The organism is Pseudoduganella ginsengisoli, from assembly GCF_009720865.1.
In the GTDB taxonomy this organism is placed as follows: Bacteria; Pseudomonadota; Gammaproteobacteria; order Burkholderiales; family Burkholderiaceae_D; genus Rugamonas; species Rugamonas ginsengisoli.
This window is the reverse complement of sequence record NZ_WNLA01000008.1, coordinates 57,672-115,342: the sequence shown is the minus strand read 5'-3', so window position 1 is coordinate 115,342 and position 57,671 is coordinate 57,672. Positions and strand designations below refer to the sequence as shown.

Annotated in this window: 43 protein-coding genes; 13 read left to right on the top strand and 30 right to left on the bottom strand. The window is 62.1% G+C overall.

All coding sequences use genetic code 11. The annotated features are described in order from the left end of the window. Nucleotides 1-160: 160 nt before the first annotated feature. Entirely contained in the window at nucleotides 161-1,246 is a 1,086-nt protein-coding gene (locus GM668_RS14060; RefSeq protein WP_155439592.1) for an ABC transporter substrate-binding protein, read from the top strand. 131 nt (nucleotides 1,247-1,377) lie between these two features. Here the strand turns inward: GM668_RS14060 and GM668_RS14055 are convergent, their stop codons facing one another. From GM668_RS14055 to carA, 3 genes are read right to left on the bottom strand one after another with little or no spacing between them, the layout of a single operon-like run. After that, nucleotides 1,378-3,129 carry a methyl-accepting chemotaxis protein gene (locus GM668_RS14055; protein WP_155439591.1) on the bottom strand — a complete coding sequence of 584 codons (1,752 nt, stop codon included), beginning with the start codon at nucleotides 3,127-3,129 and terminating at the stop codon, nucleotides 1,378-1,380. Between the two features lie 27 nt (nucleotides 3,130-3,156). Then, nucleotides 3,157-6,993 (bottom strand): carbamoyl-phosphate synthase large subunit, encoded by a 3,837-nt coding sequence (gene carB / locus GM668_RS14050; RefSeq protein WP_155439590.1) that lies wholly within the window; start codon nucleotides 6,991-6,993, stop codon nucleotides 3,157-3,159. Continuing rightward, entirely contained in the window at nucleotides 6,986-8,155 is a 1,170-nt protein-coding gene (gene carA / locus GM668_RS14045; RefSeq protein WP_155439589.1) for a glutamine-hydrolyzing carbamoyl-phosphate synthase small subunit, read from the bottom strand. Before carA ends, carB begins: the two co-directional genes overlap by 8 nt. Nucleotides 8,156-8,457: 302 nt before the next feature. Here carA and GM668_RS14040 point away from each other — a divergent pair, with 302 nt between their 5' ends. The 4 genes from GM668_RS14040 to GM668_RS14025 all read left to right on the top strand — a co-directional run bounded on the left by GM668_RS14040 (nucleotide 8,458) and on the right by GM668_RS14025 (nucleotide 13,856). Next, entirely contained in the window at nucleotides 8,458-8,940 is a 483-nt protein-coding gene (locus tag GM668_RS14040; RefSeq protein ID WP_155439588.1) for a dihydrofolate reductase, read from the top strand. Between the two features lie 37 nt (nucleotides 8,941-8,977). Continuing rightward, nucleotides 8,978-9,583: a DUF4337 domain-containing protein gene (locus GM668_RS14035; RefSeq protein ID WP_155439587.1), complete on the top strand. Its 606-nt coding sequence runs from the start codon at nucleotides 8,978-8,980 to the stop codon at nucleotides 9,581-9,583. Nucleotides 9,584-9,795: 212 nt separating this feature from the next. Next, nucleotides 9,796-12,051, top strand: a complete 2,256-nt coding sequence (locus tag GM668_RS14030) for an arginine/lysine/ornithine decarboxylase (RefSeq protein WP_155439586.1) — start codon at nucleotides 9,796-9,798, stop codon at nucleotides 12,049-12,051. Between the two features lie 392 nt (nucleotides 12,052-12,443). Next, nucleotides 12,444-13,856 carry a sigma 54-interacting transcriptional regulator gene (locus GM668_RS14025; protein ID WP_229499303.1) on the top strand — a complete coding sequence of 471 codons (1,413 nt, stop codon included), beginning with the start codon at nucleotides 12,444-12,446 and terminating at the stop codon, nucleotides 13,854-13,856. A gap of 6 nt (nucleotides 13,857-13,862) precedes the next feature. On the opposite strand, the gene GM668_RS14020 is transcribed toward GM668_RS14025, so the two are convergent. From GM668_RS14020 to GM668_RS13975, 10 genes are all read right to left on the bottom strand, one after another. Next, a complete protein-coding gene (locus GM668_RS14020) occupies nucleotides 13,863-14,591 on the bottom strand; it encodes an amidohydrolase family protein (RefSeq protein WP_155439585.1) in 729 nt (242 codons plus the stop codon). 15 nt (nucleotides 14,592-14,606) lie between these two features. Next, nucleotides 14,607-15,272, bottom strand: a complete 666-nt coding sequence (locus tag GM668_RS14015; protein WP_155439584.1) for a hypothetical protein — start codon at nucleotides 15,270-15,272, stop codon at nucleotides 14,607-14,609. Between the two features lie 5 nt (nucleotides 15,273-15,277). Beyond that, the gene (locus GM668_RS14010; RefSeq protein WP_155439583.1) at nucleotides 15,278-15,793 is read right to left on the bottom strand and encodes a hypothetical protein; all 516 of its coding nucleotides are present in this window, start codon (nucleotides 15,791-15,793) and stop codon (nucleotides 15,278-15,280) included. Then, nucleotides 15,756-16,832 (bottom strand): aminotransferase class I/II-fold pyridoxal phosphate-dependent enzyme, encoded by a 1,077-nt coding sequence (locus GM668_RS14005; protein WP_155439582.1) that lies wholly within the window; start codon nucleotides 16,830-16,832, stop codon nucleotides 15,756-15,758. Before GM668_RS14005 ends, GM668_RS14010 begins: the two co-directional genes overlap by 38 nt. Nucleotides 16,833-16,858: 26 nt before the next feature. Then, a complete protein-coding gene (locus GM668_RS14000) occupies nucleotides 16,859-19,120 on the bottom strand; it encodes an 8-amino-7-oxononanoate synthase (RefSeq protein ID WP_211923397.1) in 2,262 nt (753 codons plus the stop codon). Between the two features lie 21 nt (nucleotides 19,121-19,141). Beyond that, nucleotides 19,142-20,437, bottom strand: a complete 1,296-nt coding sequence (locus tag GM668_RS13995) for a hypothetical protein (RefSeq protein ID WP_155439581.1) — start codon at nucleotides 20,435-20,437, stop codon at nucleotides 19,142-19,144. 6 nt (nucleotides 20,438-20,443) lie between these two features. Then, nucleotides 20,444-21,229 (bottom strand): hypothetical protein, encoded by a 786-nt coding sequence (locus tag GM668_RS13990; RefSeq protein WP_211923396.1) that lies wholly within the window; start codon nucleotides 21,227-21,229, stop codon nucleotides 20,444-20,446. Nucleotides 21,230-21,294: 65 nt separating this feature from the next. Then, on the bottom strand, nucleotides 21,295-21,876 hold the full coding sequence (locus GM668_RS13985) for a hypothetical protein (RefSeq protein WP_155439580.1): 582 nt from the start codon (nucleotides 21,874-21,876) through the stop codon (nucleotides 21,295-21,297). 215 nt (nucleotides 21,877-22,091) lie between these two features. Beyond that, nucleotides 22,092-22,748, bottom strand: coding sequence for a hypothetical protein (locus tag GM668_RS13980; RefSeq protein ID WP_155439579.1), 657 nt, complete (start codon nucleotides 22,746-22,748; stop codon nucleotides 22,092-22,094). 11 nt (nucleotides 22,749-22,759) lie between these two features. Further along, a complete protein-coding gene (locus tag GM668_RS13975) occupies nucleotides 22,760-23,389 on the bottom strand; it encodes a Spy/CpxP family protein refolding chaperone (RefSeq protein WP_155439578.1) in 630 nt (209 codons plus the stop codon). 174 nt (nucleotides 23,390-23,563) lie between these two features. Here GM668_RS13975 and GM668_RS13970 point away from each other — a divergent pair, with 174 nt between their 5' ends. Together GM668_RS13970 and GM668_RS13965 are read left to right on the top strand one after the other, a co-directional pair. Beyond that, a complete protein-coding gene (locus GM668_RS13970; protein ID WP_155439577.1) occupies nucleotides 23,564-24,253 on the top strand; it encodes a response regulator transcription factor in 690 nt (229 codons plus the stop codon). A gap of 2 nt (nucleotides 24,254-24,255) precedes the next feature. After that, on the top strand, nucleotides 24,256-25,827 hold the full coding sequence (locus GM668_RS13965) for a sensor histidine kinase (protein ID WP_170305638.1): 1,572 nt from the start codon (nucleotides 24,256-24,258) through the stop codon (nucleotides 25,825-25,827). A gap of 69 nt (nucleotides 25,828-25,896) precedes the next feature. Here the strand turns inward: GM668_RS13965 and dcd are convergent, their stop codons facing one another. From dcd to GM668_RS13930, 7 genes are all read right to left on the bottom strand, one after another. After that, the gene (gene dcd, locus GM668_RS13960) at nucleotides 25,897-26,463 is read right to left on the bottom strand and encodes a dCTP deaminase (protein ID WP_154378584.1); all 567 of its coding nucleotides are present in this window, start codon (nucleotides 26,461-26,463) and stop codon (nucleotides 25,897-25,899) included. Nucleotides 26,464-26,560: 97 nt separating this feature from the next. After that, a complete protein-coding gene (locus tag GM668_RS13955) occupies nucleotides 26,561-27,397 on the bottom strand; it encodes an alpha/beta fold hydrolase (protein ID WP_155439576.1) in 837 nt (278 codons plus the stop codon). 102 nt (nucleotides 27,398-27,499) lie between these two features. After that, the gene (locus GM668_RS13950) at nucleotides 27,500-30,052 is read right to left on the bottom strand and encodes a DNA internalization-related competence protein ComEC/Rec2 (RefSeq protein ID WP_211923395.1); all 2,553 of its coding nucleotides are present in this window, start codon (nucleotides 30,050-30,052) and stop codon (nucleotides 27,500-27,502) included. Nucleotides 30,053-30,310: 258 nt separating this feature from the next. Continuing rightward, nucleotides 30,311-31,138 carry a TatD family hydrolase gene (locus GM668_RS13945; RefSeq protein ID WP_155439575.1) on the bottom strand — a complete coding sequence of 276 codons (828 nt, stop codon included), beginning with the start codon at nucleotides 31,136-31,138 and terminating at the stop codon, nucleotides 30,311-30,313. 19 nt (nucleotides 31,139-31,157) lie between these two features. Continuing rightward, nucleotides 31,158-31,850, bottom strand: a complete 693-nt coding sequence (lolD, locus tag GM668_RS13940; protein WP_155439574.1) for a lipoprotein-releasing ABC transporter ATP-binding protein LolD — start codon at nucleotides 31,848-31,850, stop codon at nucleotides 31,158-31,160. After that, complete coding sequence (locus GM668_RS13935) at nucleotides 31,843-33,108, bottom strand: lipoprotein-releasing ABC transporter permease subunit (RefSeq protein WP_155439573.1); 1,266 nt, start codon at nucleotides 33,106-33,108, stop codon at nucleotides 31,843-31,845. The genes lolD and GM668_RS13935 overlap by 8 nt, the downstream gene beginning before the upstream one ends. A gap of 9 nt (nucleotides 33,109-33,117) precedes the next feature. Further along, on the bottom strand, nucleotides 33,118-34,425 hold the full coding sequence (locus GM668_RS13930) for a lipoprotein-releasing ABC transporter permease subunit (protein ID WP_155439572.1): 1,308 nt from the start codon (nucleotides 34,423-34,425) through the stop codon (nucleotides 33,118-33,120). A 113-nt stretch (nucleotides 34,426-34,538) separates the two neighbouring features. On the opposite strand from GM668_RS13930, the gene GM668_RS13925 reads away from it, so the two are divergent. Beyond that, on the top strand, nucleotides 34,539-35,588 hold the full coding sequence (locus tag GM668_RS13925; RefSeq protein ID WP_155439571.1) for a hypothetical protein: 1,050 nt from the start codon (nucleotides 34,539-34,541) through the stop codon (nucleotides 35,586-35,588). Further along, on the top strand, nucleotides 35,585-37,279 hold the full coding sequence (gene recJ, locus GM668_RS13920) for a single-stranded-DNA-specific exonuclease RecJ (protein WP_155439570.1): 1,695 nt from the start codon (nucleotides 35,585-35,587) through the stop codon (nucleotides 37,277-37,279). The genes GM668_RS13925 and recJ overlap by 4 nt, the downstream gene beginning before the upstream one ends. A gap of 13 nt (nucleotides 37,280-37,292) precedes the next feature. Here the strand turns inward: recJ and GM668_RS13915 are convergent, their stop codons facing one another. The 8 genes from GM668_RS13915 to smc all read right to left on the bottom strand — a co-directional run bounded on the left by GM668_RS13915 (nucleotide 37,293) and on the right by smc (nucleotide 48,674). Beyond that, a complete protein-coding gene (locus GM668_RS13915; protein WP_155439569.1) occupies nucleotides 37,293-37,655 on the bottom strand; it encodes a response regulator in 363 nt (120 codons plus the stop codon). A 21-nt stretch (nucleotides 37,656-37,676) separates the two neighbouring features. Further along, a complete protein-coding gene (locus tag GM668_RS13910; RefSeq protein ID WP_229499301.1) occupies nucleotides 37,677-38,795 on the bottom strand; it encodes a sugar ABC transporter substrate-binding protein in 1,119 nt (372 codons plus the stop codon). Nucleotides 38,796-38,799: 4 nt separating this feature from the next. Then, nucleotides 38,800-40,140 (bottom strand): sensor histidine kinase, encoded by a 1,341-nt coding sequence (locus GM668_RS13905; RefSeq protein ID WP_155439568.1) that lies wholly within the window; start codon nucleotides 40,138-40,140, stop codon nucleotides 38,800-38,802. Between the two features lie 64 nt (nucleotides 40,141-40,204). After that, on the bottom strand, nucleotides 40,205-40,741 hold the full coding sequence (gene def, locus GM668_RS13900) for a peptide deformylase (RefSeq protein ID WP_155439567.1): 537 nt from the start codon (nucleotides 40,739-40,741) through the stop codon (nucleotides 40,205-40,207). A gap of 2 nt (nucleotides 40,742-40,743) precedes the next feature. Next, nucleotides 40,744-41,658, bottom strand: coding sequence for a UTP--glucose-1-phosphate uridylyltransferase GalU (galU, locus tag GM668_RS13895; protein WP_155439566.1), 915 nt, complete (start codon nucleotides 41,656-41,658; stop codon nucleotides 40,744-40,746). Between the two features lie 9 nt (nucleotides 41,659-41,667). Beyond that, nucleotides 41,668-44,025, bottom strand: coding sequence for an NAD-dependent DNA ligase LigA (ligA, locus tag GM668_RS13890; RefSeq protein WP_155439565.1), 2,358 nt, complete (start codon nucleotides 44,023-44,025; stop codon nucleotides 41,668-41,670). Nucleotides 44,026-44,034: 9 nt separating this feature from the next. Next, nucleotides 44,035-45,135, bottom strand: coding sequence for a cell division protein ZipA C-terminal FtsZ-binding domain-containing protein (locus tag GM668_RS13885; RefSeq protein WP_443094194.1), 1,101 nt, complete (start codon nucleotides 45,133-45,135; stop codon nucleotides 44,035-44,037). Between the two features lie 11 nt (nucleotides 45,136-45,146). After that, complete coding sequence (smc, locus tag GM668_RS13880; RefSeq protein ID WP_170305637.1) at nucleotides 45,147-48,674, bottom strand: chromosome segregation protein SMC; 3,528 nt, start codon at nucleotides 48,672-48,674, stop codon at nucleotides 45,147-45,149. 117 nt (nucleotides 48,675-48,791) lie between these two features. Between smc and GM668_RS13875 the strand changes: the two genes are divergently transcribed. Together GM668_RS13875 and GM668_RS13870 are read left to right on the top strand one after the other, a co-directional pair. Further along, nucleotides 48,792-49,274, top strand: coding sequence for a low molecular weight protein-tyrosine-phosphatase (locus GM668_RS13875; RefSeq protein ID WP_155439562.1), 483 nt, complete (start codon nucleotides 48,792-48,794; stop codon nucleotides 49,272-49,274). Nucleotides 49,275-49,326: 52 nt separating this feature from the next. Next, complete coding sequence (locus tag GM668_RS13870) at nucleotides 49,327-51,042, top strand: S41 family peptidase (RefSeq protein ID WP_155439561.1); 1,716 nt, start codon at nucleotides 49,327-49,329, stop codon at nucleotides 51,040-51,042. A 13-nt stretch (nucleotides 51,043-51,055) separates the two neighbouring features. On the opposite strand, the gene GM668_RS31590 is transcribed toward GM668_RS13870, so the two are convergent. Further along, entirely contained in the window at nucleotides 51,056-53,815 is a 2,760-nt protein-coding gene (locus GM668_RS31590) for a DUF1631 family protein (RefSeq protein ID WP_155439560.1), read from the bottom strand. Nucleotides 53,816-53,949: 134 nt separating this feature from the next. On the opposite strand from GM668_RS31590, the gene GM668_RS13860 reads away from it, so the two are divergent. Next, complete coding sequence (locus GM668_RS13860; protein WP_155439559.1) at nucleotides 53,950-54,171, top strand: hypothetical protein; 222 nt, start codon at nucleotides 53,950-53,952, stop codon at nucleotides 54,169-54,171. 41 nt (nucleotides 54,172-54,212) lie between these two features. On the opposite strand, the gene GM668_RS13855 is transcribed toward GM668_RS13860, so the two are convergent. Continuing rightward, the gene (locus tag GM668_RS13855; RefSeq protein WP_155439558.1) at nucleotides 54,213-54,770 is read right to left on the bottom strand and encodes an ATP-dependent Clp protease proteolytic subunit; all 558 of its coding nucleotides are present in this window, start codon (nucleotides 54,768-54,770) and stop codon (nucleotides 54,213-54,215) included. Between the two features lie 169 nt (nucleotides 54,771-54,939). On the opposite strand from GM668_RS13855, the gene GM668_RS13850 reads away from it, so the two are divergent. Continuing rightward, nucleotides 54,940-57,600 carry an IPT/TIG domain-containing protein gene (locus GM668_RS13850; RefSeq protein WP_155439557.1) on the top strand — a complete coding sequence of 887 codons (2,661 nt, stop codon included), beginning with the start codon at nucleotides 54,940-54,942 and terminating at the stop codon, nucleotides 57,598-57,600. Nucleotides 57,601-57,671: the final 71 nt, after the last annotated feature.

The following is a 57,671-nucleotide window of genomic DNA, read 5'->3' as shown; positions in this document are numbered from 1 at the left end:
ATTTCAACGTTGCAAAATTTGCCAACGGTTACATCCTGGGACTGTTGTAATGGCCGACATGGAATGCAGATTGGCTCGCGAAGTCTGTCGATTGTTGCCGAATTAGCACTTTTTCTTGCTTAAATATGCCATCGACACTCACAGCCCGCACCAACGCACCATGAAAAAGCTCGCCCTGCCCTTACTGATGGCGGCCGCATTTGCCGCACTGCCGTCCCATGCCATCGAACCACTGCCGCTGGAAACTATGGAGACACCCCATGAATACCGGGTGGAAGTGCTGCAAGTGACCGACATCGAGCCCTACCAGGAAGCGTACAACGGTTTCCTGGAAACATTGAAAGAACAAGGGATCGCAGCCGGCAAGAACCTCAAGGTCAACCGCGTCAAGGTGGACTTCGACATCGAACGCGGCGGATTCTGGAACCGCCTGGGCGCGCTGATGAAAGTACGGCAGGAAGCCGTGCGCATGGCCGCCACGAAACCTGACCTGGTGCTGACCATCGGCACGCCGGCCACCAAATATGCACGCGGCATCCTGGAAGACGCCAAGGTGCCGGTGGTGTTCACGGCGGTCGCGCATCCGCAAGACGCGGGCTGCATATCGCTGGTCGATGGCGGCCCCGGTGTCACCGGATCCACTTTATATACGAGCATGCAGGATTCGCTGAAAATGGTGCAGCGGATCTTCCCCAATACCAGCCGGATCGGCATGATTCACACGGATGATGAAAACGGCGTCGCCAACGTGGCGGCGGCCGCCGACAGCGCCAAGCCACTGGGCATGGCCATCACGGCCAAACAGGTAGCGAAGACCGAGAGCATTATCCCGTCCGTGAAAGCGCTGCGCGAAGGCGGCAACGCGGTCGACATGTTTGCCGTGCCGCTCGACACGTATTACGGCCTGCACCGCTATGAAGCGGCGATCGACCTGGGCGAATATGGCAAGGAAAACAAGGTGCCGGTGGTGACCCTGGCCATGGTGCGCGTGCCGGGCGCGGCGCTGTACGTGGGCGCGGAATTCGGCAAGGTCGGCGCGCTGGCGGGCCAGCAGGCCGCCAAGATCCTGAAGTTCCACACCAAACCGGATGTGCTGCCGATCCTGCGGCAGGAACGTCCCACCATCCTGCTCGATCCGGAACGTCTGGCCGCGCTGGACGTCAAGCTGCCCCCTGCCGTATTGGAAGCCAAAACTTCCACGCGCAACGGGTTCTGGCAATTGTCGTGGGAACAGTTGACCCAATAAAACCCGCAACAAAAAAATAAGCGGCTGCGCGGGGAGCGCGCAGCCGCGAAACCGGCCACTTATCGGACCTTGAGCGCCGGGCCTTCAGGCCCGCGCATCCACATCCTGGACGGCAGCCGGAGGAGACACGGTCAGAATTCCACCCAATCGTCATTGCCACCGTTGGCGACGGCGCTGGCTTTTTTTGATGCGGCGGCCGGTTTGCCGCCACGGCTGGCAATCTGGCGTACCGAGGCGGCCTTGGCGGCCGGCTTAGCGGCCGGCTTGGGGGCGGTTTTCACGGGCGCGCGCGGCGCAGCCAAGGGCTGCAAAGCGGCATCGACTTTAAACACGCTGACCACTTGCTGCAGCCCGGCAGCACGTTCATACAGCGAATCCGCAGCGGCCGACGCTTCTTCCACCAGCGCCACGTTTTGCTGGGTCAGGCCATCCATTTGGCTGATGGCCGAGTGGATCTGGTCCAGGCCAGCCGTCTGGTCTTGGCTCGCCTGCGTGATTTCACTCATGATGCTGGCCACGCGGCCAATGCTGGTCACGATTTCTTCCATCGTGGCGCCGGCCTGGTCAACCAGCTTGGCGCCGGAATCGACCTTGTCGACGGAATCATCGATCAGCAATTTGATTTCCTTGGCCGCAGCGGCCGAACGCTGCGCCAGCGAGCGCACTTCCGACGCCACCACGGCAAAGCCGCGGCCCTGTTCACCGGCGCGCGCCGCTTCCACTGCGGCATTCAGCGCCAGGATGTTGGTCTGGAATGCAATGCCATCAATGACGCCAATGATGTCGACAATTTTCTTCGACGAATCGTTGATGGAACCCATGGTTTCCACCACTTGCGACACCACCTGGCCGCCGCGGCTGGCCACTTCCGATGCCGATTGCGCCAGCTGGTTGGCCTGGCGCGCATGTTCCGCATTTTGCTTGACGGTGCCCGTCAACTGTTCCATCGACGACGCGGTTTCCTCCAGCGACGCCGCCTGCTGCGCCGTGCGGTTCGACAAATCCATGTTGCCGGCGGCGATCTGGCCCGATGCGCTGGAAATCACATCCGTACTGCCGCGCACTTCGCCGACGATGTCAGCCAGGTTGGCTTTCATCTTGTCGAGCGCCTTCAGCAGCGAACCGATTTCATTGGTGCTGTGCGCTTCGGTCTTGCCGGTCAAGTCGCCTTCGGCCACGCGGTGCGCGACATCCATCGCTTCGCGCAGCGGCGCGGAAATCGCGCCCACGACAATGATACCGGCCACCAGCCCCAATACCGCGCCGATCACGACGACGGCAATCATGGTATTACGGGTCGATGCCAGGCTCGCCTGCACGGCTTCCTCATTCTCTTTGGCGCGCTTGTCGGTAAAGGCGGTAAACGCTTTCATCGCTTCATCGCCGACGCGGTAAGTCGGATTGATTTTCTTGATCAACACCATTTCCGCGTCATCCCACTGCTCCGCCCGCAGCGCCGCGGCGGCAGCCTTGATATGTTCGAGCCCCAGTCCGGCGCTCTTGGCATACCATTCCTGCGCCAGTTTGCGCTCTTCTTCGGATTTGATGTCGGCAAGGTATTTATCCCAGTTTTTCGCCAGGCGGGCCGACGTCGCATCGATAATGGTCCAGTGATTGGTCAGCGGATGGTCGTGCAGCTTGGACCAGTCAAAGCCCGGGTTATGCTGCAGCGCTTGCAGGATCTGGCTGCGGTTGATTTCCATATCGAGCCGGATGGCGGTTCGCCCGGTGGCATTGCGCTCGTCGCTAAGGCTTACATCGCTGAGCATCGATGCCGATTTATTGGCGCCATAGATACCCATCACGCCCATCACCAGCATCAACGCACTGAGGAACCCCAGCGCCCCGATCACCAGGTTCTTGATCTTAATATTAGCCAGCATGTCGCACTCCTTGATTAACCCTCATACTTAACCGCAAGCCGGCAAGACTTGCAGTGATTTGCCGCTGAAGAAGCGGTGTATCGCGCCCCTCAGCTCTTCTACTTCGTCAAACTCGATATACGTCACGTCCACCAGGTCGTCCAGCTCGCGCAGCAGCGTGGTCTTGATCGGCGCGCCTTTCCACACGAGGAACAGCACCGGCGTTGCGCGCCCCTTGAACACGTGGTATGCCAGCTCGAATGCGCTGGATTCGCTCATGCCGACGCGGATATTGATCATCACGTCGGCCTGCTCCAGCAGCCCAAGACGGTGGCGGCGGAAGTTCTTCGGCGTGAACGGCTGCTTGTGGTTGCGTTCAAACGACGCGCGGAACGTATCGGCGCTTTCCGCTTCCGTCCCCGTCAGATACTTGAACGGATAAGGGATGCCGTTGGCGGTATCGATCAGGGTCAGGATGTCGGCAATCATGCGCTGCTGGCGCTCATCGGATTCCGTGAACGGCTGGCGGATAAACAGTTTTAATGGCGGGACACCGACACTGCGCTCGCGCAGGCTGCGGCGGCGTTCCGGCACCTTGAAGGCGGCGGCCGCCATGTCGTCCGCGCCAGGCGTGCGGCGGCCCTGCAGCTGCGCCGGCTGCCGCGCTTCGGCCGCCATTTTGTGCAGCGCCTGCACCGAGTACAGGCTGGGCGGCTGCTGCGTGTATTTCAGCGCTTCGGCGCACGCTTCCGCCGCCGCAATGGTCGTGCAATACACAGCGCCCGACGCCAGCGTGGCCACCCGCAGGGCGCGGGACGAACCGATGGCCGAACGTTTTTCATCGACCGTCACAACCACCATGGCAATGGCTTTTTCCTTCAACAGCGCCAGCACCACATCGTCGAGCTCTTCGCGGATTGCCACGCCGCCCGCCGCCACCACTTGCGCCGTGACGTGGCTGGCAATCAGTTCAAAACCGGCTGCCGCCAGGTCGCGCGCCAGCGCCACTGCACGGGCCTGGTCGCCCTGGCGTACGCGCAGATAGACCAGGCCGCTGCGCGGCAAGCGCACGCCGGCCGCCAGTTGCGCCTTGAAATACGCTTCGCCAAACGTTGGGGCCACGCCCATCACTTCACCGGTGGATTTCATTTCCGGGCCCAGGATCGTATCGACGCCGGGGAATTTCCCGAATGGCAGCACGGCTTCCTTGACACTGTAAAACGGCGGCACGACTTCGCCGGTAATGCCCTGCTCCGCCAGGGTTTCGCCGGCCATGCAGCGCGCGGCGATTTTCGCCAGCGGCCGTCCGGTTGCCTTCGATACGAAGGGCACGGTGCGCGATGCACGGGGATTCACTTCCAGCACGAAGACCTGGTCGTGAACGCGGCCGTCGACTTTCTGGCGCTGCACGGCGAATTGCACATTCATCAAACCCACGACGTTGAGGCCGCGCGCCAGCCGCACGGTCTGGTACTTGATTTCATCGACAGTGTCAGGCGCCAGCGAATAAGGCGGCAGCGCACAGGCGGAATCGCCCGAGTGGATGCCTGCCTGTTCCACGTGCTCCATCACGCCGCCAATCACCACGTCCTTGCCATCAGCCACACAATCGACATCAATTTCAATCGCATCGTTGAGGAAGCGGTCCAGCAATACCGGCGAATCATTCGACACTTGCACGGCTTCGCGCATGTAGCGTTCCAGGTCGGCCCGTTCATGGACGATTTCCATGGCCCGGCCGCCCAGCACATACGATGGCCGCACCACCAGCGGATAGCCGATTTCTTCGGCCAGCTTCACGGCATCTGCTTCCGTGCGCGCCGTACGGTTGGGCGGCTGGCGCAAATCCAGTTTTTGCAGCAATTGCTGGAAGCGCTCGCGGTCCTCGGCCGCATCGATCATGTCGGGCGACGTGCCGATAATGGGGACGCCGTTGGCTTCCAGGTCGAGCGCCAGTTTCAATGGCGTCTGCCCGCCATACTGCACGATGACGCCGGCCGGACGTTCCAGCGCGACGATTTCCAGTACGTCTTCCAGGGTCAGCGATTCAAAATACAGGCGGTCAGACGTGTCGTAATCCGTCGATACGGTCTCGGGATTGCAGTTGACCATGATGGTTTCATAGCCATCGTCGCGCATGGCCAGCGCCGCGTGCACGCAGCAATAATCGAATTCAATGCCCTGGCCGATGCGGTTCGGGCCGCCGCCCAGCACCATGATCTTGGTTTTGCTGGTCGGCTGCGCTTCGCATTCATCGTCATACGTCGAATACATGTAGGCCGTGCGGGTGGCGAATTCGCCGGCGCAGGTATCGACCCGCTTATAGACGGGACGGATGCCCAGCAAATGGCGGTGCGTACGCACCGCGGTTTCCGTCGAATTGAGCAACGTGGCCAGGCGGCGGTCGCCGAAGCCCTGCTGTTTCAGCCGCATCAGCACAGGCTTGTCCAGCCCTTCCAGCGTTTGCGTCTGGATCCACTGTTCCACTTCCACCAGGTCGTGGATTTGCGCGAGGAACCATGGGTCGATTTTCGACAGCGCGTGCACTTCGGCCTGCGTCATCCCCTGGGCAAAGGCTTCGCCCACGTACCAGATACGCTGCGGGCCTGGCTGCGCCAGCTCCTGTTCGATCACGGCATTGCCGGTATTGGCGCGGCGCAGGCCATCCATGCCGATATCCAGCCCCCGAAGCGCCTTCTGGAACGATTCCTGGAACGTGCGGCCCATGGCCATCACTTCGCCCACGGATTTCATCTGCGTGGTCAGGCGCTGGTCGGCGCCGGGGAATTTCTCGAACGCGAAGCGCGGCACTTTCGTGACGACGTAATCAATTGATGGTTCAAACGACGCGGGTGTGGCGCCACCCGTGATGTCGTTGCGCAGTTCATCGAGCGTATAGCCGACCGCCAGCTTGGCGGCCACGCGGGCAATCGGGAAACCCGTGGCTTTCGACGCCAGCGCCGACGAGCGCGAGACGCGCGGATTCATTTCGATGACGATCATGCGTCCGTCAGCGGGATTCAACGCGAACTGCACGTTGGAGCCGCCCGTATCGACGCCAATTTCACGCAGTACGTTCAGCGACGCGTTGCGCATGATCTGGTATTCCTTGTCCGTCAAGGTTTGCGCAGGCGCCACCGTGATGGAATCCCCGGTGTGCACGCCCATCGGATCAAGGTTTTCAATCGAACAGACGATGATGCAGTTATCCTTGCGGTCGCGCACCACTTCCATTTCAAATTCTTTCCAGCCCAGCAGCGATTCTTCGATCAGCAATTCGGACGTGGGCGACAATTCCAGGCCGCGCGTGCAAATGGTCAGGAATTCTTCCGCATTGTGCGCAATGCCGCCGCCGCTGCCGCCCATCGTGAACGACGGACGGATAATCACGGGGAAGCCCAGCTTTTCCTGCTCGGCCCACGCTTCGGCCATCGTATGGGCGATACCGGAGCGGGCCGAACCCAGCCCGATGCGCGTCATCGCTTCCTTGAACTTGGCGCGGTCTTCGGCCTTGTCGATGGCTTCCGGCGTGGCGCCGATCAGCTCCACATTGAACTTTTCCAGCACGCCATGGCGGTGCAGGTCCAGCGCGCAATTGAGCGCCGTCTGGCCGCCCATCGTGGGCAGCACGGCTTGCGGCCGCTCTTTCTCGATAATGGCCGCTACCACTTGCCACGTGATGGGCTCAATGTAGGTGACATCGGCCATTTCCGGGTCCGTCATGATGGTGGCTGGATTCGAATTGACCAGCACCACCTTGTACCCTTCTTCCCGCAGCGCCTTGCATGCCTGCGCGCCGGAGTAATCGAATTCACAAGCCTGGCCAATGACAATGGGCCCGGCGCCGATGATCAGGATGCTGTTGATATCGGTGCGTTTAGCCATGCTGGCGGTCTCCCATCATCGAAATAAATTTATCAAACAGTGGCGCCAGGTCATGTGGGCCGGGCGAGGCTTCCGGGTGGCCCTGGAAGCAGAATGCGGGACGGTCGAGCCGCATAAAGCCTTGCAGCGAGCCATCGAACAGCGACACGTGTGTGACGGCACAGTTGGCCGGCAAGGTTGACGCATCAACAGCAAAGCCGTGGTTTTGCGACGTGATCATGACTTCACCGGTTGCCACATCCTGCACCGGGTGGTTGGCGCCGTGGTGGCCGAACTTCATTTTGATGGTGCGGGCGCCGCACGCCAGCGCCATAATTTGATGGCCGAGGCAAATGCCAAACGTGGGGATGCCTTTGTCCATCAACTCGCGCGCCGCAGTGATCGCATAGTCGCAAGGTCCCGGGTCGCCAGGGCCATTGGACAGGAAGATGCCGTCCGGCTGCAGCGCCAGCGCCGCTTGCGCCCCCGCTTCAGCCGGCAGCACCGTGACTTTGCAGCCCCGTTCAGCCAGCATGCGCAGGATGTTGGCTTTGACGCCAAAGTCATACGCGACCACGTGGAAGCGCGGTGCGTGCTGCTGGCCGAAGCCGCGGCCCAGCATCCATTCCGTTTCCCGCCATTCAAACGCTTCCTTGGTGGTGACGGTGCGGGCCAGGTCCATGCCGTTCAAGCCAGGGAAAGCACGCGCCCGTTCCAGCGCCGCTTCCGCCACCTTGACGGCGTCGTCACCCGTGACGATGGCGCCGTTCTGCGCGCCTTTTTCACGCAGGATGCGGGTCAGCTTGCGGGTATCGATGCCTGCGATGGCGACGACATCCTGTTCGCGCAGCCACTCCGGCAGTGTTTGCGTGGCGCGGAAATTCGACATTAGCAGCGGCAAGTCCTTGATGACGAGGCCGGCGGCGTGCAGCCGCGGCGATTCGCCATCTTCCGTGTTGATGCCCGTATTGCCGATATGCGGATACGTCAGTGTGACAATCTGGCGGCTATAGCTGGGGTCACTGAGGATTTCCTGATAACCCGTCATGGCGGTATTGAACACGACTTCGCCGCTGGTGGCGCCTGCCGCGCCTATTGATACGCCTTGGAACAGCGTGCCGTCCGCCAATGCCAATATCGCATGCTGCACGTCTCCAAGAGCGTGCCTGAGTGGGTGCTTCATTGTCTCCCTCCGAGGTCAAGACTGATGACAGGCCGTTTCTTCTGATTAATTTCTCTGGCGCTACAGGCACGATACAAAAAATAATTCGTTCAATTCTCTCGAAATGTCACAATCCAGCGAAACGCATGGGAGCATTTTGCAAGTTGAGGCACGCGCACAACGGGTGTGTAAAAAGGGGCTATTCATTCAGGCAAGCTCTCTTGGCAGCTTGGTTAGCCTGTTTCTCAATCACGGGATCGTGGCGGCGCTGCGTGATGAACAAGCTATAATGCGCGGTTCATGCAACAAGGATTATTTAAACAATGACACTGCTGGCCATCATCGTTGCCGCCGACCAGGAGCGCGGCATCGGCATCAACAACACGCTGCCGTGGAAACTGCCGGAAGACCTGGCGCATTTCAAGCGCCTGACAACCGGGCACCCCATCATCATGGGCCGCAAGACATTCGAATCCATCGGCCGCCCACTGCCAAACCGCCGTAACATTGTCGTCACGCGCAACGCGGACTGGCGCGCGGATGGCGTGGAAACCGTGCACTCGATCGATGAAGCACGTAAACTGGTGGCTGGCGATGCGCAGGCTTACATCATTGGCGGCGCGCAAGTCTACGCGCAGGCGCTGGCCGTGGCCGATACAGTCATCATGACGGAAATCCAGGCTGTATACGAATGCGACGCGCACTTCCCTGCACTGGGGCCTGAATGGCGCGAAACCGCGCGTGAAACGCACGTGTCAGGCACCGGGCTTGAATACGCCTTCGTGACCTTGCGCCGCGCAAGCTGAATTCTTCACACTCATTATTAATTGACGAGGTATCCCCATGTCCGGACACGGTTTCCACGTTCACGGCCCGCACGACCACGCGGTTGAACACGCTGCCCACAGCGATGATAAATTTGCCGGCAATATCGCCGTCACCACAGCCATCCTGGCCACGGTCGGCGCGCTGTTCGGCTACCAGGGCGGCGCCACGCAAAATGAGGCGGCCATGTTCAAAAACAATGCCGCCATCGATAAAACCCAGGCTGCCAACAGCTGGGCGTTTTACCAGTCGAAGTCGTCCAAGCAAAACCTGGCCGAACTGGCCATGATTTTGCCGGGCGCGGATACGGAAAAGTACAAGGCCGAAGTGGCCCGCTACAAGACGGAAAAAGAAGAAATCAAGAAAGACGCGGAAAAGGCGGAAGCGTCGTCGGCTGAATGGAACAAAAAATCCGATGCGGCCATGCATACGCACCACCAGTGGGCGCTGGCGACGACGGCCGTGCAAATCGCCATTTCGCTGGCGGCCATTACGCTGCTGACGCACCGTAAATGGCTGCTGTACACGTCTTACGCGGTGGCGGCTGCCGGCATCGTGCTGGGCATCTGCGCCGGTGCGCACGTCGATCCGCTGGCCTTCCTCGGCGGTGGCGCGCACCATTAATGCCGTATCGTCTATCATAGAAAACAATTTGACAGAAAATTCGGAAACTTTTTTCCCAAAAGCTGTGAGTTTTCTGCGAGAATCGCGCTCTTAATTTTTGTACCATGACTCTGGTGCCTGATACCGCAGGTGTCAGGGATCACTGATTCAAGCCCAGCCCGCTCCGGAGTTGAACGATCCCGGGGCGGTTGTTCTTTTGGAGAAAGACATCCATGAAATTTCGTTTCCCTATCGTCATCATTGATGAAGATTTCCGTTCCGAGAACACGTCCGGACTGGGTATTCGCGCCCTGGCCGCCGCGATGGAGAAAGAAGGCATGGAAGTGCTGGGCGTAACCAGCTATGGCGACCTGTCCCAGTTCGCCCAGCAGCAATCGCGCGCCTCGGCCTTCGTGCTGTCCATCGACGACGAGGAATTCGGCGGCGGTTCCAAGGAAGAAACCGACGAGGCGCTGAAGTCGCTGCGCGCCTTCGTCGAAGAAATCCGCTACAAGAACGCGGACATCCCGATTTACCTGTACGGCGAAACCCGCACGTCGCGCCACATCCCGAATGACATCTTGCGCGAATTGCACGGCTTCATCCACATGTTTGAAGATACGCCGGAATTCGTCGCGCGCCACATCATCCGCGAAGCCAAGTCGTACCTGGATTCGCTGGCGCCGCCGTTCTTCCGCGCGCTGGTGCACTATGCCAACGATGGCTCGTACTCGTGGCACTGCCCGGGCCACTCGGGCGGCGTGGCTTTCCTGAAGTCGCCAATCGGCCAGATGTTCCACCAATTCTTCGGTGAAAACATGCTGCGCGCCGATGTCTGCAACGCGGTGGAAGAACTGGGCCAGCTGCTGGACCATACCGGCCCCGTGGCCGCATCCGAACGCAACGCGGCGCGCATTTACAACGCCGACCACGCTTACTTCGTGACCAACGGCACGTCGACGTCGAACAAGATGGTGTGGCACTCGACCGTGGCGCCCGGCGACATCGTTGTCGTGGACCGCAACTGCCACAAATCGATCCTGCACTCGATCATCATGTGCGGCGCGATCCCCGTGTTCCTGATGCCGACCCGCAACCACCTGGGCATCATCGGCCCGATTCCACTGGAAGAATTCACCATGGAATCGATCAAGCGCAAGATTGAAAACAACCCGTTCGCGCGCGACGCCGCCAACAAGAAGCCGCGCATTCTGACCATCACGCAATCGACGTACGACGGCGTCGTGTACAACGTGGAAACCCTGCGGGAAATGCTGGACGGTGAAATCGACACCTTGCACTTCGACGAAGCTTGGCTGCCGCACGCAACGTTCCACGATTTCTACAAGAACATGCACGCGATCGGCAAAGACCGTCCGCGCGCCAAGGAATCGCTGATCTTCTCGACCCAGTCGACCCATAAATTGCTGGCCGGCCTGTCGCAGGCATCGCAAGTGCTGGTGCGCGACTCCGAATCCGTGCAGCTGGACAAGGACGCCTTCAATGAAGCGTACCTGATGCACACGTCGACGTCGCCGCAGTATTCGATCATCGCATCGTGCGACGTGGCGGCGGCCATGATGGAAGCGCCAGGCGGCACTGCGCTGGTGGAAGAATCCATCCTGGAAGCGCTGGACTTCCGCCGCGCCATGAAAAAGATCGACGAGGAATGGGGCAAAGACTGGTGGTTCAAGGTCTGGGGCCCGGACACCTTCGCGGAAGAAGGCATCGGTTCGCAGGAAGACTGGATCTTCAAGGCGGAAAGCAAGGAATGGCACGGCTTTGGCGACCTGGCGCCGGGCTTCAACATGTTGGACCCGATCAAGGCCACCATCGTCAATCCGGGCCTGTCGCTGGACGGCCAGTTTGGCGAAACCGGTATCCCTGCGTCCATCGTGACCAAGTACCTGGCGGAACACGGCGTCATCGTGGAAAAATGCGGCCTGTATTCGTTCTTCATCATGTTCACCATCGGCATTACCAAAGGCCGCTGGAACACGCTGCTGACCGCGCTGCAGCAGTTCAAGGACGATTACGACAAGAACATGCCGATGTGGCGCATCTTGCCGGAATTCGCCGCCGCAAACCCGCGCTATGAATCGATGGGCTTGCGCGACCTGTGCCAGCAAATCCACGACTTCTACAAAGCGTATGACGTGGCGCGCCTGACCACCGAGATGTACCTGTCGGACATGGTGCCTGCGATGAAGCCATCGGAAGCGTTTGCGAAAATGGCGCACCGTGAAATCGAACGCGTGGCCATCGATGAACTGGAAGGCCGCATCACATCGATCCTGCTGACGCCATACCCGCCGGGCATCCCGCTGCTGATCCCGGGCGAACGCTTCAACAAGACCATCGTCGATTACCTGCGCTTTGCACGCGATTTCAACGAACGCTTCCCAGGCTTCGAGACGGACGTGCACGGCCTGGTCAAGCGCGAAGTCAATGGCAAGCGCGATTACTTCGTCGATTGCGTGAAGCAGTAATCACCACACCAGCGTGACACCCAAGGGCCGGCATATCGCCGGCCTTTTTATTGGAAAAAGAGTTGCAAATCCGTTTGGTGCCTGGCACCGATTTAAAAAGTGTTGCAAATCCGCTTGGTGCCTGGCACCGATTCAAATCCGTTTGGTGCCTGGCACCGACTCAAAGCGAACGACTCGATACTTCGGGGCCTGGCCCCAAAAGAACTATCGTTCGCATGATGCTCATAGCGCGGAAGTTGCGGCAGAGTTGCTTTTCGGGCTTGGCCGTCACCATGGCAAGGCGGCGGGCGTAGAATCGTAGTGATTCAATAATCTTTCCGCCATTACCATAAGCAGCCGGTATGCTTGCGTCCCCTCAACCACCCAGTCTGCTTCCTGCCTATTTTGATGGTATGGGTGCCGAAGACATACTGACCGCGTCCCTGCATCCGGCCGCACCGTTGCCGGATGGCGCTGCCGACGCACTGGTAGCCGGGCTGGGCCTGGCTGGGGTGAATTTACGGCACGCCCATGACAGCCCCGGCGCAATGGCGGTATTTCTGTTCAGCCAATGGGATCAGCAAGCGTCAGCTGTTTTCAGTACGCTGTCCGTGGATAACGGCGGACGCCAATCCGTATTGGCTGTCTGCTGTGGAATACTTCCCGCCAACGCAAGCTGGTCGCTGCTCGACGCCGGCGCCGCCGACATCCTGCTGTGGCCGTCCGCCCCCGCCGGCGCCGGCAACATTGCCGCCCAGTGCGCAGCGCGCCTGCAACGGTGGCGCGCCACAGAACTGTTGATGCAAACAGACACCGTGCGCTCCTGTCTGGTCGGCGACAGCCTCGCCTGGCGCGCGCTGGTGCGCAATGTCGTGGAAGTGGCGGCATGGACGCACTCGCCTGTGCTGATTACCGGTGAAACCGGCACCGGCAAGGAACAAATTGCCAAGCTGATCCATCAACTCAACGGTTGCGCGCTCCCCGCCAGCCACGCCCGCCATGGCGATACGCCGCTGGTACTGGTTGACTGCAGTACGCTGGCGCAGGAACTGGCCGGCAGCGAATTTTTTGGCCATGAAAAAGGCGCGTTCACCGGCGCCGACAGCGCACGCGACGGCGCCTTTGCGCAAGCCGACGGCGGTATCCTGTTCCTCGATGAAGTGGGTGAATTGCCGTTGCCGCTGCAGGCGCAATTGCTGCGCGTGATCCAGGAACAGCAATACAAGCGGCTGGGCAGCAACCATTGGCAACCGACCCGGTTCCGCCTCGTGTGCGCCACCAACCGCGACCTCGAAGCCTGCGTCGCAGCGGGAACCTTCCGCGCCGACCTGTATTACCGCATCGCGGGCTGGCGTTGCCGCCCGCCTCCGCTGCGCGAGCGCCAGGGCGATATCCTGCCGCTGGTGTCGCATTTCTTGCAGCAGCTGGACCCGGACCAGCAACACGAACTGGACCCTGCCGTACGCGAATACCTGCTGACACGGCATTACCCCGGCAATGTGCGCGACCTGCGCCAGACTGTCGCGCGCATCTGGCACCGCCATTGCGGCCCGGGTCCGCTGACTATCGGCGACGTGCCGCCTGACGAAAGGCTGCACGCCGGCGCCGCATGGCCGGACCAGTGTTTTACGGATGCAGTGCGCCACGCGCTGGATCTTGGCGTCTCCCTGCCCGCCATCAGCCAGGCAGCAGCCGATACCGCGATGCGCCTGGCGCTGGCAGCGCAACAGGGCAACAACCAGCGCGCCGCCGCCATGCTGGGCATCAGCGACCGCGCGCTGCAAATGCGGCGCAAGGGCAAGCAAGACGGCCCCGCTTACCACTAGCGCGGCTTACCCGATACCAGCCAGCCGCAGGAAATTGTGGCCCGTGATCAGCGCCTCGTCGGCCGCCGGCAGGCCCAGCAATCTGACCTTTTCCAATTCCAGCCCCGGGTGCAGCCAAGGCCCGTCACTGCCAAACAGCAGCTTGTGGGGCCCGGCGCGGCGCACCGCCTGCTCCAGCAAATCATAGCGGCGCACGCCGGACGTATCCGCATAAATATTCGGGTGCCGCACCAGGTGGTCGATCAGCGCCAGCTGTGCGGCCCAGTCATCGGCAAAGCTGCCCAGGTGCGGCAAGATGAAATTCACGTCCGGATATTGCGTGGCCAGTAATTCCGCCACCGATGTCTCTCCGGCCGGGTCATACAGCACCGGCAGCCGGTAGCGGCGCGCCGCATCGCATACTTCGCCGCTGATGCGGGCGTCATGGCGGTGCACCTTGATGCCGATAAACCCATACTGTTCGACCGCAGTGCGCACCATGGCGCCGATGCGTCCCCGGTCCCTGCGCGCATGCACGAACGCATAGCCATAAAAGCGCTGCGGGCTGGCCGCCACCATGCGCGCCACTTCGCGGTTGGCCACCGCATAATCGCTGTGGAAGGCCGGCAGCAGCGCTGTGCGGGCGATACCCGCCTGGCTGGCGCGGCGCAGGTAGCGCGCCAACGTCGCGTCGCTGTCCCAGGGGCCGGACAAGCCATCCCCGGGGCCGGCATGGCAATGGCAGTCGATGATCATGGCGGACCGCGCAGCTTACGGCAATTCCAGCATGGGGAAACGCTCGGCGCGCCGCTTGCGCCACGGGCCGCTGTAAGCTTCTTCGCCCATCACTTCCTGGTTCGGCGCCGGGTCGCCGCCGGTGGCGGCGCGCAACGCCGCTGCCGATAAATGCGGCGCATGGCTGCGTACCGCCTGCATCAGCGCGCAGCGTATGGCGCGCGGACTGCCATCGCTGTCGCCGGCCAGCTTGGCGGCGGTGCCCGCAATCCGCACCACCCGCCGCGCTGTTTCAAACTCGCGGTCTTCCTGCGCCAGTTCCCCCATTTCATTCATTTCCATTTCCAGCGCCTTGCTGATGGCGCCGCCCAGCGCGGAACCCAGCGCCGTTCCGACTCCGGGGATGGGAATGAATGACCCCAGCGCTCCGCCCACCATCGGCAGCGCGGCCTTGGCGATGCCCCGCAGCGCGCCGCCCAGCGGCTTGGCGACTTTCTTGATGCCTTGCCACGCCTTCTTGAAGACGTTGCCGAGGAATTGCTCCATTTCCGCCTCATTGGTGACAGACAACAGTTCCATGGCCAGTTCCATTTCTTCCTGTTCGTTGAACGGCGCCGCTATTTCAAAAGGAAACTCCATGACTTCAAACCCGCCTGCCGCCGTGTGGCGGCAAGACGCACATTGGCAATCATTGCTATACATGGCTGCTACCTCCATTCCCATTCGCCGGCGCCATCGCCGCCGAAGTCACTGTTATCTGCATCGTCCGCCGCATCGAGCGGCGCATCGCCGGCTGCCAGCCAGTCCGGCTCATACACGGCGACACCAGCCGGCCAAAAGCCGCCAGCCGGCGCAATCCAGCCATAGGGCCAGCGGCCGTGCCACGGGCCATGCCATGCCTGGGGCCAGGGGCGTGCACCGTGCCACTGATCAGGAGCACCAGAGCGCAGCGGCACGCCCTTGCCGGCGCCGCCTTTACCCCGCAGGCCGCCTGCCTTGCCTGCTGACGCGGCCCATCCGGACCGTGTTCCACCGCCCATCCCCGCACGCCCCGCCTTGCCGGCGCCGCTTACCGCGCCCCGCGCGGGGCGCCCCAGCCTGCCGCCGCCCATGGCGCCCCGCCCAATGCGCATGCCCCGCTCGCCCTGTTCGCTCTCGCCGGACAGCAGCTCCGCTTCCTGCCATTCAGCTGAAAACGGCAATATCTCGAATTCGGTTTCCATGCCCGCCCCCACATCGTGCAATCCCGTTTGCCAGCAAGGCCGCAACGCGCGTCACATCCGCTTCACGGTGATCGGCCCGCAGCAGCAATGCCAGCGCCAAGCCACTTTTCGTCCGCAGCAGCACGCCCTGCACCTGTTCCGCCAGTGCCGCCGCATCGCCGCTACTCATCGGCGGCAATGGCACCAGTTGCACGGGAAATCCGCCGCCGTGGCATGCCAGCCCCAGCGCAGCCAATGCCTGCCGCAATTGCCGGATACGCGCCAGCAACGTACGCCGCAGCGACGGCCCGTCACGGGCATTGACGCGCAGTGCGTGCCGGGCCGCCGCAATCACCGCCACGGACGGCGGGCTGGCATGCACGCGGCTTTCGCTGCGCTGCTCAAAGGCTGCAATGGCTGGCGCCGGCCCTGCCAGCACGGCCAGCGGTGCGCCAAAGCCTTTGGCCAGCGACGCGCCGGCCAGCACCCGCGCGCCCTGCAAACCATGCAGCCGCACCGACCCGCCGCCATCCTGCCCCAGCACGCCCAGCGCCTGGGTGTCATCGAGCACCAGCCAGCCGTCCAGCGGCATCACGATGTCCGCGTAAGCCCGCAGCGGTGGCGGCCACGGATCGCCCGGCGTGTAGCCATCCGCCAGCACGACGGGAGCGCAGCCCTGCCGGTGCGCCCGTTGCGCCAGCCAGCAAAGCTGCCGCAGGTCGCCATGCCGGAAGCGCCGTACCGGCATGCCTTGCGCAGCTGCCCACTCCACACCCCAGCGCGCGATCGGGTACGCCGCCACATCCACCAGCAGCGCCGGCCTTTGTACGAATACCCCTTGCGCCAGCAAGCCAAACACGTCGCGGTACAAGTGCAAGGTTGACGGCAGCAAGGTGGCGGCTTCGCAGCCCTGCAAGGCGGCCAGTTCCTGCGCCAGTGCGGCGGCGCCCGGCGGCTCCTGCAGCGCGGCGGGCTTGCCCAGGGTGAGCGACGCCCATGCCGCCCAGCCGTCACGGGCGCCATGGCGCATCCCCAGATACAGCGCGCTGCGAAAGTCCACACCTGCCTCCCCGCTGCCGCGCCCCATCACGCCCGCTGGTGCTGCTGCGTGAGCCGCTGCCGCAGCAGCACGGACGGCAATGTGGAGTCGGCCGCAGGATCGGCGCCATCGACCGACAAATCGACACCGGTCGCCGCCCGGTACGCATGGATATACCCTTGCGCCTGCGGACGCCAGAACCGCGCCCAGTTGAACGCTTGCGTCGATTCGTACACGTCGCTCCAGTTGCCGTAACGGATAGACAGCAGCAACTGTTCACCAAACAGCGCCAGCGACCGGAAATGCACGACGCTGGTATCGGTCCAGTTTTGCAGCTTTTTCATCGCATCGACCCGGTCCATCCACGGTTCGGGGTACGCCACCATCACGCGGGTCGGCAGGAATTCACGGAATTCAGGCCGTGCCAGCAGCCATTGCTGCATCAGCATTTCGATCCGCGCGGTCGACGGCAAATCGCCGAACTGGTTGTGCGCCCCCTGCGACAGGATCAGGTGCACTTCCTTCAATGCATTCAGCACAGGGAACGCATCCGCCTTGACAGTGGTGTCGTCGTCTTGCCGGTAGAAGGCCGTCAACAAACGCAGCAAGTGGTGGAACGCTTCCAGGAATTTCGACCGGCTGTCCGCAGGGCGGAACTGGCGTACGGCCCGGCCGTCGAGCCGGATGCCGTAATGGTGGTCGTACTCGTAATTGCGCCGCACGACCGAGAGCCGGTGCTGTTCATCCTGCGTATAGCCCCACAGCAGGTTGTTCAGGGGCCGCAGCATGTCGATTTCCGTATTGGACAGCGGATCGGGGCCGATGCCGGGCGCCCGCAAGTTCTGGAAGCGCTGCGTAATGGCATTCATGGTTTGCACCAGCATGCCCTCTTCCTGCCAGTACGACCAGATCAGCTCCAGCAGGCACGGATTGGCCAGCCGCTCCTGGATAATGCCGAAGCACAGGTCCGCATCGGCATCCTTGTGTCCCAGGTGGATCGGGATATCCGGCAGCTTGCGGCGGATGACCGCCAGGTACGGCAAGGTCAGCGTGGAGCCATCCACCACTTCCAGGTAATCACTGGCCAGCACTTGCGCCAGGTCCGCGCCGTTGGGAATGTCGCGCCGGTCCAGGTAGGCCGCATCTTCGGCAGGATTGAACGCCAGCGGCAAGCTGAGGATGCCGCAATTGACCATCACGAAAGCTTCCGTGGCGGCCTTCAGCACGCGGTACGAATCCGCGTCATTGAAGGGCAGCAGGCGCCGGCCTTTCAAGTTGTTGTACATGGCGCCCTTGGCGGCAAAACGCTGCCGCTCGAAGTCCGGCACGGCGACAGGGGCGTCGCAGAACAGCTGGTCGATGAACTTCAGGTAGTTGTTGAAGCCCAGCGCTTCCGTGCTGTTGCGGATCAGGGTCCACAGCGGCAAGTCTTCCGTCGGCTCCGTTTCCGAGCGGGACAGCGACACGCCCACATTGCCGGTAATCGGGCTGGGAGTACGCTGTTCCACTTCCACGTCCGCCGCCACTTTTAAGCCCGCCATGGCGCCGGGTGACAGCACGCCTGCCAGCTCTTCCGGCGTCAGCGATGCCCCCGCGCCACTGCGGGCCATCGGCATCCCGGCCGCCGACAGCGCATGCGGATGGCCGGGCGTAGTATCCTGTCCCACGACAATGGCAGCGGGCCTGCCGCGCCGCGCAAACAGCACTTGCGCCTCGAAGCGGTGCACGCCGCTGTGGCGCAGCGTTGAGACAAACGTATGCCGGTCATCGCTGCGCTGCAGCCATGGCGAGCGCGCCACGACCCGCACCAGTGATTCATCGAGGGCGGCATCACCATCGACGTGCACTTCCGCAAAGGCTTTGTCGCCGACAAACGCGCAATGCTCGCCAACCGGCTGGCAATTGTTTTCATAGGACAGCGTCACCGTGGGGTTGAACGCGAAGTCAAAGCAGATATTTTCCGTGCAGCCGTGCAGCACCGCCGCGCACTGGTAATACAGCGCATCGAGCCGCATCGGCACGATATTGTCATACGCGGCAATGTAGGCGCCAGGTTCGCGCTGGTCGAACAGCACCGCGCCATCCTGCCCGGTAAAACCAGTGGCCACCAGGTGCGCTTCATCGGGCACCCATTTTTTTACTTCGTCGACGTCGCACGCCAGCATGCGCTCTCCCTGCCGGTTGTGCGCTTCATACAGCTTGATGGCGGCATTGACGATGGGCGCGCCGGTCTGCGTGTCGTGCACCGTCACCTGGATCGCCCCGCGCATTTTCTTTGCCGTGGCGGCCGCATTCTTGATGTTTGCCATGTCACTCTCCTTGGTCAATTACTACGGAACCACGGCACAGACGGCAGAGCGCCGCCCCGTGTCCAGCGTACTGCGCAAAGCCCAGTGCGTGAGCAGCCGCGCCAGCAGCACGCTTTCTTCTTCCGGATCGAGGCGGCCGTCGGCCCGCGCCTGCCCGATGACGGCGAACGCCAGCGATGGCGGCGCGTCATACAGCCGCTGCGGCGCGCGCCGCCACAGCGAAAACAGCACGGCGAGACGGCGCGGCTGGCGCTGTTTCACGCCCAGCGCCTCGGCCAGCGGCGCACCCCGCAACGCGGCCGGACGGTGCCGCGCCAGCAGGCGTACCAGCGCAGGCATGCTGTCCTGCAGTTGCTGCATCAGCCGCCTCAGCGCGGGCGGCAGGCCGGTTTGCGGATAATACGATTCCCACAATTGCGCCAGCCGCTGCCACTGCGGGTGCGGATACAGCAACTGGCCCATGGCGCAACTGAGTTTCACTCTTATCCATGGCATTGGGTGCGGATCTTCCGTATCGAGCCGGAACACGAATACGCGCGGCAGGCTCACTACGCCCATCAACCCCAGGGTCGCCACCACGCCGACGCGCGCCAGCGACCAGAAGTCCGCGACAATTTCTGAAATCCACCGCTCCCACAAGCGCCACACGCGGGGCGGGCCGCTGGCGCCACGCTGCATACCCTGCAGTACGGGCCGCAGCGAATTCACCAGGTCTAGCAGCGCAGCACCCTGGTGTCCCACTTCATGCACCAGCGACGACGCGATGCCGCTGCCCACCATGCGCTCACGCGGCACGCGGATAATGGCAACGGGGTTGTCATCGCCGCCCGGCAAACGGGTGCGGGCACGGCGGATGGCCGCGCCAGGCCCCCGGTCCAGGTAGCAAATCACCGGCGGCGCGCGGTAGGGTTTGCCCGGCAGCCGCAAGGCGTCGTCCGACACCACATCGAGGCCGGACAGCCACACGCCGTTTTCATGTTCGCTGCGCTGCGTAATGACGTCATTGAACAAATCGAATTGCGCCAGCGCCGCATTGAATTTCAGCCGCAGCACGGTAAAGCGGCGCTGCGCTTCGGCCGCGCTGCTGTTGCGGCCCGACGGGCTGCGCAGCCATACCAGGTAGCCATCGACCAGCCGCCGCAGATCGCGCCGCCCCCGCGCCAGGTGCGCTTCAATGGCAGCCTGCGATGCCGGCGACAGCGCGGCGGCCGGCACCATGGGCTCAATCAGCGCGAAAGGCTGGACCCGGGCCAGGCGCGCCTGCAGCGAGCGCGCTTCCTGCGCCAGCATCCACACGGCATAAGGGCTGATGGCCATGATGCGTTACACCCCGTACAGCACAATATGGCGGCCCTGGCGCGCCCAGCGGCCGGATGCGCCGCCATTGGCCGCGCCGCCACCGGACATGGCGCCGGATGCACCATTGATGCCGCCCGACGCGGCGCCCTGCATGCCGCCCTGCATGCCGCCCTGCATGCCGCCCGCCCCCATGCCGCCGCGTCCCATCCCGCCACGGCCTTGCGTCGCGCACTGTCCGCCGCCCTTGGTCAGCAAGCCTGGTGCATGCTTGCGCGCCGCCGCCGTGGCGGCCTGCTGGGCAATGGAACGGGGATCGCCACCGCGCGCCTGCGCGGCGCCTTTGACCGTATCGGCTGCCAGCCGCACAAAAGTACGCGCGCCTTCAAATTCCCGGTCTTCACCGGACATCTCGCCTTCCGCTTCCAGTCCCAGCGCACTGCCTGCGGCAGAGGCCAGGCCGCTGCCGATCTTGGCGCCCAGTGGACCGCCGAAGTAGCCGCCGATGGCGCCGCCGGCCAGCGGCAGCGCTTTTTTCGCCACGCCTTTCAATACGCCGCCCACCGCCTGTCCGACAGGAGAACGGATCACATTACCCGCAAAATTCGCGGCTTTTTTCAGGAACCCGCCGAGGAATTGTTCCAGTTCCGCTTCGTTGGTCACGGACAGCAATTCATTGGCCAGTTCCATTTCATCGGCTTCGGACAGCAAGCCCGTTTCGCCGCTCCATTCGCCCTGGCCAAACTCGAACTGCTCGCCTTCGTAACCCATTTCCTGGCCAAATTCCAGGGTCGTGCGATCGATGTCATGCATGATAGTCTCCGGTGAAGGTACTACGACAAACGCCGGAACGGACACGCCGCCCGGACCCACTTCGATTAACTGGGGACGACTGCCTCTCCCGCATGGTGCAGCAGGCCCGGCGCATGGTGCCTTGCCGCCTGCGCCAGCGCGGCCTGAAATCCTGCCCCTTTAGCATGGTGCAGCAGGCCCGGTGCATGGTGCCTTGCCGCCTGCGCCAGCGCAGCCTGAACACGCCGCTGAGCATCTTGCGCATTGCCGCCGGCATCGAGTTCCTGCGCGGCTTCGCGCATGAACCGGGCCAGATGGCGCGCATATTCGAATTGCTTGTCTTCGGGACTCAAGCCTTCCAGCTCCAGCCCGAATAAATTGGTGGCCTTACGTTTGATGTCGTCACTGCCAGCCGGCCACACTTGGCGCACCAGCTGGGCCAGCGTATGGCTGAGCAGGCGGCCCGGCGGCGTCTGCAGCACGGCGCGCCCGGCCGCATGGCTTTGCGCCACCAGGCGATTGCTGAAGGCGGGAAGTTGCCCGGTGGCGGCGGCTTCCAGCAGCGCAGCGCTGTCAGCCAGTTCCGTATCGGTTTCCCTGCCGCTGGGCGTATACACACTCCACGCGGGATCGGGCCGGTAGCTCAGCAATCGGTTGTTGGCATTCATGGCGGCATTCCCTTGTGTGGCGCAGATGCAGGACATACTGCAAGCGCCGTGCCATGGCCAGACTGGGGAGAAAAAAGGCGGCGCGGCGAACCTTGCTTCGGGTTGGCCGCGATTGACGGAAAAGATTGCGAAGAGAGCTTCGCCGCAAAGCTTACGCGGCGGCGGCCGGTATTAAGGCCGCCACATAGCCATGGAAATCCATGTGGTGTGTTTCCTTATACCGACGTGTTAATGAGGTTGCCGCTGCTGCCTGCCGATGGCAATTTGTCGGCCAGCGTTTGCAGGAAGCTGTTCAGCTTGCTACTGGGATCGGACGCGTCCGTGCCCAGCGCTTGCAGCAAGTTGCTGAATGCGTTTTGCAAGGCGCTGGACGCGCTGCTTTCCGTGGACGTGCTGCCAGCGCTGTCCGCACTGCTGGAACTGTCCGTGGAACTGCTGCCCAGTTTGGCAATCAGGCTTTGCAAATCCGCAGACAGACGGCCGGGACCGCCACCGGGGCCACCGGAGCCGCCCTGACCACCGCCCGGTGGCCCATACGATTGCCCATCCGGCGGCGGCCCGCCCGCCTGCGCTGACGCCCCCTGTTCATGCAGCGCCCCCATCAATTCATGCAAGAAACTCCCCAGCGCCTGTGCCGCATTGCCCCGGGTATCGGTGCTGCCCGTGGCAGAGCCACCGTCCGCCGCACCGGTAGCAGTCACACCGATGGATTGCAGCGCATCTGCTATTGCGCCGACGAGGCCGCCCCCGTCGGGTGGCGGCGGCGGACGATGGGCAGCGCCAGCGTTGCCAGCGCCGGAATTGTTCTGGGCTTGCGATACCCACGCAGCCTGGCTGGCTGCACTGGAAGACGTGACGGAACTGATGGTCATGGCGCCTCCGGTCAGGAACGTGGACCGCGCTGCGGCATCGCAGCCAGGCGCTGCTCGACTTGCTTGCGCTGCTCGGCAGTCAAGACCGCCAGCAGTTTTTGCCCGGTGCGCACGCGCTGCATTTCAAGGTTCGACATCGCCTGTGCGGCCGCCTGCGCCAGCGATGCGGCTTTCGCATCGTCATACTGGGCGCTGGCCGCCAGCGCATGCAGCGCTTCGCGTGCTTTGTGCAGCGCCTTGTCTTGCTCGCGGATATACGGCGCCTGGCTGTGCAGGATGGCGAACACCTTGTCTTGCTGGGCCTCCGTTAAATTCAAGCCATGCAGGAATGGCGGCGGGCCGAACGGTTCAGGGCCGCCTGCATGGCCTTGCGGGCCAGGGCCGCCTGGCATCTTTTCTCCGCCGTGCGGACCGCGGCCCGGCATGCCTGGGCCGCCAGGCATGCCGGGACCAAAGCGGCCGGGGCCCATACGGCCTTCCATTGGCGGCGGCGGGACATCCGCGCCGCCAGCCAGCGCGCCGCCATAAGCGCCCGGCGCTTGCATGGCGGGCACATCGTCCGCAATGGCCATGCCGACCGGCACGGCCAGCACGGCGGCCAACGCGATTTTTGTCACGAATGATTTGTCTTTGGTTTTCATGGCTGCTCCTCGGTGGTTGATCAGTGCAGCCATTGTGTGTCCGGAGCATGTAAAGCGCGGTTAGCGCAACGTAAAACCATGTAAAGATGGCACGTGTAAAAGCGGGTAAATGCACACATTCGCTCCATGCTTGTAAGCTATGATGCATCACCAACATTCGACACACGCTGCATAATGAGCAAGGTTTTATTGATCGACGATGACGCTGAACTGACTGGCATGTTCCAGGAGTACCTGGAGCAGGAAGGATTTGAAGTTAAAACCGCGCACGATGGCGAAACCGGGGCGGCCGCCGCGCTATCGGGGCTCTATGCGATTGCCGTGCTCGATGTGATGATGCCACGCATGAACGGCCTGGAAACACTGCGCCGCATCCGCGCCCACAGCAATATTCCCGTTTTGATGCTGACCGCGCGCGGCGACGATACGGACCGTATCGTGGGACTGGAGTTGGGCGCCGATGATTACGTAGCCAAGCCATGCACGCCGCGCGAATTGACGGCCCGCATTCGCGCCATCTTGCGCCGCACGCTGGCCACGCCTTCCGATACGGCCCATCATGCGCCGCTGGTCGTGGGCCAGTTAACCATGTGGCCTGAACAGCGGCGCGCCACGTGGGCCGGCAACAATCTTGAACTGACCAGCACGGAATTCAACTTGCTGGAAGTACTGGCGCGTAACGCGGGCAAGCCTGTCAGCAAGAACATGCTGTCGGAACAAGGACTGGGCCGTCCGATGGCGCGCTTCGACCGCAATATCGATGTTCACCTTAGCAGCTTGCGCCACAAGCTGGGTACGATAGCCGATGGCCGTTCCTGCCTGCAAACCGTGTACCGGCTTGGGTATCAATTGATCAAGGATTGACTGTGGGCCGTCTGTTCTGGAAATTCTTTTTCTCCATCTTGCTGGCGCAGGTGGCGGCCACCGTCGCAATTGGCGGCGCCGTCTGGCTGAAAAACCGCGATGCGAATCCACCACGCCGCTACGATATCGACACGGGGCCGCGCGCGGAAGACGCGATTGCGTCAGCCGCTGCCACGCTGGAATTCGGCGGCGTCCACGCCATGCAAAGTTTGCTGGAAAATATGGACCGGCACCGCGTACATGCGGTCGATGAATCAGGCCACGAATTGCTGGGCCGGATCGTCAAGCCCAATGCCGTATTGGAAGCGCGCGAAGTGTTGAAACAGGGGGAACGCCAGCGCGTGGTGCGCGAAGTCAAGGCGACCGATGGGCACCGGTATTTACTGTTCCTGCCCCAGCGCGAACCGCCAGGGCCGATGGGTCCCGGCTCGCCCCCACTGTTTTCCGGCGCGGGGTTGGCAGGCATTACGGCGGCGGCTTCCGCATCCTTTGGCCAACCCGCCATGCCGCTCGATGGTGCGCAGCGGCACGGCCCCGGCGCACCTGGTGGCTATGGCGGCTATGGCGGACCTGGCAGGCATGGCGGGCCGGAAAACTTCGGTGGCGGCGGAGCGCCTGGGGGACCGGGCAATTTTGGCGGCCCCGGTGGTCCGCCACCGCCGCGCTTCCAGCCACTGACGCCATTTATTCCCATTGCCGCCGCCGTGGTAGCCAGCCTGCTGTTTGCCGCCCTGCTGGCCTGGTATTTTTCGCGCCCGATCCGCTCGCTGCGCCAGGCATTCGAAGCCGCATCGCAAGGCGACCTGGCGCCCCGCTTTGGCGGCACAGCCGGCCAGCGTGGCGACGAACTGACGGATTTGGGCCGCGATTTCGACCGGATGACAGCGCGTTTGCGCAGCCTGATCGATGGCCAGACGCGTTTGCTGCACGATGTGTCGCACGAATTGCGCTCGCCGCTGGCCCGTCTGCAAGCGGCCATCGGCTTGGCGCACCAGCAGCCGGACAAAGCCCATGCGACCTTGGAGCGCATCGAGCGCGAAAGCGTGCGCATGGATAAACTGGTGGGCGAGTTGCTGACGCTGGCGCGGCTGGAATCCGGTTCCGTGACGACGCCCAAAGAACCCGTCAACATGGCGGAACTGGTCGATGAAATTGTCGCGGACGCGGAATATGAAGCGGCGCCCACTGGACGCGCCATCGAATTGCACGGCGATGCCGACGCCGCCGTCATCGGCCAGGCTGACTTGCTGGCGCGCGCCATTGAAAACATCGTTCGCAATGCCATCAAACACAGTCCGCCGGGCGGCACGGTGCGGGTGGAACTGGATGCGGAAGAAGCGAAACACCGGCTGCACATCCGCGTGCTGGACCGCGGGCCCGGCGTCGCGGAACAAGACTTGCAAGCGATCTTCCAGCCCTTCTTCCGCAGTACGGAGACGCCGTCAGACGTGGAGGGCCATGGCCTGGGCCTGGCCATTGCGCAGCAGGTCGTGCAGGCACACGGCGGCACACTGGCCGCGACGAACCGCGATGGCGGCGGCCTGTGCGTGCAAATCACGCTGCCCATCGCCTGACGCACCCAAGAAAAAAGCGGCGCGCCTGCATCAGCAAGCCGCGCCGCCTTCCTGTCTTTGCTAAGGCCGTTACGCTTTAGGCAAGGTCACGCCATGCTGGCCCTGGTATTTGCCGTTGCGGTCCTTGTAAGACGTTTCGCAGATTTCATCGCTCTCGAAGAACAGCACTTGCGCGCAGCCTTCTCCCGCGTAGATCTTCGCCGGCAGCGGCGTCGTGTTGGAAAATTCCAGGGTCACGTAGCCTTCCCATTCCGGCTCGAATGGCGTCACATTGACGATGATGCCGCAACGCGCATACGTGGATTTACCCAGGCACACGGTCAACACATTGCGCGGAATGCGGAAGTATTCAATGGTGCGGGCCAGTGCGAACGAATTCGGCGGGATGATGCACACGTCGCTCTTGATGTCGACAAACGAATTCGAATCGAAGTTTTTCGGGTCGACAATGGTGCTGTTGATGTTGGTGAACACCTTGAATTCATCAGCGCAGCGGATGTCGTAACCGTAAGACGACGTGCCATACGAAATCACTTTACGGCCATCCTGGGCGCGGACCTGGCCCGGTTCGAAGGGCTCGATCATGCCATGCTGCTCCGCCATGCGGCGTATCCATTTATCGCTCTTAATCGTCATCGCAAAACCATTTATTCAAGATTGCAGGCAGGCGCCAGGGCCCGAACACCCGGGATTTTACAAGAAACAATAGTATTCAAGGATAAATTTGCACATCCTAGGCCCGGCGCCGGCGATGATAAGCGTCGCGGGTATCCTGTGTAGCCAGCAACTCCGTGATCAATTCATGCACGGTTTGCGCCGTCAATTCAGGCGATTCCATCGGGAATAAATGCCCGCCCGGCAGCATGCGGATATGCTTGCCCACGAGCCGGTGCGTCGCGTCCAAACCCGCCATGCGGTTTTCTTCGGATTCCGTGCCACCGATAAAACCAGCCGGCACTTGCAGCCCGCCGCGCACCAGTTTGCCGACGTGGTGCGGCAAGCTGCGGTACACGGCTGTTTCATTTTCCCGCGTAAAGCGCAATTGCACGCCGTTCGGGTGCGGTTTCAGCCCCGCATCGATATAGTCGCGCAGCACGCCTGGCGCCCATGCGGCAAACAAATCCTTGGATGCGAAATGCTGGTACGCTGCCTCCGCATCCGGCCACACGTTGCGGCGGCGCGCAGAAAAGCGCGCCGGTGAAAACTTGTCGGCGATCGGCGTCTTGCGCATCATGCGCAAGACCAGCGCGCGCCAGCCCGCCACCACGGGCGAATCCAGCATCACCACGCAGCGCACCAAGTCCGGCCGCTTGGCGGCCGTCATCACACTGAGCATGCCGCCCAGCGAATGGCCCAGCAAAATCACCGGTTCCGTGTAGCGCTTTTCCAGCTCATCAGTCAATTCCCGCACCAGATGCGGCCACCCCGTACGGACAGGGTAAGCGGGGTTGTGCGCATGCATGTCAAGCGCACCAATACTGTAATGCTCGCTTAATAATTCAAACAGCTTGCGGTACGTCCCGGCCGGATAGCTGTTCGCGTGGGCAAAGTGGATTTGTGGTTTTTTCATGGTCTCTCCCTCATCGAAGCCATTGTAAAGAGGTTGCGCCATTAATAAATGGAACGCTTGTTCTAATCTGGTGCTGGCAGCCTGACAATTTCCGCGCAAGGTTCAGCGTCCATACCAGTAGCGCGCGTGGGCACTGCGATACGTTTCCACTGCAACGCTGTCGCCAATGTCAAGGCGGATGGCGCCCAGTTCGTCCGTGCGCAAGGAACGGATACCTAGCGCTTGATAGCGTGCCCAGACTTGCGGCTGCGGATGATGAAAACGGTTGCGGTAGCCCACCTGGAATAGCGCCACCGATGGATTCACTGCCTGCAAGAACGCTGCGGTCGACGATGTGCCGCTGCCGTGGTGCGGCGCCAGTAATACGTCGGCCTGTACCCGTTGCGCTATCCCCGCCAGTAATTGCGTTTCCTGCGGCGCTTCGATGTCGCCCGCAAGCAAGATGGATTTGCGGGCGGTACTGATCTTTAACACGCAGCTGCGGGCGTTGGGTTTCAATGCCGGGACGCTGTAGCTGTCGGCAGACGGATGCAATATTTCAAATACCACGCCATCCCAGCGCCACGTTTGCCCGGCCACGCACGGCACATGCCGGCGCGCCGCCTGTACCAGCGGATGGCGCCCGTGCAGTGATGACGCCAGCCAATCCACGCTGCTGCCTTGCAGGACCGCCAGCGCACCGCCGGCATGGTCGATGTCGCTGTGGCTGACAATGACGCCGTCCACATGGTGGATGCCGCGCGCCTTCAGGTACGGCAAGATGACGCGGTTGCCGCCATTCGTATCCAGGGAATATGCGGGCCCGGTATCGTACAGTAGCCGGTGCCCGGCGGTTTCCACCAGCAGCGCCATACCCTGCCCCACATCGAAGGCAGTGACGCGGAATTTGCCAGGCTCTGGATGGTCCGGCTTCGCCAGCAACAAGGGCAGCCACGTCACGAGGCCCAGCCAGCGGACCGGCCAGCCGCACGGCGCCAGCAGCCATGCCGTCCCCGCCAGCGCCCACGCAAATGCCCAGGCGGGAGGCACAGGCGCAGTCCACACCGCATGCGGCCACGCGCTGAGCCATTGCAGCGCCTGCGCCAGCAGCCAGACTGCGCCATGCGCCAGTTGCAGCAATGGCGTCCCAAGTACGGCAGGAAGCAGGCTGCCGGCCAGCGCCAGCGGCGTCACAAACAGGCTGACCACTGGAATGGCGATGGCATTGGCAACCGGGCTGACCAGTGAGAATTGGGCAAACAGCAGCATCGTCAGCGGCACCAGCCCGACTGTTACCGCATATTGCACGTGGGCCGCCGCTTTCAGGCTCGCCACCATGCTGGCGCGCGATTGCGGAGTCAGCCCGAACCGCGCGGGGAAAACGGATTGCGAATTATCCGCAGCATCTACGCTGATGGTGGCGTTCGCGCTGCCATCCGCCTTGGCAGCCGGCTTGCCGTTTTCGTCACATTTGTTCGTTAATTGCATATTTTCTTTAGCCGGCGCCACGGCCGCATGTCCGCTGCCTGCACGGCCAGCCGTCGCGTACAGGATCGCCGCAACCGCGCCAAATGACAGCCAGTATCCCGGCCACATCACAGCCCAGGGATCCAGCAGCACCGTGACACATGCCGCGAAGCACAGCACGTGGGTGATGCCGGCAATGCGGCCGCACCACAGCGCTACCGCGACTGCTGCCAGCATGTACAGGGTGCGCTGCGCTGGCACGCCTAAGCCTGCCAGCAGCACGTAGACAAACGCTGTCAGCAAACCTGCCAAAGCAGCCACCTTTTGCGCCGGCATCAGCAGCGGCAATTGCAGCCGTGTGAAGAATGACCTGCGCCACAACGCGGCAGCGCCCCAAGCGGCCAGTCCAGCCAGCATCGTGATATGCAGGCCGGAAATACTGACCAGGTGCGAGATACCGGTGCGGTTGAACACGTCCCAGTCGGACTGGCTGATGGCGCGCTGGTCGCCGATGACCAGCGCCACGATGACGCCGGCATATTCGCGGTCCGGCAAGGCTTGCATGATCCGGTCGCGCAGTGCGCCCCTGCCCCGCTCCACCACATTGCCAATTCCCGGTACGAATTCCGCCAGCTTTTCATTGAGCCCCTGCTGCCGGATGTAGCCGGTGGCGCGTATGCCCTGTTCCAGCAACCACAGCTCGTAGTCAAATCCATATGGATTCGCATTGCCATGCGGACGCTGCAGGCGGACCGTCAATTGCCAGCGCTGGCCGGGGCGGACGTCGGGAACGCTGGTAGTGCCGGCACGGCTGCCGGCAAACCACGACAGAGCAATGCGGGGAGGAATGCTGGCGCCAGGATTTTCCACGCTCTCGACAGTGAAATTGAACCGTACGCCTTGAAGGGAATGGCTGGGCAGGCTGGAGACGATGCCGATAATGGTGACATCCCGGCCTTCGTCTGCTTTTGCCAGTTCGTCAGACAGGGTATGTGAAGCCAGCAGTGCTGACCAGAGAAATCCGGTCGCAACGCCGCACGCGAAACCGGCGCAATGCCGAAGCCAAAATTGCCCGGCCGTGAATTTTAAAAATAGCAGCGAGAGAACCAGCGCGCATACCAGTGCCGCTGCAGGATGCGACGGCAACGTCGCTTGCGTTTGCAGCCACAAGGCGCCCGCCACTATCCCAGCCATCGCGCTTCGGGCCATGCCATGCTCCCCCAGGAAAAAACCAGTATCGGGGCGCGTTCCAAAAGCGGAATTGACGCGACGCAGAGGTGTAGCAGAGGTCCTGTTGGGTTGGCAAGGCTTCCCAAATCTCATCCAGGTACTTGCTGTCGTTGCGTCAGCGTATCTGATGCATTCGTTGTACGAATACAGCAACGAATGGGCGGCCCCCTCCCGAGAAGCTGCAATCAGTGACGCAGGAAAATCATTGACGGCGTACCTCCGGGACGTGGCGGGGCGTTACTTGTTGCAGGACGCGCCCGATGCTGCGCCTGGCAATCCCGCCATGCGCGGCAAGATGGCGCAAGCATTGGCCGTCGTCACCTCCCGCACGTCATCGACAGGGATACCCCGCAACTGCGCCAGCACTGCGCCGATACGGGGCACTTGGTCCGGCGTATTGACGCCCGGATGCACCCACGCCGGAGCAATATCCGGCGCATCCGTTTCCATGACGATGGCGGACAGCGGCAATTCGGTCGCCAGGCGGCGGATCTGCAAGGCGCGGGTAAACGTCAGGTTGCCGCCGAAGCCGAGTTTGAATCCCGCGTCGATGTAGCCCTGCGCCTGCTGGAAACTGCCATTGAACGCATGGGCAATACCGCCGTTCGGCGTAATCTGCCGCACATGTTTCAATACCTGGTCTTGCGACTTGCGCACATGCGTCAGCACCGGCAAGCCAAAGTCGCGCGCTATGCGTAACTGCTCCCGGAAGAACAGGATTTGCTTGTCCCGCATGGCCGCTTCATTCAGCAGCGGGATAAAGAAATCCAGGCCGATTTCACCGATGCCGATGAAGCGGGGATCGGCCATTGCCGCTTCCACCTTGGCGCGCAGCACGGCCAAATCATCTTCCGCCGCATTCGGCACGCAAATCGGGTGGATGCCCAGCGCATAGCACGTGTTATCGCGCTGCGCCGCCAGTTGCGCCACCGTGTCCAGGTTGCCCCGGTCGATGGCGGGAATCACAATCATGCCGACGCCCTGGCTGCGCGCGTCATCGGCGACGTCCAGCGCACGCGCACCGAATTCGTGGGCGTCCAAATGGCAATGGGTGTCGATCCACATGGCTAGACTCCTTGATTCCTTAACGCTCCTGCTGCAATCCCTGGTCCGTCAGCCGCAACACGCGGTCGCAGCGGCGCGCCAGTTCCGCATCGTGCGTGACAATGACAAAGGCCGTGCCCAGGTTGCGCGACAGTTCCAGCATCAAGTCAAACACTTGTTCTGCCGTATTGTGATCGAGGTTGCCGGTCGGTTCATCGGCCAGCACACAGGCAGGCTGCGTCACCAGCGCCCGCGCCAGCGCCACGCGCTGCCGTTCGCCGCCGGACAATTCCCCCGGCACGTGCGTCACGCGCTTGGCGAGATTGACCCGCGCGAGAATTTGCTGCGCCTGTTCATGCGCGGCAGCGCGCTTCATGCGGCGGATCATCAGCGGCATGGCCACGTTGTCGAGCGCGGAAAATTCCGGCAGCAAATGGTGGAACTGGTAGACAAAGCCCAGCGACGCATTGCGCAAGTCGCCGCGCGCAGCTTCGCCCAGGCTGGCGAAATCCTTGCCCAGCAGGGACACCATGCCCGCAGTGGGCGTATCGAGCCCGCCCAGCAAATGCAGCAGCGTGGACTTGCCGGAGCCGGATGCGCCGACAATGGCGACCCGTTCGCCGCGCCGCACATCGAGGTCGATGCCGCGCAACACCGGCACGGAATACGCGCCCTGCGTAAATGTTTTACCTAAGCCGCGGCACGACAGTACCGCAGTGCCATTGTCATTCATAGCGCAATGCCTCCGCAGGTTTTACACGGGCCGCCCACCAGCTGGGGTAGATCGTGGCGGCAAAGGCCAGGATCACGGACACAATGCCGATCCGGATCACGTCCGGCCAGCGCATGTCCGACGGAACAGTGCTGATGTAATAAATATCTCTCGACAGGAACTGGATACCCAGCACCCGTTCGATGAATGGCACGATGACGTCGATGTTTTGCGCCACCAGCACGCCGCCGGCCACGCCTGCCGCCGCGCCCATCACGCCGGCTATGCCGCCCTGGATCACGAAGATTTTCATGATCGACGCGGGCGAAGCGCCCAGCGTACGCAAGATGGCGATGTCGGCCTGCTTATCGGTCACCGTCATCACCAGCGTGGACACCAGGTTGAACGCCGCCACCGCGACGATCAGCGCCAGCACAATGAACATCATGCGTTTTTCCGTCTGCACGGCGGCAAACCAGTTCGCGTTCAATTTCGACCAGTCGCGCACTTCCAGTTGTCCACCCATCAATTTCTTCAATTCCTCCGCCACTTGCGGCGCACGGTGCATATCGGCCAGCTTCAAACGCAGGCCCGCCGGGCTGGACAACCGCAGCATGCGCTGCGCATCCTCTATATGGATGAACGCCATGCCCGCATCGAATTCCTGGTGCCCGGCCTGGAATACGCCCGCCACGGTAAAGGCGCGCATGCGGGGCACGACGCCGGCCGGCGTCACGGTGCCCTGCGCCAGCATCATGGTCACCTTGTCGCCGACACCCACTTGCAGCGCACGCGCCAGGTCGATACCCAGCACGATACGGAATTCGCCCGGCTGCAGCGCATCGAAACTGCCATAGCGGATACGGCCCGCCACGTCGGACACCTGCGGCTCTTCCGATGGCAGCACGCCGCGCACCACGGCCGGACGCAGCGCTTCCGCCCCGTGCTGCAGCATGGCCTGGGTTTCCACGAATGGCGCGGCGCCCCGCACTTCCGGGTGCCTGAATGCCTGCTGCGCGGCGGCGCGCCAGTCCGGCAGGCCGCCTTCCGGCTCAAACACTTCCACGTGCGCCAGCACGGACAGCATGCGGTCCGTGACTTCCTTCTGGAAGCCGTTCATCACGGACAGCACGATGATCAGCGCCGCTACACCCAGCGCAATGCCGGCCAGCGAAATAAACGAGATAAATGAAATAAAGCCATTGCGGCCGGTGCGCCGCCCGGCGCGCGTATAGCGCAAGCCGATCAGCCATTCATAAGGGAGATTTTTCAAGATCATGCTGTTCCCTTATTCGTAGCGCAGCGCTTCGGCTGGTTTGACTTTGGCCGCGCGCCAGCTGGGGTACAGCGTGGCGACGAACGCGAGGCCGATTGCGGTTGCCGCGATCGTCCCGACGTCGCTCCAGCGCAAGTCCGACGGCACCGCGCTGATGAAATAGATATCCTTGGACAGGAATTTCATGCCCAGCGCCTTTTCAATGGCCGGCACGATCACGTCGACATTGAGCGCCAGCAGCACGCCGCCCGTCACGCCGATCAATGTGCCCAGCACGCCGACCAGCGCGCCCTGCACCATAAAGATTTTCATCACGGATGCGGGCGATGCGCCCAGCGTGCGCAAAATCGCGATATCGGCCTGCTTGTCCGTTACCGTCATCACCAAGGTCGCCACCAGGTTGAATGCCGCCACGGCCACGATCAGCGTGAGGATAATGAACATCATGTTCTTTTGCGTGTGCACGGCGGCAAACCAGTTGGCATTGAGCTTGGACCAGTCGCGCACCAGCATACCGCCTGACATGATTTGCTTCAGTTCCGCCGCCACATACGGGGCGCGCTGCGTATCGGCCACGCGCAGGCGCAGGCCGAACGGTCCGTCAAAGCCCAGCAGGCGCTCGCCGTCTTCCAGCGCGATATACGCCAGGCCCGCATCGAATTCATTGTGGCCCGCTTCAAACGTGCCCGCCACGGTAAAAATGCGCATCGATGGCGCGGCGCTCAGCGCTTCGGCAGGATTAGTCCCGTTTTGCGCCAGCGCCATCGCCACCTTGCCGCCCACCGTCACGTCCAGCGCCTTGGCCAGTTCGACACCCAGCACAATGTTGTAGGAACCGGGGCGCAGCGCATCGAAACTGCCCTGCTTGGCGAGGCGGGTAACGCCCGACACCTTGCCTTCATATTCCGGCAAGATGCCGCGCACGATGGCAGGGCGCAGCTTGTCGCTGCCATGCACCAGCATCGCCTGGGTTTCCACGAATGGCGCGGCAGCCCTGACTTCCTTGTGCTGGGCGGCCTGGCGCGCCACGGCTTGCCAGTCTTTCATGCCGCCGCCCCGCACGTCATACATTTCAATGTGCGCCAGCACGGACAGCATGCGGTCCGTCACTTCCTTCTGGAAGCCGTTATATACGGACAGCACGACGATCAGCGCGGCCACGCCCAGCGCGATGCCGGCCATGGAAATGGCGGAAATGAAGGAGATAAAACTGTTACGGCCGCTGCGCTTGCCCGCGCGCGTATAGCGCAAGCCGACCAGCCACTCGAACGGCATGTTCGATGGCTTGGGCGCGCTGCCGGTACTGCTGGGTGAAGTCATAGGACCCGGTCAAAAACATGGTGAGCACGGATTTTGCCACATTAGCAGCATTTCATGCGTGAAACAGATAACGCAGCGGACCATTGCGTCCCGCTGCGGTAAAATGGACGGTTATGAAGCAGCTTACTGTCGCCGTCCCCTACTCGCTGATCCCCTCCGAACTTGCCAAAGACTTGACCCGCGCTTATACGGCGCCGGCATTGGCAATGTTGCTCGGCAGGCATGCCAAACAAACCATCACCGTTACGGAACCGGAAGCCCGGCTGCTGCCGCATGAAGCGTGGCTGACGCAGCGCCTGGCCGGCGCCCATACGGACCATGCTAACCATGCTGACCAGCCACCGCTGGCCCATGCCGCCATGCGCGCGCTTGGCGTGCCCGCGCAGCAAGGTTTCTGGTTCATCGTGCATCCCGTGCACCTGGCGCTGGCCCGTACCCATATGGTGCTGGGCGACCTGCGCAACCTGCACCTGACGGACGAAGATTCCCGTGCGCTGTTTGATGCGGCGAAACCGTATTTCGATGAAGTGGGCAAAACCCTCGTGTTTGGCGACGCCAACACGTGGTTCATGCGGGCCGACGACTGGCGCAACATGCGCTGCGCGTCGCCCGATGCCGCGATCGGCGAAAACCTGGCGGATTGGATGCCCGATGGCGAAGCAAAGCGCCCGTTCCGCCAACTGCAAAATGAAATACAGATGCTGTGGCATGCGCATCCCGCCAATGCGGCCCGCGAGCAGCGCGGCCTGGCGCCCGTGAATTCGTTCTGGATGTGGGGCGGCGCAGAAGGTGCGGACAGCGCGTCAGCCGCGTTGCCGGAACTGGCGGAAGCGGCTTGCCTGCCATGGCTGTCGGTGCTGGCCGCGCCGGCCTTGCGCGCAGCCGATGCGGCCACCGTGCTGGCGCGACCGCAAGACACGATTGCCGTGCTGGGCGCCGCGCTGCCCGCCGGCAAAGAAGCCGACTGGTCGGCCTGGCTGATGCACATGCAGCAACTGGAACAGCAATGGTTCGCGCCATTGCTGGAAGCGCTGCGCGGCGGACGCCTCGACGTGCTGGAACTGCTGTTGACCAGCCGTACCCATGCCGTGACGTATACGATTACCAAAGGTTCCCTGCGCAAGTTCTGGCGCAGCCCTTCCCTGCAAGGTTTGACAGCATGACCCGCATTGCCATCCGTCCCGTTCCATTCCGTGAATCTGAAATGCTGCGCCAGGGCGGCGTCCACCCTGTGCTGGCGCGCCTGTTCGCGGCGCGCGGGCTGACCGATCCCAGGGAATTGTCCAGCGAACTGGCAGCGCTCAGCCCTCCGGCCGGCCTGCTGCACATTGACATGGCCGCCGTGTTCCTGGCCGACGCCATCGCGGCAAAAAAACGCATGGTGATCGTCGCCGACTATGACTGCGACGGCGCCACGGCCTGTGCCGTCGCATTGCGCGGCTTGCGGCAACTGGGCGCCACGGTGGACTTCATCGTGCCCAACCGTTTCGAGTACGGCTATGGCTTGACGCCGGAAATCGTGGCATTGACGGCGCGCGAAAAGCAGCCCGACATCATCATCACGGTCGACAACGGCATCGCCAGCGTGGAAGGCGTGGCGGAGGCGAACCGGCGCGGCATCGAAGTCGTGGTGACGGACCACCACTTGCCGGGCGACACGCTGCCGGACGCCCGTGTCATCGTCAATCCGAACCAGCCTGCATGCGGCTTCCCCAGCAAGAACCTGGCCGGCGTGGGCGTCATGTTTTATGTGCTGCTGGCCCTGCGTGCGGAATTGCGCAAGCGGGGCGTGTTTGACGCATCGACGCAGCCCAAGCTGATTGAATTGCTGGACCTGGTGGCGCTGGGCACGGTGGCGGACGTCGTCAAGCTGGATACCAACAACCGCATCCTGGTGGCGCAAGGGTTGAAACGCATGCGCGCCGGCGCCATGCATGCCGGCGTGTCCGCGCTGTTCCGCGTGGCGGGACGCCAGGCGCGCACGGCGACGCCGTTTGACCTGGGCTTTGCCGTCGGTCCGCGGCTCAATGCGGCCGGGCGGCTGGAAGACATGTCGCTGGGGATTGAATGCCTGATCACGGACGACGAAGACCGCGCGTGGACGCTGGCCCAGCAGCTCAATGAAATCAACTTGAAGCGCCGCGAAATCGAAGCGGACATGCAGGATACGGCGCTGCTGCACCTGGATACCTTCGAGCCGGCCAACAGCACGACGATTGCCGTGTTTGACGAATCGTGGCACCAGGGTGTGATCGGCATTGTCGCGTCGCGCCTGAAAGAAAAGTTTTACCGCCCTACCATCACGTTTGCCCCGGCTGGCGATGGCTGGCTCAAAGGGTCGGGACGGTCGATCCCCGGCTTCCATTTGCGCGATGCGCTGGACCTGGTGTCGAAGAAGGCGCCGAGCCTGATCGACAAGTTCGGCGGCCACGCGATGGCGGCAGGCTTGACGATCCGCGCCGAAGCGTTCGATGCATTTTGTGCCGCGTTTGAGGCGGTGGGCCGCGACTGGCTGTCGGAATCGCAATTGGAGCGCGTGGTGGAAACCGATGGCCCGCTGGATGACGACTGCTACACGACGCAATTTATCGCGTTGATGGATGGCCAGGTATGGGGCCAGGGCTTTGCCCCGCCTGTGTTCTGCGATACGTTCCGCGTCGTCAGCCAGCGCATTTTAAAGGAGCGCCATTTGAAGCTGCTGCTGGAAAAGAATGGCATGCGCTACGACGCGATCTGGTTCGGCCATACCGACGCGCTGGGCGACCGTGCCCGCGTGGCATTCCGGCTGGATGCGAATGAATATAACGGCGTGACGCGGGTGCAGTTGCTGGTGGAGCATGCGGAGGCGGCGTAACTAGCCGGACCGCTCATCGCGCGAGTTTTTCCACCAGCGCCTCGAGTTCATCCAGATCAACAGGCTTCCTCAGCGCATGGGCGGTGGGACCGAGCGCACGCGCGTCGTCTGTCACGTCGTACCCGGAACACACAATCACCGCCAGCCCCGGGTTTTGGCGGAGCGCCTCGCGCGCCACGTCGAGGCCGGAGCCGTCGGGCAGCTCGATATCGGTCATCAACAGGTTCACATGCTGCGCGCGCAAGGCGTCGCGCGCACCGGCGGCGTCAGCCACCGGCACGATCCGGCGTTCGGGCGTGGCCAGCAATTCAGCGAACGACTCGCGGATGAAATCGTTGTCTTCGACGTAGAGGATGACAAAAGGGTTAGCGTTCATGGTGGACGGACTGGAATGGCACTATCTGGTTTCCGATGACCAGGGGAAGTTGATGTACTTGTCGCGCGTATCGTAACAAATATTGCCGTACATTTTCAGGTAAGACGCGCGCCGCGACGGATCGGCGTACACCGCGCCAGGATTGGCGGTATCGCGTTCATATTCCGCGATATTGCTGCTGGTGAGCGCCCGGGGCAGGATATCCATGGCTTGCGGGATGGATTTTCCTTCCATCCAGTCAGCGGCCTGCTGCCCCATCGCATAACCGAAGATTGGCGAAGCCAGGCTGATACTCGCCTTGTACGGGCTGCCGGCTTTCTTGATTTCAGCGACGGCTTCCTGCTCGCCGTCGATCCCGCCCAGGAACTGGTCCGCCCGCGCCTTGCCCGCTTCGCGCAATGCCGCCAGCGCGCCCAGCACCACCGTGTCCGCGCCCAGCACCACGTCGATGTTCGGTTGCGCCAGCAGGATGGTTTTCATCGTGCGGTATCCGCCCTCCTTGTCTACCGTGGCGGGCGAAATATCGGCCACCACCGTCACGCCAGGCAGTGTCCGCAGCGTATCGCGCATGGCGGTGAAGCGCGGCGCCAGGAATTGCAGGCCGTCATGCGTCAGCAGCACGACCTTGGCCTTACCGCCCAGCCGCGTGCGGATATATTGGGCTGCCGCTTCCGCCAGCACCTTGCCAGTCAGGTATTGCGGCGCATTCAGCACAGTCGTTGCCGGCGGCGGCACGATGGCGCCCACGTAAGCGCCACCGGCAATGACTTTCTTCAAGGCTGGCGCCAGCGACGGCGGATCGATCGGCGCGACCACGATCGCGCCGGTTTTATCGGCCGCGATGTCGCCCACCTGCCTGATCATCAGCGCCGGATCATTGTTGGCGAACGCCACGCTATACACGAGGCCCCGCGCCCGCGCCGCCGCTTCAAGCCCGCGTCCCGTACCCTGCATGAATTCACGCTTGTTGTCCTGCACGAACACGAGCTTTTTCTGCAAGCCTGCCGGCGCCCTGCAAGGAGGCCGCGCCGCATCGTACGCGGGTAAATTGACGGGCTTGGCCAGCCCCTCGCCAGCGGCGGCAACGCCGCTGAAACACATCAATGAAGCAAGCGCCGACAGCTGAAATTTCATCGCCATGCCCTCACGCATTCGCCATGGTCAGCACCAGCCGCGCCGCCGTACCCGGCCTGCGGTTGATGTATTCCACCTGTGTCTGCAACGCCGACGCCATCGTCTGGATGATCTTGCTGCCCAGCCCCGTGCCGCCCGCATGCTTGGCATTCGGCGTGATGCCCACCCCATCATCCTCGACCGTCAGCTCCGCTTTGCCATCGTCCAATCGCTTCAGCAACACCCGCACCTCGCCGGGTTCGCCCGGATACGCGTATTTGAAGGCGTTGGTGACCAGCTCCTGGACAGCCACGCCAAGGTTGACGCTGGCATCCGTGCGCAGTGAAATCGGCTCCAGATAGCATTTCAGGATGGCGGTATGGCCGTCATTCTTCATCGCGGTTTCCAGGTTGCTCAACATGGAGCCCAGATATTCGTGCAGCGCCACGTTGCTCACGTCGCCCGATGTATACAGGCTTTTGTGGATCAGCGAGATGGCGTTGATACGCGATTGGGTTTCAGCCAATGCATCCTTGGCCGCCGGGTCGGTGACGGAACGCATTTGCATGCGCACCTGCACCGCCACCAGCTGCAGGCTGTTGGCCACGCGGTGATTGACCTCGGCCAGCAGCACTTCCGCGCGTTCCCGCGCGATGGCCAGATCGGCCGTGCGCGCCTTCACGCGTTCTTCCAGCGTCAGGTTGATGGCCCGCACTTCGTCACGGGCCTGTTTCAGCTCTTTCCCGTTACGGTAGACGGTGAAGGCCACCACGCACACCACAAGGATGATGACGACGGCGGCGCCCACGGAAATCCAGCGCAGCAGCAATGCATTGCGTTGCTGTTCCGCGCTATTGAGCGTGCCATTCTCGTCGGAGATCAATATCGCGCCATACAGAAAAACGTTGATTTCATCCATCAGCGCCTTGCCGCGATTGCGCTGGAGCAATGCCATCGCCTCGGCATCGCGGCCGGCGCTTTTCAGCGCATTGCTGGAGTCCATCTCGGCGATTTTTTCGGCCACTGCTTCCGACAGCCTGGGCAACATGGCACGGTTCGGGGCATCCGGCGGAATCAATCGGCGCAAGTCGTCCAGCTCTTGCCGCGCCCGCGTCTTGGCCGTATCGTAAGGGGCCAGGTAAATCTCGTTACCGGTCAAAAGAAATCCGCGCTGGCTCGACTCCGCGGTGCGCAAGTGGTCGCGCAGCTCCACTGCCGTGACACGGATCGTGCGCTGCAACTCCGATTGCGTCAACAGGCTGTCGCCGCGTTCCACCAGCCAGATGGTGGTGCCCACGATCACGATCAGCGCAAGAAAGCCAATGGTCAGGCCCGCGCCTACGCCTATTGCCAACCGGCTTTGTCTGAACATCAGTCAACCTTTAAAATTATTCTTATTACAACCGGCGCTTGCAGCAGATGGAGGCGATGCCGCCTCAGTCATCGTCATTCGGATCCAGGTCCGGGAACATCACGGACGTGTACCCAAACTTGGTAAAGTCCTTGATCCGCATCGGATACAAGATGCCATGCAAATGATCGACTTCATGCTGCACCACACGCGCATGGAACCCGTCCACATCCCGCACGATGCGCTTGCCATACTGGTCGAAGCCTTCATAGTGCAGCTGCGTATAACGCGGCACACTGCCACGCAATCCAGGCACCGACAGGCAGCCTTCAAACGCTTCTTCCTGCCCGGGAGCCAACGGCGTCAGCACCGGATTGATCAATACAGTTTCCGGCACTTGCGGCGCATCCGGGTAGCGTGGATTGTTTTTGAAACCGTAAATCACCAGCTGCAAATTCACGCCGATCTGCGGCGCCGCGAGACCGGCGCCATTGGCCGCATGCATGGTATCAAACATGTCCGCGATCAGCGCGCGCAATTCAGGCGTATCGAATTGCGTCACAGGTTCCGCCACGCGCAGCAGGCGCGGGTCGCCCATTTTCAGGATGTCGCGGACTGCCATGGTTATTCCTCCGGTTGCAGCAATTCTTCCAGGCTGGCGCGGAATTCCGCGCCCGTTTCCGGGTGTTTCAGTCCCATGGCCACCGTGGCCTTCAGGTAGCCCAGCTTGGAGCCGCAATCGTAGCGCACGCCGTCGTAACGGTAGGCCAGCACACGCTCCGCCTGCATCAGCGCGGCGATGCCGTCCGTCAGCTGGATTTCACCACCGGCGCCCTTGCCGAGATGCTCCAGGTATTCAAAAATACGGCCGGACAGCACATAGCGCCCCACCACTGCCAGGGTCGAAGGCGCCACCTCCGGTGCGGGTTTTTCCACGATGCCCGACACCAGTTCCATGCGCTCACGGTAAGGCGCCGCGCTGACGATCCCGTACTGGTGCGTCTTATCCTTCGGCACATTCTGCACGGCGAGTACGGACGCGCGTTCGTAATCGTATGCGTCAACCATCTGCGCCAGCACCGGCTTGGCGTGGCCATTGGTATCCATAAAGTCGTCCGCCAGCAGCACGGCAAACGGTTCGTCGCCGACGACAGGGCGCGCGCACAGCACGGCATGGCCCAGGCCCAGCGCTTCCGACTGGCGGATGAAAATGCAATTGACGTGCGCCGGCACGGTATTGCGCACCTGTTCCAGCAGCGCGGTTTTTTTCGCCGCTTCCAGTTCCGCTTCCAGCTCATACGCTTTATCGAAATGGTCTTCGATGGCGCGCTTGTTACGGCCGGTAATGAAGATCAAATCCGTGATGCCCGCCGCCACCGCCTCTTCCACTGCATACTGGATCAGCGGCTTGTCGACGATCGGCAGCATTTCCTTCGGCTGCGCCTTGGTGGCGGGAAGGAAGCGGCTGCCCAGGCCCGCCACGGGAAATACCGCCTTGCGGATAGGGCCGCGCGGTGCGGTATTCGACTTGTCCTTCATGTTGACTCCTTATTGATTTTGTTCCAGCAGCGCCAGCAAGCCTGCTTCATCCAGAATGGTGACTTCCAGCTCTTCCGCCTTGGCCAGCTTGCTGCCAGCCTCCGCGCCGGCTACCACGTAACTGGTCTTCTTCGAAACCGAGCCACTGACCTTGCCGCCCGCCGCTTCAATCATGGCGCCGGCCTGGTCGCGCGACAGCGTCGGCAAGGTGCCTGTCAATACGAACGTTTTACCAGTCAGCTTGCCTTCCGGCGCGCTTGCCGCCTCCGGCAATTGCGCCAGCAATTCTTCGCGCAGCACGGCCAGCGCCTTCACCTGTTCGCGGTGCGCGGCATCCTGCATCCATTCATCGAGCGCGCCGGCCACGGTGGCAGGCAGACCAAATACATTGAATACGTTCAGGTACCCCAGCGCTTCCAGCGTGACACCGGCTTCCGCCAATTGCTTGCAGCGGGGTTCCGTCATTTTCGGAATGCCCAGCGCCGCCATCAATTTGACGGGGTCGAGCTTGTCGCGCAGCTTGGCAGGCGGCACATGCTCGCCCTGCGGGACCACACCGGCCGCCAGCAGCGCATCAATGGCTTGCTGGTTTTTTTCTTCCGCAAAGAAGTCGGCAATGGCTTCCGCCACCGTGCCGCCAATGTCCGGCAATACACGCAGCAGCGCCACCGGCGCGCGCCGGATCAGGGCAAACGTGCCCAGCCATTCGGCCAGCGTTTTACCGGTGGATTCGCCCACGTGGCGGATACCCAGCGCGAACAGCAGGCGCTCCAGCGGCGGCTTCTTGCTGGCGGCAATCGCTTCCAGCAAATTGTCTGCCCACTTGGTGGCGATCTTGCCTTGCGCGACCGTCTCCGGCGTCGTACCGTCGCGTTCATCCGCAAGACGTTTCATTTTCAGCAAGTCATCGAGCGTCAGCTTGTACAAGTCCGCCACACCGTGCACCAGGTTGCACTCGACCAGATTGTCGATATAGCGGTCGCCCAGCCCTTCGATATCCATCATGCGGCGGCCGGCAAAGTGGCGGATGGCTTCCTTGCGCTGGGCGGAGCAGAACAAACCGCCCGAGCAGCGCGCAATCGCTTCGCCTTCCTCGCGCACCACGTGCGAACCGCAGACCGGGCACGTTTTCGGCAACACGTAGCGCGGCGGCTCCGGATGCGGGCGCTTTTCCAGCACCACAGCCAAGACTTCCGGAATCACGTCGCCCGCGCGGCGCACAATGACGGTATCGCCCACGCGCACATCCTTGCGCTGCACTTCGCCTTCGTTGTGCAAGGTCGCATTGGTGACGTTCACGCCGCCGACAAACACGGGTTCCAGGCGGGCCACCGGTGTAATCGCACCGGTACGGCCGACCTGCACTTCAATGTCCTGCACAACCGTCGTGGCTTCTTCCGCGGGGAATTTGTGGGCAATCGCGAAGCGGGGAGCGCGCGATACAAAGCCCAGCCGCTTCTGGTCGGCCAGCCTGTTGGCTTTATAGACCACGCCATCGATTTCATATGGCAGGCCCGGACGCGCTGCGCCGATAGTCCGGTAATACTCCAGCAAGCCCTGCGCGCCAGTGACGACGGCGCTTTCTTTTGCTACCGGCAGCCCCAGCTCCTTGTACCAGTCCAGCAAGGCAGAGTGGGATTCCGGCATGTCCGCGCCGGCCAAGTCGCCGATACCGTACGCAAAGAAGCGCAGCGTACGCAGCGCGGTAATGCGCGAATCGAGCTGGCGCAGCGAACCGGCCGCCGCGTTGCGTGGATTGACGAATTCCTTATGGCCCGCTTCGCGCTGGCGCGCATTCAAGCGTGCAAAATCTTCCTTGAACATAAGCACTTCGCCGCGCACATCCAGCAGCGCTGGCGGATGGTCCGTATTGAGCCGCAGCGGGATGACTTTAATGGTGCGGATATTGGCCGTGACATCTTCACCCGTGTAGCCATCGCCGCGCGTGGCAGCCTGCACAAGCAAGCCGTTTTCATAGCGCAGGTTGATGGCCAGGCCGTCGTATTTGACTTCCGTTGCGTATTCAACTTGCGCCACGCCGAGGCCATCGCGCACGCGGCGGTCGAAGTTGTCGACGTCTTCCTCCGTAAAACCATTGTTCAGCGACAGCATCGGTACCGTATGCGTCACTTGCGCAAACTGTTCCGATGGCGGTGCGCCGACACGCAAGGTTGGCGAATCGGAGGCGCGCAATTCAGGATGCGCGGCTTCCAGCTGCTGCAATTCCACAAACAGCTGGTCATATTCCGCATCAGGAATGGTGGGCGCATCCAGCACGTGGTAAGCGTGCAGGTGGCGGTTCAATTCTTTCGTCAGCCAGGCTGCGCGCTCGGCAGGCGAACCGGCTCCTTTGCTTGCATCAGTCATGCACTACCCTCAGCTAAACAAACGCAATGCGCGGGTCGAGCCGGCCGGAATGTCATTGCGGTCCATGTCGGCATAAAACTCTTGCACCTGGCCGGCGATTTCCGCCAGCGCCTGGTCAGCCAGCGGCTGCGAAAAGTCATCGACAATCGATGCATCGAGACGCCCCGCCATGGATTTCGCGCACGCGATCATCGAGCCGAAGCCGTCACGCGCCGGCGCCACGCATGGCACGTCCAGCAGCAAGGTCAGGCGCGACGTGGTTTCTTCAGCCAAGGTCACATTGGTCGACAGCGAGAACAAGTGGCCGCCCTCGCCGTCCGGCATCACGTAACGGCCATCCGGACGCACGTCAAAGCCCTGCTTTTCCAGTGCGGCGATCAAGGTATTGATGGCCCATGGCGCGCCATTCGATTGCAGGTTCACGCCAAGTTGCGCATCGTGGCCCGCCACGAAGCGGTGCAGGTTTTTCGCTTCCTGCATCACTTCCATCATGTCCGGGATTTCCGGTTCCGCGCCGATTTCATCGGCCATCGCGCGCAAGCGCTGCACCAGTTCCGAATATTCCAGTTCATTCAGCGCCGTCGTGCGGCTGGCCAGCTGCACGCCGCCCTGCAGCTTGGTATAGACGCCGCCATGCTTGACCGGTTCCCATTCGCCGCTGACGGCCAGGCCGATATAGTGGACAGGCTTGTTGCCGACCAGGCGCAGCTTTTGCAGCGCAGGCAGCAGCTTGTCGCCGCGGGCCGGGGCTTCCAGCGCCAGCGGCAGCAGGCAATCAATCAGCGGGTCCACCAGCGCGGTCGCCAGTTCTTCCGGCGGTGTCGATGCATCCGCCGTGCGCACAACAGGCGTTTCCGGCTCATCGCCGTCGCCATATGCACCGGCCGGCGCCGCATGGTCCGGCGTGCTGTCGCCATCGAGCGAGAAGCTCGGCTCATGGCGCGCGCCGCCAGGATGTACCGTATCGCTGCCGGAACCGGCGCGCATCAGCACATCTTCGTGCTCGGATGCGAAGACGCGCTCCACGCTTTTCTTGGCCTTGTATTCCTGCCACTTGTTGTAAGTGAAAACGCCGACGATAAAGACGCCGCCGGCTGCGATCAAACTCATTTGAAGATCTGTCATGCTGCTTGTGCCTCGGAAGCGAAGTTTGCGGCGGATTCCATATCCACCGCCACGATGCGCGATACGCCCTGCTCTTGCATCGTCACACCGATCAGTTGATTGGCCATCTCCATCGCAATCTTGTTGTGCGAAATGAAGAGGAATTGCGTATGTTCGGACATGCGTTTCACCATGCGGCAGAAACGCTCCGTGTTGGCGTCGTCCAGCGGCGCATCGACTTCGTCGAGCAGGCAGAACGGCGCAGGGTTCAGGCGGAACATGGAAAACACCAGCGCCGTCGCGGTCAGCGCTTTTTCACCGCCGGACAGCAGGTGAATCGTAGCGTTCTTCTTGCCCGGCGGCTGCGCCATCACTTGCACGCCAGAGTCGAGAATCTCGTCGCCCGTCATGATCAGCTTTGCCTGGCCGCCGCCGAACAGAATCGGGAACAGTTCAGAGAAGTGGCCATTGACGCGGTCAAACGTATCCTGCAGCAAGTCGCGCGTTTCGCGGTCGATGCGGAAGATCGCGTCTTCCAATGTATTGATGGCTTCCGTCAAATCATTGAATTGCGAATCCAGGAAGCGCTTGCGCTCATTGGCTTGCGCCAGTTCATCCAGCGCGGCCAGGTTGACGGCGCCCAGCATGGCAATTGCATTGTTCAGGCGCGTGACTTCCGCCTGCAGGTATTGCGCTTTCATGTCAGGCTGCAGTTTCTCTGCCAATGCCTGTTCATCGGCGCCGGACTCTTGCAACTGTTGCGCGAATTGTTCCTGGTTCAGGCGCGCGGCCTGTTCCTTCAACTGCATTTCAGTGATCTTGTCGCGCTGCGGCTGCAGCGAACGCTCATTGCTCATGCGCGCTTCTTCAAAGCTGCGCAATTGCTGCGTGATCTGGTCCAGTTCATGGCGCGCATCGGACAGCGCGCGTTCCTGCTGCGTGCGGCGGTCCAGCAAATCCTGCAAGCCTTCATGTGCCGTACCCGCTTCCAGGCTTTCCAGTTCGCGCTGGCCCTGCTGAAGGCTTTCGGCCACTTGCTGCGCCTGCGCCTTGGCCGTGTCGATGGTGCGGCGCAATTCCGCGATACGGTTGCGCTGCGACTTTTCCGCGAATTCCGCTTCCTGTGCCGCGCGCTCCAGGTCGCGCTGCGCATTGCGCGCATCGGCCAGTTTCCGTTCCTGGTCCATCAGCGCTGTCTGGCCATCTTCATGGGCGCCCTGCAGATCGGCCAGCTCCATGTCGAGCTGTTCGAATTTTTCTTCGGATTCCATGCGCGCCTGCATGTGTTCTTCTTCCTGCGCGGCGATTTCCGCCAGGTCGGTGCTGATCTGCGTGCTGCGCTGCTGGAAGCGCGCCTGCACTTCCGACAGCTTCAACACATCCAGCTGCAATGCATGCACGGATTGCGTCAAGCTTTGCGATTTCTGGCGCAATTCCGCGATGACGCGCGCGTGGTTCGTTACGGCCGCATCGGCGCGCACAGCGCGGGCACGCGCTTCTTCGGCCAGCATCGATTGCGCGCGCAATTGCTTGATGATGTTGTCGATTTCCTGCTGGCGCGCCAGCATGCCGTCCTGCTCCGCGTCCGCCGCGTAAAAACGCACGGCCGATGGCGAAATCACATGGCCCTGGCGCGTCACGTAATAGCCGCCGGGCGGCAAGGTGTTGCGGTTGCTGAACGCCTCGGCTGCATCGTCCGCCACAAACACGTTGTGCAGCCAGTCTTGCAGCACGCCGCGCAAGCCCGGGTCATTCAACTTCAGCAAATTGAGGAACGGCTTCAGGCCGGGACGCTCCAGCATGCCGGGCGGCGCAGCCGTCACGGGGGCAAACAGCGCCAGCTTGGCCGGCGGCGCATCGTTGAAGAAGTGTTTGGCCCAGTCGATGTTCGACACTTGCAGCGCCGACGTGCGTTCGCGCAGGACCGCTTCCATCGCGGTTTCCCAGCCCGGCTCAATTTGCAGTTTTTGCCACAGGCGCGGCAACGCATCGAGTTCGTGCTTTTGCAGCCATGGCGTGACCTTGCCTTGCGTTTGCACGCGCTCCTGCAACTGTTTTAACGCATTCAGGCGCGCTTCCAGCTGCGCATTGGCGGCCGTCTCGGAATTGACCTGCAGCTGCGCGTCCTGGCGTTCTGCTTCCAGCACCGGCTGGAGTTCAGCGGCTTGCTCCAATTGCATGCCAACTTCTTCCAGCGTTTGCTGCTTTTCTTCCAGCTGCCATTTTAAATTGTCCAGATGCGCGGCATCCGGCATCGCCAGGCCGTTCTTTTCCTGCAGCAGGCGCTCCTTGCGCACGGCCAGGCCGTTCAGGATATTCGTCGCGTTGCGCTGCTGCGCGGATTCCAGTTCCAGCTGCTGCTGCATTTGCATGATGCGGCCGCGCGATTCCGTGCTGCGCTGCTGCGCGTCGCGCCAGCTCTGCTCCAGCAATGGCAGGCTCTCGGCCTTTTGTTCGGACGTCAATCGGGCCTGCTCGGCTTTCAGCGACAACTCTTCCAGCGAAAATTCCGCTTCTTCGAGTTGCTCCGTGTTGTCTTGCGCCTGTTCCTGCCACTGGTCACGCTGGGCTGCCAGGGTCGCCAGCTGGTTTTGCAGCCGCGTGCGGGACTCCACGACGAACTTGATTTGCGCTTCCAGGCTGCCGATTTCCGAATTGGTCTGGTACAGCAAGCCTTGCGCCGAGTGCAGGCGGTCGCCGGCCGCAAAGTGCGACTGGCGCATTTGTTCCAGCGTCAATTCCACGTTGCGCAGCTTGGCAGTCTGCTCTTCCAGGTCTGTCTGCGCCTGTTCCATTTCACGGAACCAGCGCTGCTGTTCGGCCTGCGCTTCATTGCGGCGCAACAGCCACAGCAGCTTTTGCTTTTCATCCTGGTCCGCTTGTAGCTGGTGGAAGCGCATGGCGACTTCCGCCTGTCCTTCCAGGCGTTCCAGATTAGTATTCAATTCGCGCAGGATATCTTCCACGCGCAGCAAATTCTCGCGCGTGTCATGCAACCGGTTTTCCGTTTCCCGGCGCCGTTCCTTATATTTCGACACGCCGGCTGCTTCTTCGAGAAACACGCGCAATTCTTCAGGGCGCGACTCGATAATGCGGGCAATCATGCCCTGGCCAATAATCGCATAAGCGCGCGGGCCCAATCCCGTACCCAGGAAAATATCCTGGATATCGCGGCGGCGTACCGGCTGGCCATTGATGTAATACGTCGACGTGCCGTCGCGCGTCAACGTGCGCTTGACAGCGATTTCCGCGTACTGGCCCCATTGGCCCGACGCTTTGCCTTCGTGGTTGTCGAACACCAGTTCAACCGATGCGCGGCCGGACGGCTTGCGGTGCGTGGAACCGTTGAAAATCACGTCCTGCATCGATTCGCCGCGCAATTCCGATGCTTTTGATTCGCCCAGCACCCACCGTACGGCATCGATAATGTTCGATTTGCCGCAACCGTTAGGACCTACTACGCCAACCAATTGACCCGGCACCTGGAAATTGGTGGGATCAACGAAAGACTTAAATCCCGACAATTTTATCGATGATAAACGCACGTTCTCAGCCGGATTCGGAATTGCTGTTATGAAAAGTGGCCTATCATACCATTTTGGTCGTCAATACTGGCCAATTCCATGATAAGAGCCACTCTAAAACCGAATAAAAACAATGCCATGAGCAAGACTTCCATCCTGTTTGTTTGCATGGGCAATATTTGCCGCTCCCCCACTGCCGAGGGCGTCTTCCGCCACCGGGCCGAACAAGCGGGATTGGCGCTGGATATTGATTCAGCAGGCACGCATGCGTATCACGTGGGCAATCCGCCGGACCAGCGCTCGATGCAGCATGCGCACAAGCGCGGCTATGACTTGTCGGCGCAGCGCGCGCGGCAGGTATCGGCCATGGATTTCGAAGTGTTCGACCATATCCTGGCCATGGACCATGAAAACCTGGCCATATTGACATCGCGCTGCCCTGCGCCATACCAGCACAAGCTGGGCTTATTCATGCAATACGCGACCCGGTCCGATTCCGATATCGTGCCGGATCCCTATTACGGCGGCGCGCAGGGGTTTGATCAGGTATTGGACTATGTGGAAGATGCCGCCGACGGACTGATAACAATGTTGCAAACTTGCAACCGTGACAAAGTGTGAATTTTAAATCCTGTCCAACCAGTAGACTGGCGGGCTTTGTTAAGGAGCCGCCATGCACCGCCACCTGATTGCCACGCTGTTGTTTTCCCTGAGCGCTACCTGCGCTGGCGCCGCCACGCAGGCGGAACGGGATTACGAGCAAATAAAGAACCTGCGCGCGGACGCCAGCCGCGCGATAAAAAAGGATCCGTCGCCGCAAGGCATGCAACAGGCGGCAGCCCTGCTGCAACAGGCGCTGGCCTTGCTGGATGACCCGGAAGTGGCGGCACGTGGCACAGGCAACCTTCCGCTGCATTTCAAGGGTTTCGACGTACGGTATGACCTGGCCGTCCTCTACGCAAGGCAAGGCAAGAAAGACGAAGCCCTGGCGCTGCTGGATGCGCTGGCCCAGTTCGGCCAGGCGGCGCGGTTTGCCGAACTCTTTGCCAACGACGCGGCATTCGACGGCTTGAAGGCGGATCCCCGCTTCCAGCGCATCCTGAGTGCGCACCGGGCGGCTTCCCGCGTCTGGGACAAGCAGGCCACCCCTTACCGCCCTGTATTGAGCAACGAAGAAAAAGTCGCCGGCCTGTCGCTGTTCTGGTCGGAAGCGCGCCACAGCTTTGCTCACTTCGACCACGTGCCAGACCTGGACTGGAACAAGACCTACCACACATACCTGGCCAAGGTGCTGGCCGCGCCCACCACGGAAGCCTATTACAAGGTCATGATGGAATTGGCGCCGCTGCTGCAGGACGGCCACACGAATATTTATGCGCCCGACGCGTTGCAAGACAAGCTGTATGCGCGCCCGCCCGTGGTGACCACGCTGGTGGAAAACAAAGTATTGGTCACGGACGTCCGCAGCCCGTCGCTGGCGCAGCGCATCCGGGCTGGCGACGAACTGGTGGCGATCGACGGCAAACCCGTAAAAACCTATGCGCAGGACTACGTGACGCGCTATGTCAGCGCATCCACGCCGCAAGACCGCGACGTGCGCACCTACAGCTACCAATTGCTGATGGGTGACGCCGGCAAGCCGCTGCAACTGCGCCTGCGCGGCGCCGATGGCAAGGAACGCACGGAAACCATTGGGCGCACTGGCTACAAGGACACGCAAAAGGTGCAGGAATCTGAATTCCGCCTACTGCCAGGCAATATTGCCTACCTGCGCGTCAATACGTTTGAAAATGACAGCGGCGTCAAGGCACTGGAAGCAGCGCTGCCGCAATTAATGCCGGCACATGGTTTGATCATCGACGTCCGGGCCAATGGCGGCGGCAGCGATGAATACGGGTATGAGATTCTCAGTTACCTGAGCAGCAAGCCGTTCGCCACGTCCCGCTCGTATGTACGGGACGACACGGCACTGGACCGCGCACGCGACATGGACCTGATCAAGTGGCGCCCCACGGAAGGAGGTAACACATTTGAGCATCGGCGCGACCGGGTCTACACCGGCCCGGTGGCTGTCCTGATCGGCCCCCGCAGTTTCTCCGCAGCCGAAGACTTTGCCGTCGCGTATGAAGCCATGCAGCGGGGCCCGCTGATCGGGATGGCAACGGCCGGCAGCACGGGCCAGCCGCTGTTCATGGACCTGCCCGGAGGCGGCAGCGCCCGCATTTGCGTGAAACGCGATGTGCGGCCGGATGGGCGCATGTTTGTCGGCCAAGGTGTCCAGCCAACCATTATTGTGGAGCCAACGGTGGCGGATGTGCGCGCCGGGCGCGACGCGGCGCTGGAGCGGGCCATCGAAGCGCTGCGGATCGAGCAGACCGCCCAGAAATAAGGCCGGCGGGCTATCAGGCGGCCGCGCCCGGCGCCGCCATCTCCGCATCATTGACAGCGGCCTGCCCGATCGCCTGCGACAGCGCACGGCCCACCAGCCCTTCGGTGCGGTAGACGCGCACTTTACCGTCGCGGAATTTCTGCGCCAGCACATCGCCGGACAGCGAAAACGCTTCCTGCCGCGAATGCGTGGAAAAAATGTACAAGGTCTTGCGGGGGCTGATCCACGCCAGCTTGACCTTGCGCGTGGCACCGCCGCCCTGCGCGCCATCTTCCTGGTCGAATTCCAGCCAGTCGCCGCGCGCCAGGCTATCGGCTGCTACCACGGCGTCATCATCTTGCGCAGGCGGTGGCGCCGCTTGCGCCTTGGCGGCAGCCTGCGCAGCCAATTCCTGGCGGCGCTCGGCGGCTTTTTTTGCCGCCTCCATGGCCAGCTCGACTTGCCGCTCCGGCGATACTTCCAGCGGCGCACGCACAATCGACGCGTGGCATTCAGCCAATTCGGCAAAGAACTGCAGGCGCTCGGCATCCTGCCACTTGATAATGTCCAGCCATTTATTCAGCGTCGTCAGCAAGCCCGGCAACTTGCCGATCAATTGCTTGCGCTCCTCCGCCGAAATCTTGGGCTTCACGCTCCAGATCAAATCATCCATGGTCTGCGTGGCATGCTTGACCGCGCCCGGCTTTTCCTCTTCCACGCTGTAGGCCAGCGTCAGCACATTGACCCAGCGGTTCTCCAAAAACGCTTCCACCACGGCCACCACTTCGCCCGTGCCCAGCCGCAGCGCCACGGCGTTTTTTGCCGACCTGGCAGCTTCCGCCATTTTTTCCTGTTTCAGCGCGGCGGCAATCGGCGCCGCCATTGCCGTGGCTTCGGCCGCTTCATCGGCTTTCAGCGACGCTTCCAGTTCATTGACGGCTTCCGTGAACACACTTTTTTCGTGGTCATGGTCGCGCCCCACGCGCTCGATACTGCGCTGCATGGCCTGGAACAGCGGATCATCCGGGCTCTTGCGCTGCTCCCATCCCATGCGCGACAGCAGGTCGATCAGACGCCGTGCCGGATGCGCTTCCTGGAAAAAGAAATCTTTATCGACCAGCGCCGCCTTCAGGACGGGAATTTGCAGGAACCGCATCAAGTCGCGGATTTCCTTGGAAATGTTCTGGTCCTGGAAGACCGTGTCAAACACGGCCGACAGCAAATCGATCGTGCTTTCGTCGGCGCGGGTCAACGTGCCTTGTGGCGCGTGCTGTTTGATGCTGGGCAGATAAAACACGTTGGGCGCTGCGCCCAGCCCGGCCAAGCCGGCGAACTGCGCGGCGCCAGGCGCACCATCGGCGGATGCGGCGCCCGGTATCGCACCCCAGGCCGCACTTTGCGCGCTCAGCAGCGCCAGCAAGCCGGAACCGCCAGCGGCCACACCCCCGGGAATAAACCCAACAGCCGTGCCTGCCACAGCGCCCATCGCCGGGCCTGCCGCTGCCACGCCGCCCGGCGCGGGGAAGCCTGCCGCCGCCACGCCCGGCACAGAGAATCCTGCGCCGGCCGGCTGCCACCCGCCCGCCATGCCGCCTTCGATACCACCACCAGCCAATTGCGCAGCACCGGCCACGCCACCTTGAACAGCCAAGGCATGCGCCTGTACGCCATGGCCGGCAAACTGCCCCGCCCCGCCCGCAGGCATGGCAAAGCCGCCCGGCATATACGCACGGACACCGCCCGCAGGCATGCCGCCCGCCGCCACCATGACAGGCGCCATGGGACCCATGCCCGGCGCGGCGCCGCCGGCCGCCATCCCGCCCTGCTGCACTTGCGACAGGAAATTGAACAGCGGCTGCTTGGACGCCGTCTGCGCGGCCCGCTGCGCAGCCTGATTGTTGCCGTCACCCTGGAAATTCTGCGCGGGACCTTGCGCCCACGAACCCGCCTTCAAATTGGCGATATCCGGCAAATCCGGAATCAACAGCGATGGATCCGCCGCAGGCTCCTGTGCATTGCCAAAGAACTGGCGCAACTGATTGGCCAGCTCTGCCTGCTGCTTGCGCTGCCGCGCGGGACTGGCGCTGCTGGCGTCATGCGAATCGGCCTTGCGGGTCTTGTAGCTGTCCACGGAACCCGGCTGCTCCGCCTTGCGCTGCAAGGTGTCGTTCAATTCGTCGAACATCGACGTCAAATTCATGAACAACGCGGGCTTCAGCAGCGACAGCAGCAACTCCGCCACCTCGTCTTCCTGCGTGAACGCCAGCCAAGCCTGCTGCAGCGCGCCGAGGATCACGTCCGGCCGGAACGGATTCTGGTTGACCCGCAAAATATCGCGGTCCAGCAAGAATGCCAGCCGCACGTTCAAGGTCGCCAGCGCATCGGAATATTGCACTTCAAATGGTTTGGCAATCGTGCCCAGCGCCACCTTGGTATCCATTTCTTCCATGGACACCAGCGACAGGGACTGGGCGACCGGCTTGGGCCTGGCCTTTTGCCCCGGCGCCAGCTCGGCAATTTCATGGCGCAGCGCTTTTTCCAGTTCTTTCTTGAACAGGCTGAGGTAGCCATAGTGGCCGCTGCGCAGCAAATTGCCGGCGCGGATACGGGCCGCCACCTGGCTGGCATCGCCGCCCAGATCGCCATCGATCAACTCGGCCGCAACACGCGTCGTAAAGTCCAGAAATTGCTCGCCGACGTGCCGGTGGACGATGTCGATCAGGTTCTCCAGCAACGCATGCCGCGGCGTCACCGCTTTTTTTGGCACGGCAGGATTTGTCTGATCTGATTGCATGGTCTAACCTGAATTGGTGGGAACGGCGGATTGCCACCCCCATATTCTTGCACATTATTGCCGCATGGCAATAGCTGCAAGTTAATAAACGGTAGTTTTTTTGCCGGACTGTCTCAACCTAAAGGGATTAAATCATGCAATCCAAGGTCAAAACCAGACAAGATTATCAGGGCAGCCAGGAAACGCCACAGCAAGGTGGCGGCATCAGCAGGCAGTCGGGAGCCAAAGGATCGGGATCGATGGGGCACCAGGAATTCCAGGGCGCCCGCCGCGACGATGCGCGAGCCGAGGAAAGCCGCAGGGCCAACCGGGTCAGCGCCCGCAGCACGCACCGTAACGGCGCAAGGGGACACTGACCGGGAATGCGGCGCGCCGCCTGTGCAGGCGGCGCAGTTGATCAGATATTCGTCACGCGGCGCCCTTTGGGCGGCGCAAAATCCATTACCTTATCGATCATTTTCACGTCGGCGGCCTGCTTGGCCGTCAAGTGCAAGTCTGAATAGTTATGGACTTGCCAATGGTCCTCCGACAATTCCACGTGGCGGCGCAGGATTTCTTCTGTGCGCGCATCGTCCGCCTGCAAGCCTTCGACGATGATCCGCAGCGCTTCCGGCCGCGCCCCCGATGGCGCACTGGCGTGCGACTTGTGCACCATAAAGCGCGCCGTACTGCTGGCATAACGTTTCTGGCCCGCCAGGAATACGATCACGGCGATCGACGCCACTGCGCCCGCGTTATAGAAATGAAAACGGATCGGCAGTTTGCTCAGGTAGTTATACAGGCAGATGCCGTCGCTGACATACCCGCCGTTCGATTGCAGCAGCACATGCGCGTCGGTCACCATGTCTTCCGTCATATCGGCAACCGCATCAAACATGCGGTGCACCATATCGCTGTTGACGTCGCCGGACAGCGTGAACCACGCGTGCCCGTCAAATTTTTCATGCTGGTCCATGGTTGGCCTCGTTGTTTTAATTACGACAATTTTAGCAAAGGAGTGCGCGCTGCCCGCGCACGCACACGGCATTCGTGCGCCGGGCCATCATTCCTGTAGGAAATTATCAATTTCTCCACTACAATCCTTGCTTTTCTTTTAATTCGCAAAATAAGTGGCAAAAAAGTTGATGGCTATTTCCCGTAATTTACTGTCCTGGAAAGTGGCGGCAAGCGTCGCATTGGCGGCAATCCTGACCGCTTGCGGCGGAGGCGGCGGTGGCGGCGCTTCCACTCCGTCGGCGCCGGACCCCGCACCCGGCTTTTCCGTATCGATCGACCGGACCGAACTGAAATTCAATGGCGATGAAGGTTCGACCATCGCGTCGCAAGTTGTCACCGGCTCCGGCAGCGGCGGCACGCCGCCTGCCACCATTTATACCGGCGGCCAGGATTTGGGCACGGCGCTGTCCGAAGTCCTGGTGCAAGTCGTTGGCGAACAAGTCCGCTTCACGGTTTATCCGAAGCCGCAACTGGCTGCCGGCGAATACAAAGGCAGCATTCGCCTGTTTGCCTGCACGGACGAACGCTGCACGCAGCATATCAAGGGTTCGCCGGCCGAGGTTCCTTATACCGTGACCATCGCCAAAGGATTGAAGGTGACACCGGGAACAGTGCAGCTAAGCGCCATGGCGGGTTCACGCGCCAGCGCCAATATTGCGGTGCAGCTGCCGTCCGGTGTCAGCACGTTCGCCGCCACCAGCAATACATCCTGGCTGCAAATCTCGAACGTTACCAGCAATGGCTTTAGCATCACCGCCGACGCCAAGGCGCCGGGTATTTACCAGGGCCTCGCTACTGTCGCGTCGGGCAACCGCAACGCTGGCGTGGTGGTCAGCTATGAAGTCAAAGCAGATGGTTCGACCATTACCAGCATTACGCCGGACCGCAAGTCGGTCGACTTTACGGCCACTGCCGGCATGAACAGCGACAGCCAGTCATTGACCGTCGCGGTGCCAGCCTGGGGCAAAGCGCTGGCCACCAGCATTCAATACCGTGGCAACGCCAGCGGCTGGCTGTCCGTGGCGCCGGCTGCCAATGGCAAGCTGACGCTGAGCGCCTCCGCTGCAACCCTGGCTGCCGGCAATTATCAAGCAGACTTGCTCTTGTCCGCCGGGCAAGATGTTTCGCCAATATCCGTGCCCGTCAGTATTAATGTCCTCGGAGCGAACTGGGCGATTGCCGGGCCATCGACCATCACCGCCGATGGATCGACGGCGGCGGCACAACTTGGAGGCAAGCTGAGCATTGATATTCCCAACTTGCCAGTCCAGGACTGGACGGTTTCCAGCAGCGCCAGCTGGCTGAAACTGTCGCGCACGACGGGGGCGACCCGCACCAACCAGGTGGACTTGACCATTGATGCTGCCGCCCTGGCGCAACTGGAGAACTTTGCTTCGCACACGGCGGAATTAACCATCAGCCTGGTCAGCGGCAAAGTATTCCCCACGAAATTCGCCGTCACCCTCAACAAGCGCGTACCGCAGCTGCACTTCATTAGCCCGTACACCCGCTTGCCAGGCGAAACCGGCACGTACATTGTGCGCGGACGCGGCTTCGACAGTATCGCGGATGCGGCGCAGGCGCTGCGGTTCAGCGGCGTGACCGCGACCCGGATTACCCGCGTCAACGATACACAGCTGGAACTCGCGATGCCCGCGCAGCAACAGGGCAATACCACCATTTCACTGACGAACAGCCTCGGCAGCGATTCCGGCTCAGTCACTTTGAAAGTGGTGGCGCAGCCCGCACAGGTTTATGCGGCCGCCACCACGCAAGGCGCGAAGGGCGGCATCGTATTCGATGCGGAACGCCAGGCTGTCTATACCGCCAATAAAACGCTGGGCGCGGTGATGCGCTTCAAAAAGTCGGGCGCGAACTGGGACGCCAGCAGCGCATCGGTGCCGCGCGCCGAAGGCGTGGCGCTCTCGCCGGATGGCAAGACGCTGCTGGTGACGGCCGCCAGCGGCCAAGTGGTGCTGTTCGATCCCGACACGCTGACGCAGCAAGGCAGCTACAAGGCTGGCTATATCGACGGTTATGAACTCAATTCCCTGCCGAACCTTGTCATGCGCAATGATGGCAAAGCACTGTTTAACGGCTATTCCGGGGTGGAAGGCGGTTCTGGCAGCATGCCGTACTTCGACCTGGTCACGCGCAAATTTGGCAACATTGGCGGCAGTTATGCCTTTGGCTGGGCCATTGCATCCGGCGACGGTTCCCACATCAATATCGTGCAATCGGCCAGCTATACGCCGGCGCCGCCGATGGTGACGCTTGACAGCAACGATACCGTCGCCAAGCCGAGCTCTGTCGGATTGTCCTTCTGGTATGAAGCGGCGCAAAGCTTGCGTGGCGAGCGCTTCGTCGAGGGCACTTATACCGTATGGGACCGTGATTTCAACATCATCGGCAAGATCAGCCTTCCCGAAGACGGCTATTACGGCCGCACGCCGGTCTTGTCTCCGGACGGCTCCCGCGCGTACATCATGGCCTACCCTAGCCGCTATAGCGGGACAGCGACCAAACCACGGGTCTACGTGCTCGATAGCAGCACCCGCATGATCACCACGACGAACTTGCCGCTGCTGGGGTACTTCGACCTGGCGGACTACCCGACCTGCAACGACGACCGCTATGAATGCAACACGCGCGCGCTGGGCACGATCAGCCCGGATGGCAAGACGCTGTTCTTTGTCGGCGATACCAAGCTGGTCGTCGCGCCCATCCCGCCTGTGCTGAACGGCAGCCGCGTGATGATGCGCCGCATTGTATTACCGGCAAAACCTTAAATGCCGGGGGCGCCGTCCATGCCTGGCCTGGCATGGACGGCGCCAGTGGCTCGCCACCCGCTTCAGGCTGC

What these genes read in the sequence shown, in the direction of transcription:
- GM668_RS14060 (WP_155439592.1), top strand. Translation starts at nt 161, where the DNA reads ATGAAAAAGCTCGCCCTGCCCTTACTGATGGCGGCCGCATTTGCCGCA.
- GM668_RS14055 (WP_155439591.1), bottom strand. Translation starts at nt 3,129, where the DNA reads ATGCTGGCTAATATTAAGATCAAGAACCTGGTGATCGGGGCGCTGGGG.
- carB (WP_155439590.1), bottom strand. Translation starts at nt 6,993, where the DNA reads ATGGCTAAACGCACCGATATCAACAGCATCCTGATCATCGGCGCCGGG.
- carA (WP_155439589.1), bottom strand. Translation starts at nt 8,155, where the DNA reads ATGAAGCACCCACTCAGGCACGCTCTTGGAGACGTGCAGCATGCGATA.
- GM668_RS14040 (WP_155439588.1), top strand. Translation starts at nt 8,458, where the DNA reads ATGACACTGCTGGCCATCATCGTTGCCGCCGACCAGGAGCGCGGCATC.
- GM668_RS14035 (WP_155439587.1), top strand. Translation starts at nt 8,978, where the DNA reads ATGTCCGGACACGGTTTCCACGTTCACGGCCCGCACGACCACGCGGTT.
- GM668_RS14030 (WP_155439586.1), top strand. Translation starts at nt 9,796, where the DNA reads ATGAAATTTCGTTTCCCTATCGTCATCATTGATGAAGATTTCCGTTCC.
- GM668_RS14025 (WP_229499303.1), top strand. Translation starts at nt 12,444, where the DNA reads ATGGGTGCCGAAGACATACTGACCGCGTCCCTGCATCCGGCCGCACCG.
- GM668_RS14020 (WP_155439585.1), bottom strand. Translation starts at nt 14,591, where the DNA reads ATGATCATCGACTGCCATTGCCATGCCGGCCCCGGGGATGGCTTGTCC.
- GM668_RS14015 (WP_155439584.1), bottom strand. Translation starts at nt 15,272, where the DNA reads ATGTATAGCAATGATTGCCAATGTGCGTCTTGCCGCCACACGGCGGCA.
- GM668_RS14010 (WP_155439583.1), bottom strand. Translation starts at nt 15,793, where the DNA reads ATGGAAACCGAATTCGAGATATTGCCGTTTTCAGCTGAATGGCAGGAA.
- GM668_RS14000 (WP_211923397.1), bottom strand. Translation starts at nt 19,120, where the DNA reads ATGGCAAACATCAAGAATGCGGCCGCCACGGCAAAGAAAATGCGCGGG.
- GM668_RS13995 (WP_155439581.1), bottom strand. Translation starts at nt 20,437, where the DNA reads ATGGCCATCAGCCCTTATGCCGTGTGGATGCTGGCGCAGGAAGCGCGC.
- GM668_RS13990 (WP_211923396.1), bottom strand. Translation starts at nt 21,229, where the DNA reads ATGCATGACATCGATCGCACGACCCTGGAATTTGGCCAGGAAATGGGT.
- GM668_RS13985 (WP_155439580.1), bottom strand. Translation starts at nt 21,876, where the DNA reads ATGAATGCCAACAACCGATTGCTGAGCTACCGGCCCGATCCCGCGTGG.
- GM668_RS13980 (WP_155439579.1), bottom strand. Translation starts at nt 22,748, where the DNA reads ATGACCATCAGTTCCGTCACGTCTTCCAGTGCAGCCAGCCAGGCTGCG.
- GM668_RS13975 (WP_155439578.1), bottom strand. Translation starts at nt 23,389, where the DNA reads ATGAAAACCAAAGACAAATCATTCGTGACAAAAATCGCGTTGGCCGCC.
- GM668_RS13970 (WP_155439577.1), top strand. Translation starts at nt 23,564, where the DNA reads ATGAGCAAGGTTTTATTGATCGACGATGACGCTGAACTGACTGGCATG.
- dcd (WP_154378584.1), bottom strand. Translation starts at nt 26,463, where the DNA reads ATGACGATTAAGAGCGATAAATGGATACGCCGCATGGCGGAGCAGCAT.
- GM668_RS13955 (WP_155439576.1), bottom strand. Translation starts at nt 27,397, where the DNA reads ATGAAAAAACCACAAATCCACTTTGCCCACGCGAACAGCTATCCGGCC.
- GM668_RS13950 (WP_211923395.1), bottom strand. Translation starts at nt 30,052, where the DNA reads ATGGCCCGAAGCGCGATGGCTGGGATAGTGGCGGGCGCCTTGTGGCTG.
- GM668_RS13945 (WP_155439575.1), bottom strand. Translation starts at nt 31,138, where the DNA reads ATGTGGATCGACACCCATTGCCATTTGGACGCCCACGAATTCGGTGCG.
- lolD (WP_155439574.1), bottom strand. Translation starts at nt 31,850, where the DNA reads ATGAATGACAATGGCACTGCGGTACTGTCGTGCCGCGGCTTAGGTAAA.
- GM668_RS13935 (WP_155439573.1), bottom strand. Translation starts at nt 33,108, where the DNA reads ATGATCTTGAAAAATCTCCCTTATGAATGGCTGATCGGCTTGCGCTAT.
- GM668_RS13930 (WP_155439572.1), bottom strand. Translation starts at nt 34,425, where the DNA reads ATGACTTCACCCAGCAGTACCGGCAGCGCGCCCAAGCCATCGAACATG.
- GM668_RS13925 (WP_155439571.1), top strand. Translation starts at nt 34,539, where the DNA reads ATGAAGCAGCTTACTGTCGCCGTCCCCTACTCGCTGATCCCCTCCGAA.
- recJ (WP_155439570.1), top strand. Translation starts at nt 35,585, where the DNA reads ATGACCCGCATTGCCATCCGTCCCGTTCCATTCCGTGAATCTGAAATG.
- GM668_RS13915 (WP_155439569.1), bottom strand. Translation starts at nt 37,655, where the DNA reads ATGAACGCTAACCCTTTTGTCATCCTCTACGTCGAAGACAACGATTTC.
- GM668_RS13910 (WP_229499301.1), bottom strand. Translation starts at nt 38,795, where the DNA reads ATGGCGATGAAATTTCAGCTGTCGGCGCTTGCTTCATTGATGTGTTTC.
- GM668_RS13905 (WP_155439568.1), bottom strand. Translation starts at nt 40,140, where the DNA reads ATGTTCAGACAAAGCCGGTTGGCAATAGGCGTAGGCGCGGGCCTGACC.
- def (WP_155439567.1), bottom strand. Translation starts at nt 40,741, where the DNA reads ATGGCAGTCCGCGACATCCTGAAAATGGGCGACCCGCGCCTGCTGCGC.
- galU (WP_155439566.1), bottom strand. Translation starts at nt 41,658, where the DNA reads ATGAAGGACAAGTCGAATACCGCACCGCGCGGCCCTATCCGCAAGGCG.
- ligA (WP_155439565.1), bottom strand. Translation starts at nt 44,025, where the DNA reads ATGACTGATGCAAGCAAAGGAGCCGGTTCGCCTGCCGAGCGCGCAGCC.
- GM668_RS13885 (WP_443094194.1), bottom strand. Translation starts at nt 45,135, where the DNA reads ATGAGTTTGATCGCAGCCGGCGGCGTCTTTATCGTCGGCGTTTTCACT.
- GM668_RS13875 (WP_155439562.1), top strand. Translation starts at nt 48,792, where the DNA reads ATGAGCAAGACTTCCATCCTGTTTGTTTGCATGGGCAATATTTGCCGC.
- GM668_RS13870 (WP_155439561.1), top strand. Translation starts at nt 49,327, where the DNA reads ATGCACCGCCACCTGATTGCCACGCTGTTGTTTTCCCTGAGCGCTACC.
- GM668_RS31590 (WP_155439560.1), bottom strand. Translation starts at nt 53,815, where the DNA reads ATGCAATCAGATCAGACAAATCCTGCCGTGCCAAAAAAAGCGGTGACG.
- GM668_RS13860 (WP_155439559.1), top strand. Translation starts at nt 53,950, where the DNA reads ATGCAATCCAAGGTCAAAACCAGACAAGATTATCAGGGCAGCCAGGAA.
- GM668_RS13855 (WP_155439558.1), bottom strand. Translation starts at nt 54,770, where the DNA reads ATGGACCAGCATGAAAAATTTGACGGGCACGCGTGGTTCACGCTGTCC.
- GM668_RS13850 (WP_155439557.1), top strand. Translation starts at nt 54,940, where the DNA reads ATGGCTATTTCCCGTAATTTACTGTCCTGGAAAGTGGCGGCAAGCGTC.